Origin of the sequence: Labrenzia sp. R5_0, from assembly GCF_017743835.1 — a bacterium.
Lineage (GTDB): Bacteria > Pseudomonadota > Alphaproteobacteria > Rhizobiales > Stappiaceae > Roseibium > Roseibium algicola.
Map to the genome: position 1 here is coordinate 1,824,539 of NZ_JAGHRK010000001.1, position 57,671 is coordinate 1,882,209.

General features: G+C 56.2%; 45 protein-coding genes and 1 tRNA gene (2 of these 46 running past the window's edge). 27 read left to right on the forward strand and 19 right to left on the reverse strand.

Annotated features, from left to right (window positions below; translation table 11 throughout):
* Positions 1-8,206, reverse strand: the 5' portion of a protein-coding gene (locus J7447_RS31265) for a cadherin domain-containing protein (protein WP_286188992.1). Its footprint begins 1,976 nt before the window's first position; 8,206 of the gene's 10,182 nt are visible here — the first part of the coding sequence; the start codon lies at positions 8,204-8,206; the stop codon falls past the left edge of the window.
* Positions 8,207-8,480: 274 nt separating this feature from the next.
* On the opposite strand from J7447_RS31265, the gene J7447_RS08380 reads away from it, so the two are divergent.
* On the forward strand, positions 8,481-10,127 hold the full coding sequence (locus tag J7447_RS08380; protein ID WP_209169303.1) for an ABC transporter transmembrane domain-containing protein: 1,647 nt from the start codon (positions 8,481-8,483) through the stop codon (positions 10,125-10,127).
* A complete protein-coding gene (locus J7447_RS08385) occupies positions 10,124-12,340 on the forward strand; it encodes an ABC transporter transmembrane domain-containing protein (protein WP_055654199.1) in 2,217 nt (738 codons plus the stop codon). Before J7447_RS08380 ends, J7447_RS08385 begins: the two co-directional genes overlap by 4 nt.
* Positions 12,341-12,416: 76 nt before the next feature.
* On the opposite strand, the gene J7447_RS08390 is transcribed toward J7447_RS08385, so the two are convergent.
* From J7447_RS08390 to eutB, 5 genes are all read right to left on the reverse strand, one after another.
* Positions 12,417-13,784, reverse strand: a complete 1,368-nt coding sequence (locus J7447_RS08390) for an aspartate aminotransferase family protein (protein WP_209169304.1) — start codon at positions 13,782-13,784, stop codon at positions 12,417-12,419.
* 32 nt (positions 13,785-13,816) lie between these two features.
* On the reverse strand, positions 13,817-15,313 hold the full coding sequence (locus tag J7447_RS08395; RefSeq protein ID WP_209169305.1) for an NAD-dependent succinate-semialdehyde dehydrogenase: 1,497 nt from the start codon (positions 15,311-15,313) through the stop codon (positions 13,817-13,819).
* A 90-nt stretch (positions 15,314-15,403) separates the two neighbouring features.
* The gene (locus tag J7447_RS08400) at positions 15,404-15,919 is read right to left on the reverse strand and encodes an Lrp/AsnC family transcriptional regulator (protein WP_209169306.1); all 516 of its coding nucleotides are present in this window, start codon (positions 15,917-15,919) and stop codon (positions 15,404-15,406) included.
* Positions 15,920-15,936: 17 nt separating this feature from the next.
* Entirely contained in the window at positions 15,937-16,932 is a 996-nt protein-coding gene (locus J7447_RS08405; protein ID WP_209169307.1) for a cyclodeaminase, read from the reverse strand.
* On the reverse strand, positions 16,922-17,929 hold the full coding sequence (gene eutB, locus J7447_RS08410) for a hydroxyectoine utilization dehydratase EutB (RefSeq protein WP_209169308.1): 1,008 nt from the start codon (positions 17,927-17,929) through the stop codon (positions 16,922-16,924). Before eutB ends, J7447_RS08405 begins: the two co-directional genes overlap by 11 nt.
* A gap of 175 nt (positions 17,930-18,104) precedes the next feature.
* Here eutB and doeA point away from each other — a divergent pair, with 175 nt between their 5' ends.
* From doeA to J7447_RS08425, 3 genes are read left to right on the forward strand one after another with little or no spacing between them, the layout of a single operon-like run.
* On the forward strand, positions 18,105-19,289 hold the full coding sequence (gene doeA / locus J7447_RS08415; RefSeq protein WP_209169309.1) for an ectoine hydrolase DoeA: 1,185 nt from the start codon (positions 18,105-18,107) through the stop codon (positions 19,287-19,289).
* A 7-nt stretch (positions 19,290-19,296) separates the two neighbouring features.
* Positions 19,297-20,472, forward strand: coding sequence for an acetylornithine deacetylase (gene argE / locus J7447_RS08420; protein ID WP_022998682.1), 1,176 nt, complete (start codon positions 19,297-19,299; stop codon positions 20,470-20,472).
* Positions 20,469-21,197: a GntR family transcriptional regulator gene (locus J7447_RS08425; protein ID WP_022998681.1), complete on the forward strand. Its 729-nt coding sequence runs from the start codon at positions 20,469-20,471 to the stop codon at positions 21,195-21,197. Before argE ends, J7447_RS08425 begins: the two co-directional genes overlap by 4 nt.
* A gap of 216 nt (positions 21,198-21,413) precedes the next feature.
* Here the strand turns inward: J7447_RS08425 and J7447_RS08430 are convergent, their stop codons facing one another.
* A complete protein-coding gene (locus J7447_RS08430) occupies positions 21,414-21,914 on the reverse strand; it encodes a hypothetical protein (protein WP_055654213.1) in 501 nt (166 codons plus the stop codon).
* A gap of 281 nt (positions 21,915-22,195) precedes the next feature.
* On the opposite strand from J7447_RS08430, the gene J7447_RS08435 reads away from it, so the two are divergent.
* Genes J7447_RS08435 through J7447_RS08455 form a run of 5 tightly spaced genes read left to right on the forward strand, consistent with a single transcriptional unit; the run spans position 22,196 to position 27,661 of the window.
* Positions 22,196-24,022 (forward strand): SARP family transcriptional regulator, encoded by a 1,827-nt coding sequence (locus tag J7447_RS08435; RefSeq protein WP_152506566.1) that lies wholly within the window; start codon positions 22,196-22,198, stop codon positions 24,020-24,022.
* Between the two features lie 25 nt (positions 24,023-24,047).
* Complete coding sequence (locus J7447_RS08440; RefSeq protein WP_031268516.1) at positions 24,048-24,470, forward strand: hypothetical protein; 423 nt, start codon at positions 24,048-24,050, stop codon at positions 24,468-24,470.
* Positions 24,471-24,521: 51 nt separating this feature from the next.
* Positions 24,522-25,691 (forward strand): YcaO-like family protein, encoded by a 1,170-nt coding sequence (locus J7447_RS08445; protein WP_209169310.1) that lies wholly within the window; start codon positions 24,522-24,524, stop codon positions 25,689-25,691.
* A 35-nt stretch (positions 25,692-25,726) separates the two neighbouring features.
* The gene (locus J7447_RS08450; RefSeq protein WP_353653751.1) at positions 25,727-26,413 is read left to right on the forward strand and encodes a TfuA-like protein; all 687 of its coding nucleotides are present in this window, start codon (positions 25,727-25,729) and stop codon (positions 26,411-26,413) included.
* Between the two features lie 6 nt (positions 26,414-26,419).
* Positions 26,420-27,661 (forward strand): hypothetical protein, encoded by a 1,242-nt coding sequence (locus J7447_RS08455; RefSeq protein ID WP_209169311.1) that lies wholly within the window; start codon positions 26,420-26,422, stop codon positions 27,659-27,661.
* A gap of 76 nt (positions 27,662-27,737) precedes the next feature.
* On the opposite strand, the gene J7447_RS08460 is transcribed toward J7447_RS08455, so the two are convergent.
* Positions 27,738-27,811: transfer RNA gene (locus J7447_RS08460), tRNA-Gln, on the reverse strand.
* 343 nt (positions 27,812-28,154) lie between these two features.
* On the opposite strand from J7447_RS08460, the gene J7447_RS08465 reads away from it, so the two are divergent.
* From J7447_RS08465 to J7447_RS08480, 4 genes are all read left to right on the forward strand, one after another.
* Positions 28,155-29,813 (forward strand): Ppx/GppA phosphatase family protein, encoded by a 1,659-nt coding sequence (locus J7447_RS08465; RefSeq protein WP_353653760.1) that lies wholly within the window; start codon positions 28,155-28,157, stop codon positions 29,811-29,813.
* Positions 29,810-30,517, forward strand: coding sequence for an RlmE family RNA methyltransferase (locus J7447_RS08470; RefSeq protein ID WP_209169313.1), 708 nt, complete (start codon positions 29,810-29,812; stop codon positions 30,515-30,517). The genes J7447_RS08465 and J7447_RS08470 overlap by 4 nt, the downstream gene beginning before the upstream one ends.
* A 204-nt stretch (positions 30,518-30,721) precedes the next feature.
* Positions 30,722-32,224, forward strand: a complete 1,503-nt coding sequence (guaB, locus tag J7447_RS08475) for an IMP dehydrogenase (RefSeq protein ID WP_022998672.1) — start codon at positions 30,722-30,724, stop codon at positions 32,222-32,224.
* A gap of 50 nt (positions 32,225-32,274) precedes the next feature.
* The gene (locus J7447_RS08480; protein WP_209169314.1) at positions 32,275-33,567 is read left to right on the forward strand and encodes an RsmB/NOP family class I SAM-dependent RNA methyltransferase; all 1,293 of its coding nucleotides are present in this window, start codon (positions 32,275-32,277) and stop codon (positions 33,565-33,567) included.
* Between the two features lie 19 nt (positions 33,568-33,586).
* Here the strand turns inward: J7447_RS08480 and J7447_RS08485 are convergent, their stop codons facing one another.
* Complete coding sequence (locus J7447_RS08485) at positions 33,587-34,786, reverse strand: tetratricopeptide repeat protein (RefSeq protein ID WP_286188995.1); 1,200 nt, start codon at positions 34,784-34,786, stop codon at positions 33,587-33,589.
* Between the two features lie 267 nt (positions 34,787-35,053).
* Between J7447_RS08485 and guaA the strand changes: the two genes are divergently transcribed.
* The 3 genes from guaA to J7447_RS08500 all read left to right on the forward strand — a co-directional run bounded on the left by guaA (position 35,054) and on the right by J7447_RS08500 (position 38,277).
* Positions 35,054-36,625: a glutamine-hydrolyzing GMP synthase gene (guaA, locus tag J7447_RS08490; RefSeq protein ID WP_209169316.1), complete on the forward strand. Its 1,572-nt coding sequence runs from the start codon at positions 35,054-35,056 to the stop codon at positions 36,623-36,625.
* A gap of 293 nt (positions 36,626-36,918) precedes the next feature.
* Positions 36,919-37,641, forward strand: coding sequence for a hypothetical protein (locus J7447_RS08495; RefSeq protein WP_031268507.1), 723 nt, complete (start codon positions 36,919-36,921; stop codon positions 37,639-37,641).
* A gap of 114 nt (positions 37,642-37,755) precedes the next feature.
* Positions 37,756-38,277 carry a hypothetical protein gene (locus tag J7447_RS08500; RefSeq protein ID WP_209169317.1) on the forward strand — a complete coding sequence of 174 codons (522 nt, stop codon included), beginning with the start codon at positions 37,756-37,758 and terminating at the stop codon, positions 38,275-38,277.
* Positions 38,278-38,300: 23 nt separating this feature from the next.
* Here J7447_RS08500 and J7447_RS08505 read toward each other — a convergent pair whose 3' ends face one another.
* The gene (locus J7447_RS08505) at positions 38,301-38,636 is read right to left on the reverse strand and encodes a TraR/DksA C4-type zinc finger protein (RefSeq protein ID WP_152506561.1); all 336 of its coding nucleotides are present in this window, start codon (positions 38,634-38,636) and stop codon (positions 38,301-38,303) included.
* An 87-nt stretch (positions 38,637-38,723) separates the two neighbouring features.
* Complete coding sequence (locus J7447_RS08510; RefSeq protein WP_209169318.1) at positions 38,724-39,737, reverse strand: zinc-binding alcohol dehydrogenase family protein; 1,014 nt, start codon at positions 39,735-39,737, stop codon at positions 38,724-38,726.
* Between the two features lie 106 nt (positions 39,738-39,843).
* On the opposite strand from J7447_RS08510, the gene J7447_RS08515 reads away from it, so the two are divergent.
* Together J7447_RS08515 and J7447_RS08520 are read left to right on the forward strand one after the other, a co-directional pair.
* Complete coding sequence (locus J7447_RS08515) at positions 39,844-40,248, forward strand: helix-turn-helix domain-containing protein (RefSeq protein ID WP_022998664.1); 405 nt, start codon at positions 39,844-39,846, stop codon at positions 40,246-40,248.
* A gap of 128 nt (positions 40,249-40,376) precedes the next feature.
* Positions 40,377-40,754, forward strand: a complete 378-nt coding sequence (locus tag J7447_RS08520) for a hypothetical protein (protein WP_209169319.1) — start codon at positions 40,377-40,379, stop codon at positions 40,752-40,754.
* 12 nt (positions 40,755-40,766) lie between these two features.
* Here the strand turns inward: J7447_RS08520 and J7447_RS08525 are convergent, their stop codons facing one another.
* Positions 40,767-41,402: a MarC family protein gene (locus J7447_RS08525; protein ID WP_022998662.1), complete on the reverse strand. Its 636-nt coding sequence runs from the start codon at positions 41,400-41,402 to the stop codon at positions 40,767-40,769.
* Between the two features lie 226 nt (positions 41,403-41,628).
* On the opposite strand from J7447_RS08525, the gene gyrA reads away from it, so the two are divergent.
* Positions 41,629-44,436 (forward strand): DNA gyrase subunit A, encoded by a 2,808-nt coding sequence (gene gyrA, locus J7447_RS08530; RefSeq protein WP_077292873.1) that lies wholly within the window; start codon positions 41,629-41,631, stop codon positions 44,434-44,436.
* 94 nt (positions 44,437-44,530) lie between these two features.
* Here the strand turns inward: gyrA and J7447_RS08535 are convergent, their stop codons facing one another.
* Complete coding sequence (locus J7447_RS08535) at positions 44,531-44,947, reverse strand: hypothetical protein (protein WP_022998660.1); 417 nt, start codon at positions 44,945-44,947, stop codon at positions 44,531-44,533.
* 165 nt (positions 44,948-45,112) lie between these two features.
* Here J7447_RS08535 and coaD point away from each other — a divergent pair, with 165 nt between their 5' ends.
* The 5 genes from coaD to tgt all read left to right on the forward strand — a co-directional run bounded on the left by coaD (position 45,113) and on the right by tgt (position 49,148).
* Positions 45,113-45,619, forward strand: a complete 507-nt coding sequence (gene coaD / locus J7447_RS08540) for a pantetheine-phosphate adenylyltransferase (RefSeq protein WP_022998659.1) — start codon at positions 45,113-45,115, stop codon at positions 45,617-45,619.
* A gap of 40 nt (positions 45,620-45,659) precedes the next feature.
* Entirely contained in the window at positions 45,660-46,199 is a 540-nt protein-coding gene (locus tag J7447_RS08545; RefSeq protein WP_022998658.1) for a peptidylprolyl isomerase, read from the forward strand.
* 44 nt (positions 46,200-46,243) lie between these two features.
* Positions 46,244-46,717 carry a peptidylprolyl isomerase gene (locus J7447_RS08550; protein WP_022998657.1) on the forward strand — a complete coding sequence of 158 codons (474 nt, stop codon included), beginning with the start codon at positions 46,244-46,246 and terminating at the stop codon, positions 46,715-46,717.
* 193 nt (positions 46,718-46,910) lie between these two features.
* A complete protein-coding gene (queA, locus tag J7447_RS08555) occupies positions 46,911-47,984 on the forward strand; it encodes a tRNA preQ1(34) S-adenosylmethionine ribosyltransferase-isomerase QueA (RefSeq protein ID WP_168686850.1) in 1,074 nt (357 codons plus the stop codon).
* Positions 47,985-47,993: 9 nt separating this feature from the next.
* Positions 47,994-49,148, forward strand: a complete 1,155-nt coding sequence (tgt, locus tag J7447_RS08560; RefSeq protein ID WP_209169320.1) for a tRNA guanosine(34) transglycosylase Tgt — start codon at positions 47,994-47,996, stop codon at positions 49,146-49,148.
* Positions 49,149-49,184: 36 nt separating this feature from the next.
* Here the strand turns inward: tgt and J7447_RS08565 are convergent, their stop codons facing one another.
* From J7447_RS08565 to galU, 3 genes are all read right to left on the reverse strand, one after another.
* Positions 49,185-49,619 carry a DUF4864 domain-containing protein gene (locus J7447_RS08565; RefSeq protein WP_022998654.1) on the reverse strand — a complete coding sequence of 145 codons (435 nt, stop codon included), beginning with the start codon at positions 49,617-49,619 and terminating at the stop codon, positions 49,185-49,187.
* Between the two features lie 185 nt (positions 49,620-49,804).
* Positions 49,805-51,109 (reverse strand): nucleotide sugar dehydrogenase, encoded by a 1,305-nt coding sequence (locus J7447_RS08570; protein ID WP_209169321.1) that lies wholly within the window; start codon positions 51,107-51,109, stop codon positions 49,805-49,807.
* A gap of 112 nt (positions 51,110-51,221) precedes the next feature.
* The gene (gene galU / locus J7447_RS08575) at positions 51,222-52,115 is read right to left on the reverse strand and encodes a UTP--glucose-1-phosphate uridylyltransferase GalU (RefSeq protein WP_022998652.1); all 894 of its coding nucleotides are present in this window, start codon (positions 52,113-52,115) and stop codon (positions 51,222-51,224) included.
* A gap of 393 nt (positions 52,116-52,508) precedes the next feature.
* On the opposite strand from galU, the gene kdsA reads away from it, so the two are divergent.
* Positions 52,509-53,357 (forward strand): 3-deoxy-8-phosphooctulonate synthase, encoded by an 849-nt coding sequence (kdsA, locus tag J7447_RS08580; protein WP_062488766.1) that lies wholly within the window; start codon positions 52,509-52,511, stop codon positions 53,355-53,357.
* Between the two features lie 140 nt (positions 53,358-53,497).
* Positions 53,498-54,772 carry a phosphopyruvate hydratase gene (eno, locus tag J7447_RS08585; protein WP_031268504.1) on the forward strand — a complete coding sequence of 425 codons (1,275 nt, stop codon included), beginning with the start codon at positions 53,498-53,500 and terminating at the stop codon, positions 54,770-54,772.
* Between the two features lie 75 nt (positions 54,773-54,847).
* Here the strand turns inward: eno and J7447_RS08590 are convergent, their stop codons facing one another.
* The 3 genes from J7447_RS08590 to J7447_RS08600 form a co-directional block, all read right to left on the reverse strand.
* Positions 54,848-55,522 carry a DsbA family oxidoreductase gene (locus tag J7447_RS08590; protein ID WP_209169322.1) on the reverse strand — a complete coding sequence of 225 codons (675 nt, stop codon included), beginning with the start codon at positions 55,520-55,522 and terminating at the stop codon, positions 54,848-54,850.
* Positions 55,523-55,642: 120 nt separating this feature from the next.
* A complete protein-coding gene (locus J7447_RS08595; RefSeq protein WP_209169323.1) occupies positions 55,643-56,683 on the reverse strand; it encodes a hypothetical protein in 1,041 nt (346 codons plus the stop codon).
* 154 nt (positions 56,684-56,837) lie between these two features.
* Positions 56,838-57,671, reverse strand: the 3' portion of a protein-coding gene (locus J7447_RS08600; protein WP_077292865.1) for a class I adenylate-forming enzyme family protein. 798 nt of this gene lie beyond the right edge of the window; 834 of the gene's 1,632 nt are visible here — the last part of the coding sequence; the start codon falls outside the window, past its right edge — the gene reads right to left on this strand; the stop codon is at positions 56,838-56,840.

Genomic DNA, 57,671 nt, shown 5'->3' on the forward strand with positions numbered 1-57,671 from the left:
TCTCGGTTTCGTAGTTGAAACTCGCACCGCTCGCGACGGTGACCACACCGTTTTCGTCAACCGTGAAACGGTCGTCATCGACAGTATAGGTCACACTGTCTGAGGTGTTCGCGTCGTCGGCAAAGGCTGTTACGCCAACAGTGCTGCCAGCACCTGCGTTCTCAGCGATGCTGTTGGAAGAACCGTCCGTATCCGAAACCGCAGAAATATCTTTCGCGACAAGATCGCCTGCAAGAATGTCGCCATCCGCGAAGCGGAAGTTCTCAACTCCGACGACAGTGTCGGTTCCGTCCGGCGAGCCGGACCGGTTGTCGACTACCGTGTAGGTGCCGTTCGCGTTTTCGGTAACGGTATAGTCGGAACGGTTACCGGAATAGATTGCGGTGTCTGTACCGCTTCCGCCGTCGATATAGTCGTTGCCGGCCCCACCTTCGAGCGTGTCGTTTCCGGCACCGCCGTACAGCTTGTCGCTGCCTGAGCCGCCCAGAAGGGTGTCGTCGTCATTTTCGCCGGACAGGCTATCGTTGCCTGCGCCGCCGATCAGTGTGTCGTTCCCGCTGCCGCCAAAGATGGTGTCGTTACCTTCGCCGCCATCCAGGTAGTTGTCACCGGTGTTCGGCTGGGTGCCACGCTCATCATCGATGAAATCGTCGCCCGCACCGCCGTAAACGACGTCGTTGCCTTCGCCGAACAAGATGGTGTCATTGCCTGCGCCGCCATAGATCGTGTCGTCGCCCGCACCGCTGTAGATGGTGCTGCCGTCGTCATGAGCGGTAATCGTGTCGGCACTGTCGTTGCCGGTGATGGATGTTTCGGCGACGCCGGTATCGGTGAAGGTCGTTTGACCTTCCGCCATCTGATAGGCTTCAGCGACGTCGGCAACCGAAAGAGCAAAGGTTTCCTGAGACGTGGAGCCGTCAGAAGACGTCGCGGTCACCGTCAGGTTGATGGTCGGTTCGCTCTCGTAGTCAAACGTTGCTCCGGCGGCTACCGTTACCAGGCCATCGTCGCCAACGGTGAACCGGTTATCGGACACCGTATAGGTTACTGTGTCGGTCACATCACTGTCCGTTGCCTGAACAGTAATACCGACTGCGGTGCCTTCTCCGGCATTTTCCGCGAAGCCATTGGCCGTCGCATCGATGTCGGTCACCGCGGATACGGCAACTTCATTGACATCGGAAACGGCGATCGTGAAGGTTTCTTCCGAGGTTGAGCCATCGGTTGAAGTTGCCGTCACGATGATGTCGATTGACCCTTCGGTTTCCGCATCAAAGCTCGCACCTTCCGCTACCCGAACCACGCCGTTTTCGTCCACGGTGAAGCGGCTGTCGTTGACAGCATAGGAAACCGTATCAGAGACATCGGCATCGCTTGCCGACGCCGTGATACCAACCTGTGTGCCTGCGGCCGCATCTTCTGCGATTGTGTTTGCCGAGATGTCTGCGTCAGACACGCTGGAAATGTCGAATTCGTCGACATCAGACACCGCTACGGTAAAGGTTTCCGTTGAAGTCGAGCCGTCAGAAGACGTCGCGGTCACGGTAACGTTGATGGACCCTTCGGTCTCTGCGTCGAAGCTGGCACCATCTGCAACCCGAACCACACCGTTTTCATCGATTGTGAAGCGCGTGTCATCAACGGCGTAAGAAACCGTGTCAGAGGCATCTGCATCTGTTGCCAGGGCCGTGATGCCAACCTGAGTGCCGGCAGTTGCTGCTTCAGAAATCGTGTTATCAGAGGTGTCCGTATCAGTGACGTTTGAAACGGCGCCCTCGTTGACGTCGGAAACGGCAATCGAGAAGGTCTCCTGCGACGTGGAACCGTCAGAGGAGGTGGCAGTCACGACAATGTCGATGGATCCTTCGGTTTCTGCATCGAAGCTGGCGCCATCGGCAACACGGACGACGCCGTTCGCATCGACAGTAAAGCGGCTGTCATCGACGGAATAGCTCACAGACGCGGTGATATCCGCGTCACTCGCGTGTGCTGTAATGCCAACCTGTGTCCCGGCAGATGCGCCTTCGGAAATCGTGTTCGTCGCGGCGTCGGTGTCGGAAACGGCTGAGACGTCGTATTCGTTAACGTCGGACACGGCAATCGTGAATGTCTCTTCGGAAGCCGAGCCATCGGAAGACGTGGCGGTTACAACGATGTCGATGGAACCTTCGGTTTCCGCGTCGAAGCTGGCCCCATCCGCAACCCGGACAACGCCGTTTTCGTCCACGACAAAGCGATCGTCATCTACGGTGTAGGACACAGTATCAGACGTGTTTCCATCTTCAGCGAACGCGGTGACGCCGACAGCCGTTCCTGCAGTAGCGTCTTCCGCAACCGTGTTTGCGCTGCTGTCCTTGTCGGTAACGGCAGAAATATCCTGCGCGATCAAATCGCCCGAAAGAACATCGCCATCGGCAAACCGGAAGTTTTCAACATTCACGACGGTGTCGGTACCATCGGGAGAACCTGGACGATTGTCCGTAACGGTGAAGATGCCTTCGTTCTCGGTAATGGTGTAGTCAGCGAAATTGCCGCTGTAGACCGCTGTGTCAGTACCTAGCCCACCGTCAATCATATCGTCGCCGGCACCGCCCGTCAGCGTGTCGTCCCCCGGGATAACCGCGGCCGCACTGACAAAATCGGAGGTGAACAGGTCTACTGACGTTCCGCCTGGAGGCGTTACAGTTGCATCGAGAACCTCTTGTCCCTGGTTCTCCCAGACCTTGACGACAATGGTGTAGATCTCACCTGGTTCCAGATCAACGTCTGCCCAGCGGGTGGTCGCTGATTGGTGGTAATCGTTGTCGAGATAGTCGGTCTGCGTACCGTTCTGGTTGGTGAACGTCAGTCGGTTGCCATATGCATCGAAGATCTCGATGGTGGATCCATCGTCCGAGCGGGTGGAGAAACGATAGGTGCCGCCATCTGTGGCGGTGAAGTTGGACGTCAGAATGACACCAAAATCTTCAGGATTATCAGTCGACCCGCGCGCACCCTGGACAATTGTGTCCAGGTCGAACGCATCCGTCGTTCCCTCGTCGATCAGAGTACCTGAGGAGATGTCGACAGTCTGGCCGGCATCGCCGCTGAAGTTGTGATCATAAACCTGGTAGTGCCAGGTGCCGGACACAGGTGCATTTTCACCATAGATCGTGTCATTCCCGGCGCCACCTTCAATCGTGTCGTCACCCGCACCACCTGCAAGAGTATCGGCAGCATTGTTTCCGGCAATCGTGTCGTTGCCATCTGCGCCATCGACGTTGCCACCGTCGGCGTGTGCCACAATGGTATCGTCACCGGAGCCGCCAATGATGCTGGTTTCAGCGACAGAAACATCGGTGAAGGTCTGGCCGCCGTCTTCGAGCTGATAGTCTTCAGCAACGTCGGTTACTGAAACCGAGAATGCATCCGAAGACGTGGAGCCGTCTGAAGACGTCGCGGTCACCGTCAGAGTGATGTTGGGTTCGCTTTCAAAGTCGAAAGAAGCACCATCTGCAACGCGGACTACGCCGTTTTCGTCCACCGTGAACCGGTTATCGTCTACCGAGTAGGATACCGTGTCAGTGATGTCGCTGTCGGTCGCAAGAACCGTGATACCAACCTGCGTTCCGGCAGCGGCATCTTCGGTAATCGAATTTGCCGCTGCGTCCGTATCAGTTACGGGAGTAATGGCACTTTCATTGATATCGGAAACAGCGATTGTGAAGGTCTCTTTAGAGCTCGATCCATCGCTTGAGGTCGCCGTCACGATAATGGCGATAGAACCTTCGGTTTCTGCATCGAAGCTCGCCCCCTCAGCCACACGGACGACACCGTTGTCATCAACAGTGAAGCGCGTATCGTTCACCGAGTATGAGACAGTATCTGTGACGTCCTTGTCTTCGGCAAATGCGGTCACACCAACCTGGGTACCTGCCACAGCATCTTCCGCTACGGTGTTCGCAGAAGTGTCGGCATCGGTAACAGCTGAAATGTCAAACTCATCAACATCAGACACCGCGATGGTGAAGGTCTCTTCCGAGGTCGAACCGTCGGAGGAGGTCGCCGTGACAGTGATATCGATGGACCCTTCGGTTTCGGCATCGAAGCTTGCGCCGTCAGCAACCCGAACCACGCCGTTCTCATCGATAGTGAATCGTGCGTCGTCGACGGAGTAGGAGACAGTGTCGGTGGCGTCTGCATCTGTTGCCAGGGCCGTCACGCCGACCTGGGTGCCTGCGCTTGCATCTTCTGCAATTGTGTTGTCGGAAGAATCCGTGTCGGTGACAGCGGAGACTGCGCTTTCGTTGACGTCTGAAACGGAAATCGTGAAGGTCTCTTCCGAAGTCGAACCGTCAGTCGAAGTCGCCGTGACGATGATATCGATGGAGCCCTCGGTTTCGGCGTCGAAACTCGCGCCATCTGCAACGCGGACTACGCCGTTTTCGTCCACCGTGAACCGGTTATCGTCTACCGAGTAGGAGACCGTGTCGGTGATGTCCTTGTCTTCGGCGAATGCGGTGACACCAACCTGTGTGCCAGCGACAGCATCTTCTGCAATGGAATTGGCAGATGCGTCTGTGTCGGTCACGGCGGTGACGTCATACTCATCAACGTCAGAAACGGAGATCGTGAAGGTCTCTTCCGAAGTTGATCCATCGGTGGAGGTCGCCGTCACGATGATGTCGATGGAGCCCTCGGTTTCGGCGTCGAAGCTTGCGCCATCCGCAACTCGAACCACACCGATTTCGTCGATGGTAAAGCGGCTGTCGTTGACAGCATAAGAGACGGTATCGGTGGCGTCTGAATCCGTTGCCAGGGCGGTCACGCCGACCTGAGTGCCCGCGCTTGCATCTTCCGCGATGGTGTTGTCGGAAGAATCGGTATCGGTAATAGCGGACACGGCGCTTTCGTTGACGTCGGAAACCGCAATCGTGAAGGTCTCTTCCGAGGTCGAGCCGTCGGTCGAGGTCGCCGTCACGATGATGTCGATGGACCCTTCAGTTTCGGCATCGAAGCTTGCGCCGTCAGCAACCCGAACCACGCCGTTCTCATCGATAGTGAATCGTGCGTCGTTGACAGCATAAGAGACGGTATCGGTGGCGTCTGAATCCGTTGCCAGGGCCGTCACGCCGACCTGGGTGCCCGCGCTTGCATCTTCCGCGATGGTGTTGTCGGAAGAATCCGTGTCGGTGACAGCGGAGACTGCGCTTTCGTTGACGTCTGAAACGGAAATCGTGAAGGTCTCTTCCGAAGTCGAACCGTCAGTCGAAGTCGCCGTGACGATGATATCGATGGAGCCCTCGGTTTCGGCGTCGAAGCTCGCGCCATCGGCAACCCGAACTACGCCGTTTTCGTCAACGGTGAAACGGGTGTCGTTGACGGTGTAGGAGACCGTGTCGGTAATGTCCTTGTCTTCGGCGAATGCGGTGACGCCAACCTGTGTGCCTGCGACAGCATCTTCTGCAATGGAATTGGCAGATGCGTCTGTGTCGGTGACAGCCGTGACGTCATACTCATCAACGTCAGAAACGGAGATCGTGAAAGTCTCTTCCGAGGTCGAGCCATCGGAGGAGGTCGCCGTCACGATGATATCGATGGAGCCTTCAGTTTCGGCATCGAAGCTCGCACCATCCGCAACCCGAACCACACCATGGTCGTCAACGGTGAAACGGGTGTCGTTGATCGAATAAGAAACCGTGTCGGTGGCGTCTGCATCAGTTGCCAGGGCAGTCACGCCAACCTGCGTACCAGCGCTCGCATCTTCGGCGATGGTGTTGGCCGAGGAATCCGTGTCGGTGACAGCGGAAACGGCGCTTTCGTTGACGTCGGAAACCGCAATCGTGAAGGTTTCTTCCGAGGTCGAACCGTCGGTCGAGGTCGCCGTCACGATGATGTCGATGGACCCTTCAGTTTCCGCGTCGAAGCTCGCGCCGTCTGCAACCCGAACCACGCCGGTTTTGTCAACGGAGAAACGGGCGTCGTTCACGGAATAGGAGACGGTGTCCGTCACATCTTTGTCTTCGGCAAATGCAGTGACGCCCACCTGCGTACCAGCCGCAGCATCTTCCGCGATGGTGTTGGCGGAAGTGTCTGTGTCGGTCACCGCGGTGATGTCATACTCATCAACGTCTGACACCGAGATCGTGAAGGTCTCTTCCGAAGTCGATCCATCGGTAGAGGTAGCGGTCACGGTGATGTCGATGGACCCTTCGGTCTCCGCGTCGAAGCTTGCGCCGGCGGCAACCCGAACGACACCGTTCTCATCAACCGTGAAGCGGGCATCATCAACCGAATAAGAAACCGTGTCGGTGATGTCCTTGTCTTCGGCGAATGCAGTGACGCCCACCTGCGTGCCAGCTGCAGCATCTTCTGCAATTGTATTGGCAGATGTATCTGTGTCGGTTACGGCGGTGACATCATATTCATCGACGTCAGACACCGATATCGTAAAGGTCTCTTCCGAGGTCGAACCGTCGGTAGAGGTCGCCGTGACAGTGATGTCAATGGACCCTTCGGTTTCGGCATCGAAGCTTGCGCCGGCAGCAACCCGAACCACGCCGTTCTCATCGATAGTGAAACGTGCGTCGTTGACGGAGTAGGAGACAGTGTCTGTGGCATCTGCATCAATCGCCAGTGCAGTTACGCCAACCTGGGTGCCCGCGCTCGCATCTTCCGCGATGGTGTTGGCCGAAGAATCCGTATCGGTCACCGCGGTGACGTCATACTCATCGACGTCAGATACCGCGATCGTGAATGTCTCTTCCGAGGTCGAACCGTCGGTAGAGGTTGCTGTCACGATGACATCGATGGAACCTTCGGTTTCGGCATCGAAGCTCGCGCCATCCGCAACTCGAACGACGCCATTCTCATCAACCGTGAAACGGGGATCATCGACGGTGTAGGAGACGGTGTCCGTTACGTCTTTGTCTTCGGCGAATGCGGTGACGCCCACCTGCGTACCAGCTGCAGCATCTTCCGCGATGGTGTTGGCGGAAGTGTCTGTGTCCTGAACTGCGGACGTAGCGTATTCGTTTTCGTCTTCGACCTTCAATGTGAAGCTTTGCGTGGACTGCGAGCCGTCGGTGGAGGTGGCGGTCACAGTGAAGGAGACAGTCGCTTCGGTTTCAGCGTCAAACACGGCGTCTTCGGCAATGCTGACCACACCCTGGTCATCGATGACGAAGCGCGGGTCGTCTATGGAGTAGGAGACACTGTCGCTCACGTCCCGGTCGGTCGCCACAACAGTGATGCCAGCCTGACTGCCGCCGTCTACACCTTCGGAAATTGTGTTCGCAACAGCGCCGACCGTGCTGATCGGGCTGACGTCGTATTCGTTCACGTCACGGATATTGATCTTGAAGGTTTCTGTCTGCGTCGCTCCGTCGGATCCGGTGGCAAGCACGATGATCTGGTGACTTCCAGCCGTTTCGGCATCGAGCGAACCTGCTACCGTAACGATGCCCGTCTCGGGATCAATGGAGAACAGACCACCCGCATCGTCCAGGAGGCTGTAGGTTACGCTGGCCCCTTCTGCGGCGGTTGCGCTTGCCCGAATGCCGGTTGCAGATCCGACTGCTGAATTTTCGTCAACGGCGTTTTCAGTTGCATCGATATCGGTGACCGCAGACAAATCGGAAGCGACGATGCCCGCAGCAAGGTCGTCGTTGCCGTCATCGAAACCTGCGCCTGACTGCACCTGGCCATTCTGGCTACTGAAGGTGCCGTCGCCCGGGGTGGTTGCGGAGCCATTCGAATAGGTCTGGTTCGATCCATCATCCAGAGCAGAAGCTATGCTTGCGGACGTGCCGCCGCCCAACGGCAAATCGTCGCTGTTCGACCCTGAAAAGTCCTGTGTGCCATTTGAATTGTCGGAAGATTGCTCAGCGTATGCATTGACTGCATCGCTGTTTTCAAGCGCAGAAAGCTCCGTGCCATCATCCTCAAACCCGATACCTTGCACGCCGGACGATGGGTCTTCCTGTTCGACGTAGCGTTGTTCTTCCTCGTCGCTTCCAAGGTGCAGGTTGGCGTTGACCTGTTCCATGGATTCGCCCATGTCCTGGTCGAGATGATAGTCGTGCGCCTTGTCGAGATGCTCATCTCGATTATCGAGAAGCCCCGAATGCAGGATGCTATCGGAATTCAGGGTCGTCCTGGTTTCCGTAGTGTTACCTTCTGACGAGGTGTTTTCCTGGGTGTCTCGATTCTGAGTGTCGCTTGCCATTTCGGTCGCACGTCCGCACAATTTCCGATATTGCCAATGAACGTCGGCGTCCTTAACAAAGCGCAAAATTCCTCTTGGAATCTGAAGTTTAGTTCTAATAAAATTCGGGAAACACGGCGTAGGGTAAACGCTTTTTAAACCCGATCAGCACAGTTTGAGCGAGTAGCTACACGACTCTGGCCCACATATGCTGAAATCGGTATTTTCATCTTTCTTTTTGCCTCGTCTGAGGATCCGGCATTCTCCGTCCGGACGCTGGATTTCTTCGCCCGGATTGCCGCGCGACGTTGTAGTTGCTTCCGTTTTCGCAAATGTCATGGGGCTGGCGATGCCGCTGGCCATTCTTCAGGTTTATGACCGCGTTCTGCCAAATGCTTCCACCGACACGCTGCTTGTGCTCATCCTCGGGGTGGCTGTCGTTCTAATTGCCGATGCCGTCATCAAGGTCTCCCGTACCGCGGTTGTCGGCAGGCTCGGGGCAGGGTTCAATCATCAGGCGCACACCGAACTTTTCCGCCGGGTGCTTGATGCCGAGCCTTCCCAGTTTGCCAAAACGCCTGTTTCCGTACAGGTGCACCAGCTTCGGGCGCTGCAATCGGTTGCAGATCACTATGGCGACCAGAACCGCCTTCTCGCCATCGACCTGCCTGCGGGGGGTATCTTCCTGGCAGCGCTCATCTTTATCGCAGGGCCGCTGGCGCTGGTGCCGATCACCTTGCTGGGCATCTTCATGCTGTTTGCCCTCAACAGAAACAAGGTGCTGCAGCAGGTTGTCGCCGACCGGGCGGATCAGGACGATCGCAAATCCGATTTCATCCTGGAGGTACTATCCGGCGCCAAGACCGTGAAGTCCCAGGCGATGGAAGCACTGATCATGCGCCGCTTCGAGCGATTGCAGCGGGCAACGGCAGAGCTCAGCTCCAGATATATGCGCTTGTCCGGCCAGGCGAGGGATGCGTCCGCACTTTTCGGAACCCTCACGACTATCTTTGTGGTCATCTGCGGCGCGTTGATGGCCATCTATGGCAATTTCAGCGTCGGCGGTGTCGCTGCCAGCACACTCCTGTCCGGTCAGTTCGTGCAGCCTTTCCTTCGCGCGATCAACCAGCTGACAGACATGCAACGACTGAAGCACGACTACGCTCAGGTCAATTCGCTCTTCAAGCTGCCGGAGGTTGCGCAGCAGGAGCCTTTGTCGGTCGATACAGACGGTTCCATTCACCTGATCAACGTTTCAGTCGAACTGGGTGAAAGCCAGCGCCGGGTGTTCGAGGACATCAATCTGACAATCGAAGCCGGACAATTTGTCGGTTTCCGCGGTGCGGACGGCAGCGGCAAGTCCACACTCATGAAATTGCTGACCGGTGAAATGACGCCGACGACCGGCAAGGTCATGATCGGCGGGCAGGATTATGATGGCCTCCACCAGCATGCACTGCGCAAGACCGTTGCCTACGTCGACAACCAGTCTGCTATCTTCAACGGCACGATCCTTGAAAACATCACGATGTTCGGTGCCGTATCCGACATCGCTCATGCGCGTATGGCGGCAAAGCTGATCGGGCTTGAAAAGGAAATCCATCTCTTGCCGCGCGGTTATGAAACGCAGCTGGGGTCAGACCTGGGCGGGAAGGTTCCTGCAGCTACCTTGCAGCGGATCTGCATTGCAAGGGCTTTGGCAGGCGAGCCGAAGATCCTGATCCTGGACGAGGCGAATGCGCAACTGGACCAACAGGCAGAAAAGGCGCTTGTCGATGCGCTGATCCGTCTGAAGGGCTATCTGACGGTTATCATCATCAGTCACCGTCCTTCCATGCTGGCAGTCGCGGATCACCAATACGAACTCAGGGACGGCAGCGTGCATGACCTCGGCACGATGAACGTAACCGGTACACCTCAGAAAATGGGGATGCCGGCGTGAGCAGACCGCTATTCAACCTTGAAGACGTCCACGCTGCCGACAACGCCGTACACCGCCAGTGGCGCGATCTGTCGGCCGAACTGGCAGCCGATGGGACCGCCACAAGCCGGCTAGGACTTCCTGATGACGGTGCGGCGCCCGCCGAAAGGTGCCTGATCCCGCTTTTGCGGGAGATGCGCTGGCAGGGCAATGACCGGCTTCTGTTCGAGGCATTGCCGCACTTCGACCGGATTGAAACTTTCCAGGTCTTGCGGACCGTCCTCAGCCGCTTGACAGTCAAGACGACACCTTTTCATGGAAGTGCCGGGGAACTGACCCATGCACAGATGCCGTGTCTGCGCGTGACCAGGGACGACGTTCAGGTTCTCGTTGGAAAAACCGGAACGGGTGAGTTTCGCGCCTATTCCGGCCGTCAGGGAGAGGCAATTTCAGTTCCTGCTGCGGATATTCTGAAAAACGAGATCTATCTCGCCGCCGAAGACACTGAGGAGCAAGGGCAGGTTCAAAATAACCGAAGCTGGTTCTCGACCGTATCCAAGCGGTTCCGGACCAGTATCATCTCCATTCTGGCCCTCGGTTTTGTTCTCAACATTCTCGCTCTTGCACCGCCGTTGTTCATCATGGCGATTTACGACAAGGCAATGGGAGCAAAATCGACCGAGGTGCTTCTGACCATGGCGGTCGGCGTTGGAATCATTCTTCTGTGCGAAGTTGCGCTGCGCAGAATGAAGACATGGCTACAATCCTATCTCGGCGGACGGGTTGATGCGATTGTCGGCAACAAGACCTTTGAGCGCATCCTGCATCTTCCATATGCGATGCTGTCCGAAGCGCCGATCGGCACCCAGGTCATGCGGCTGCGCTATTTCGACAGCGTGCGCGACATATTCCAGAGTTCGCTGTTCAACGCGATCGTCGATATTCCCTTCACGCTGATCTTCATTGTCGCGATCTTCCTGATCGGCGGACCTGTTGCGCTGCCGCCGCTCGCACTGCTGACCATCTACACGCTGCTGGCCGTTTATGTCCTGCCCAAGGTCCAGCGCGAAGTCGCTGCCGTTGGCGAGCAGAAGTCGAAACTCAACAGTTTCATGATCGAGACCTTTCGCAACCAGCGGGCTCTCAGGAACCTTTCTGTAGAAGATACCTGGCTGGAGAGATTTTCGGCGCTTTCCACCAACTTCAACAAACTCAACATCCATGCACGTCATATCACGCATGTGCTGCAGACACTGTCGCAGACGCTGATGACCATTTGCGGTGTCCTGGTTCTGGGGATCGGGGCAATGCGTGTCATGGAAGGAGAAATGAGCCTGGGCGCCCTGATTGCCACAATGGCCCTCAGCTGGCGGGTGCTGAACCCGATGAACCAAGCTTTTCTCAGCATCACGCAGCTCGCGCAAAGCCGGACGGTGATCGAACAGATCAACAACCTCATGAAGGTGCAGCTCGAGCGCGAGCCGGGGCATTTGCCGAAAATCACACGTGACATTCGCGGCGATCTGAAAGTGTCCTCACTCGTCCTCAGGTATCCAGGGGCAACGGAAGCCTCGCTGAAGGGCCTTGAGCTGACGGTGAAGGAAGGCGAAACCGTTGCCATCACGGGCCCGAGCGGCTCGGGCAAGACCGCATTGTTCCAGGCTGTCATCGGCTTGTTTCAGCCCCAGGTGGGGTCCATCCTGTTTGACGGTCTGGATGTGCGCCAGCTGGATACCGCAGAGTGGCGCTCCTCCATTGGCTATGCACCCGACGATCTCGACTTCTTTTACGGCACGGTAAAACAGAATCTGCTGATGTCGGATCCGGGTGCTACCGACGAACGTCTGATCGAGGTTACCGGTAAACTTGGCTTGCTGTCCTACCTGGAGGAGAACTTCAACGGACTTGAAACGCGCCTCAATGGCGAGGTCCTGAAGCAAATCCCGGACAACATGAAGCAGCGAATTGTTTTGGCCCGTGCCTTCGTGAAGGCGGCACCGCTCTACCTGTTCGACAATCCGGGCACGCATCTCGATTTCGAGGGCGACAAGAAATTCATGGCGATGATCGAGGACCTCAAGGGCAAGGCGACCATCCTCATCAATACCCAACGGCCTAGCCACATGAAAATGGCCAACCGGGTGGTTGTGCTCAGAGGTGGCCAGATTGCGATGATGGGGCCACCGGAACAAGTAGTACCGGCACTCATGGGACAGACCGCGAAAGCCGGATAGGCAGCTTTCCTACCGAAGATACCAAAAAGCCCGCCGGGTTGCTCCGACGGGCTTTGTTATTTGGTGGTGCCGCTTTTTAGAAGACGGATTTTACTGCTTTCACGGTTGCATCAACAACCTTGTCGATTTCAGCTTCAGAAATGCACAGGGGAGGGGCGAACCCCAGGATGTCACCCTGCGGCATCGCCCGGCCGATGACGCCTTCCTTCAACAGGGCAGCTGCAACCTGTGGGCCGGTTTTGCTTGCCGGATCGAGATAGGTTCTGCTGGCCTTGTCCGATACAAATTCGATCGCGCAAAGCAGACCGTCGCCGCGGATGTCGCCAACGTTGGCGTGATCTCCGAGCGCATTCGTAAGTGCATTCTTGAAGTAGGCACCTGCGGACCCGGCATTCGCCACCAGGCCGAGACTCTCGATAAGCTTGAGGTTCGCAACACCGGCTGCGGCACCGATCGGGTGTGCGGAATAGGTCCACCCATGGCCGATCGGACCAAATTCGTCGGTACCGTCCTCCAGCACCTTCCAGACCTTGTCGGAAACGATGGAGCCGGACAGGGGAGCATATGCCGATGTCAGGCCTTTTGCGATGGTGATGAAATCCGGCTGAATACCGTAGTGGTCTGACCCGAACATCGTGCCGAGACGTCCAAAGCCTGAAACAACTTCATCTGCGATCAGCAGAATGTCGTGTTTCTTGAGCACGGCCTGAATGGCCTCCCAGTACCCGCTTGGGGGCGGTACGATCCCGCCCGTACCAAGGGCCGGTTCGCCAATGAAGGCTGCAATGGTGTCAGCACCTTCGCGTTCGATCAGGGCTTCCAGGTCAGCAACGCAATAGGCAACAAATTCTGCTTCGGACTGGGAAAGGTCTTCCCTGCGGAAATAGTCGGGCGCGACCGTGTGCAGAACCTGTGAAAGCGGCAGGTCGAACTTCTTGTGAAACAACTCGAGGCCCGTCAGAGAACCGGTCATCAGGCCCGAGCCGTGATAGCCGCGCCAGCGCGAGATGATCTTCTTCTTCTCCGGGCGGCCGAGAATGTTGTTGTAGTACCAAACCAGCTTGATGTTGGTTTCGTTCGCATCCGAGCCGCCCAGTCCGAAATAGACCTTGGACATGTGGTCGGGCGCTCGCTCCATCACCATTTGTGCAAGCGTGATGGAGGCTTCGGTGCCGTGGCCGACGTATGCGTGGTAATAGGCCAGTTCACGAGCCTGCTCTGCAATGGCGTCAGCAATTTCGGAACGGCCATAGCCGACGTTGACGCAATAAAGTCCGGCGAATGCGTCCAATAGTTTGGTGCCGTTACGGTCTTCGATATAGACGCCGCTGCCACCGGTGACGATCCGGTTAGGGCTCTCTCCGCGCGCATGTTGGGCAAGATGGGTCGAGGGATGGAAGAAGTTCTCTCTGTCCCAGGCATCCAGTTGGTCGTTCTTGAGCATATTCAAGTCCTTCTAGTGTTGGTTGGGCCAGGTCAGCTCCAGTCCCGGCAGACGTATTTGATTTCGGTGAAGGCCTCCAGTCCGTAGCGGGCACCTTCGCGGCCAAGGCCGGATTGTTTCACGCCTCCAAAGGGGATCGGATAGCCGGTCACTTTTGTGCGATTGACGGCAACCATGCCGTATTGAAGCGCGCGGCTTGCACGGTAGATGCGGCGCGGGTCCTGCGTGTGGAGATAGGCGATAAGGCCGTATTCGGTGTCGTTTGCCCGTGCGATGGCGTCCTCCTCCTTATCGAAGGCTGCCAGGGCTGCCACCGGACCAAATGTTTCTTCCCGGAAAATCGATGCATCAGCGGGAACATCCCCCAGAACGGTCGGCTGAAAAAACAATGGGCCGGCCGTGTGACGGTGGCCACCGGTGAGGAGGCGCGCACCTCGTGCGAGTGCATCTCGAACGTGGTCCTCCTGCTTGGCAACCGCCCGCTCATGCATCAGCGGTCCGATATCAGGATCTTCAAGCCCAGGTCCGACTGACAAGGCTTCAACACGGTTGGTGAAGGCTTCGCAAAACGCCTGGTAGACCGGTCTTTCAACCAGAATGCGATTTGCCGCGAGGCAATCCTGACCGGATGTTGCGAATTTTGCGGCGATTGCCTGATCGACGGCATGGTCAAGATCAGCATCTGCAAACACGAGGAAGGGGGCGTGACCGCCGAGTTCCAGCACAAGTCGTTTTACAGTCTGAGCACCCTGCGAATAAAGAAGCCGTCCTATACCCGTCGATCCGGTGAAGGAAACCGCCCTGACGCGCGGGTCTGACATCCACGGTTTCACGATGTCTTCCGCGTTCCCGGGAAGCACGTTGAAAACACCTGCCGGAAGCCCTGCCTGGTCAGCAAGTTCAGCTAGGGCGAGTGCGGAATACGGCGTTTCCTGCGAAGGGTGCACGACAACGGTACAGCCGGCAGCGAGTGCGGCAGCTGCTTTTCGCGTGATCATCGCGCATGGAAAGTTCCACGGCGTGATCAATGCGGCAACGCCAACAGGTTCCCGCCAGACTTCCATCTCTGCGTCAGGCAAGTGGGAAGTGATGCTCTCGATATTCGGCCGTTTGGCCTCTTCGGCGTAAAACGATACGAAGGAGGCTGCATAATCGATCTCGCCGCGGGATTCCGAAAGTGGTTTTCCTTGCTCACGCGTCATCAGACGAGCGAGATCTTCCCGGTTTTCCAAGATCAAGTCGTGCCAGGCCGACAGAAAGGATGCTCTTTCCTGAGGCAGCAAGGTGGACCAATTCGAGAAGGCGTCATTGGCGGCATCGATAGCTTTGGCCGATTGTGCGCTGGAAAGAGATGTCACTTCCCCGAGAAGACTTCCATCCGCCGGATCGGTTACCTGAAACACGGCACCATCACGTGCCGCTGCCCAACGTCCACCGACATAGGCGAAGTGCTTTACCAGGTGATGGTTGTCGATCAGGTGAAAAAGCGAGCTTTCAAGGGATGTCTCGGCAAGGATTCGGGACTGCATGGCGTTGCTCTCCAAAGTGGTGAGCAGAGCCTAGAATGGCGCCCGGGAACGAAACGCCTTTTCTTGACAAGCTTGGCAGCTGTTTCGTTCTTATTCGGGGTTGTCAGCAGTTGTATCTGTTCCAAGCCTCCCGGCCAGCAACATATCGAGTGCTGGTGCAGCGCTCTGTTTCACCGGTTTTGTCACCACGTAAGTGAAGTAGCGAACGACGCCAAGGCCGCGGTCCAGCAGGGCATCCATGAACCGCTGATAGCTGTCGATGTCGCGCGTGACGGTCTGCATCAGATAGTCGAGCCCGCCACCGATCGCCCAGCAGGCAACGACTTCATCGCAATTGCGGATTGCCCGCTCAAAGGCCTGAAAATATTCGGCGCGGTGATGTTCCAGTTCGAGCGTCACGAAAACGGTGACATGAGGCGCAATATTCTTGAGCGAGAAACGCGCGCCATATCCCTCGATTATTCCAGCAGCCTCAAGCCTCTCAAGGCGCTTCCAGCACGGGCTCGGGCTAAGATTTATACGCTTTGCGAGATCCGCTTTGGAAATGCGTCCTTCCTCGGCAAGTACCTTCAGGATTTCCAGGTCTCGATTGTCCAGTTTCAGCATCAATGTCTCTTGCCGGTTCAGGAAACGAGCATCGTGCCCGCATTTGCCTTCTTGACCTTGCCAAGAGACAGCGTGGCAATGGCCGTATCCTGAACGCCGGTGCCGGTCAAATCGCAGACGGTGATATCGTCATCACCAGTCCTGCCTTGCGCCATGCCTGAAACAATCTCACCGAGTTCACGTACACGGCTCACATTCGGCAAGGTGCGGTTCTCAAGGGCGGAACGCAGCTCTCCGAGTTTTTCGCATTGGCTTATCCGATCGCAGACCAGGACATCGGCCTTAGCCAGGATCTCCGGAGCAAGTTCATTCTTGTCCTCCTGATCAGATCCCATTGCAGTGATATGCAAGCCGGGATGCAGACAATCCGCACCCAGGATAGCCTCCTTCGCAGGGGTCGTGGTGACGACAAGTTGGCTGTCGGCGACCAGTTGCTGCCGATCCTCGGTTGCGACCACGTCTATCCCGAGCGCTGCAGACATATCCTTGGCTAGGGCTCTGGCCTTGTCACGGTCTCGTCCCCAGACCAGCGCCCTTTCTGCAGGCCGTACCTTTGCCGCCGCAATCAGCTGCAACCTGGCCTGAACGCCGGTTCCCAAAATGCCGATCGTTGAAACGACTGCAGGCGCAAGGTGGCGTGCCGCAACCGCTCCGGCTGCAGCCGTGCGGATGTCGGTCAGATAACCATTGTCCAGATAGACAGCCTGAACCAGACCGGTTTGCGCCGAAAAAAGCACCATCAACCCGTTGAGACTTGAAAGCCCGAGAGCAGGGTTGTTGAAAAAGCCGGGAGATACCTTGATCGCGAAACCGTCGAGACCTGGCACGTAGGCGGTTTTCACATCAACTTCCGCATTCACCTCCGGCAGGGCCATAGACAGCACGGGAGGCATAACGACTGTTCCGGTTGCCAGCTTTGCAAATGCTTTTTCAATGCAGTCGATGACTTCAAGATCAAGATGAACAGCCCGGCGCAGATCGGCCTCGTTCACCAGCCTGATTTCATGCGCCATAGCGTTTTCCCTCCAACAGATAGTCCCCAAGCATAACGTCCTGACCGGTCACGACTTTTGTGAATTGAACCATGTCGACATTTCGACCCGTAATAATCGTTGCGACCGGACCTTTCGGCGCGGTCAGCTTTCCGGCCAGGATTGCTGCAATGCCAACCACGCAAGCGCCTTCCGCGACATGACTATCCTCGTAATAAAGAGCCTGCATGGCCCGGTAGATTTCGTCTTCAGTTACCAGAATGATCTCGTCCAGAAGATCCCGGCACATTGCGAACGAAAGCCGGTTGTCGAGGCCTATGCCACCTCCAAGCGAATCCGCGAGGCTTGCCACCTCTGGCACTTCCACTGGCCGGCCGGCGTCGATCGATGTTTTCATCGCCGCGCCTCTGTCCATGGTCAGTCCGACAACCCGGACCTGTGGATTGATGGATTTAGCCGCAAGCGCGACACCCGCGGCAAGCCCGCCTCCTGACAGGGGGACCAGAAGCGTGTCGAGGTTTGGAACATCTTCCAGAATCTCAAGCCCGATGGTGCCTTGGCCTGCAATCACGTATGGATCGTCGAACGGTGAGATTTCAAAGACGCCTGTTGCCTGACCCAGCTTACGGCACTCGGCAAGGGCATCGTCCTGGCAGTTGCCGACGATCCGAGTTTCAGCCCCAAGGGCTCTGATGCCATCCAGCTTGGTCTGCGGAACCAGGGATGACATGCAGATCACGGCGTTCAATCCAAGTTCCCGTGCCGCATAGGCAACACCGCGACCATGATTTCCGGTCGAACAGCATGTGAGCGTCGTGGTGCCTTCGGGCGCATTGCGGGCCGCATTCGTTGCACCGCGCAACTTGAACGCGCCTGTTGGCTGCATCGTCTCCATCTTCAGGAAAAATGGCTGTCCGGTTTGTTCTGTCAAGAATCGCGAGGGCAGGAGGGGTGTCCTGACCACTCGCCCGGCGATGGCTCTTCGCGCTTCGAAAATATCCGTAAGCGTCAGTTGCATGGACTGTTTCCGGTATCGCTCGTGGTCATCATGAAGATCCTGCAAGGGGGAACATTCTCATTTGTGTACAAATGACCCAAAAAGTGCAAGCGATGATATTCGGATGTGTTTATTTTCTTGATTTCTGAAATGGCTGAGTTCTTATTTGTGTACAAATAAACGACGAGGCCCAATCATGCCAGGTCACGACCTTCCTTTCAGCAGTGCCGAGTATCAACGCCGTCTCGATCTTGTCCGTACCGACATGTCCAAACGGGGAATAGATGTCCTGTTTCTCGAGGACCCTTCCAATATGGCCTGGACCACAGGCTATGACGGTTGGTCTTTCTATGTGCATCAGGGGGTCGTTGTCTTTCTGGACGAAGAACCGATCTGGTGGGGACGCAGGCAGGATGCCAATGGTGCCCGTCGAACCGTCTGGATGGACGACGCACGCGTCGCTTCCTACGCCGATCATTTCATTCAGTCGTCTGAACGCCACCCCATGCAGGACCTTGCCAGGCTGCTGGAATTGAGGGGATACGCAAACAAGAAGATTGGCGTTGAACTTGAGAACTACTACTTCTCGGCCAAGGCGTTCCTGACGTTGCAAAGTGAGTTACCGAACGCTGAATTCATCGACGCCACAAGCATGGTCAACTGGTTGAGGGCGGTCAAATCCGACGAAGAACTCGTGTTCATGCGCAAGGCAGCCAGGATTTCCGAGAAAATCATGGACGGCGTCTTGGAGCGTGTTGTGCCGGGTATGCGCAAGGCCGACCTTGTTGCAGAGATCTACGCCGACGCCATCCGAGGATTGGACGACGCCTGGGGGGACTACCCGGCTATCGTGCCGCTGCTTCCCAGTGGCGCGGATGCGTCCGCTCCTCACCTGACGTGGGACGGACGTTTCATGCAGGTAGGGGAGGCGACATTTTTCGAACTCTCCGGCTGTTTCCGCCGCTATCATGCCCCGTTATGCCGCACCGTTTTTCTTGGCAAGCCGGAACAGTACCTGCTTGATGCCGAGAAGGCGTTGGTCGAGGGCCTCGAAGCCGGCCTGGACACCGCAAGGGCCGGCAATACCGCGGGTGACATCGCACGTGCTTTGGCGAAGCCTCTTGAGGCCGCGGGGATCGAGCGTGGCGCGCGGGCAGGGTACCCGATCGGCATTTCCTATCCACCTGATTGGGGCGAACGCACAATTTCCATTCGCGAAGAAGACAACACCGTTCTGAAGCCCGGCATGACCTTTCACTTCATGCCGGGGCTTTGGATGGATGGGTGGGGACTGGAAATCACCGAGAGCATCCTCATCAAGGAAAACGGACCTGCAGAATGCCTGTGCAACAGGCCGCGCAGATTGTTCGTGAAGTCATGAGGTGCAGATGCGCTCGGACTTGTTGACCCGGACGATTTCCATACTGGATCGCCTGATCGGTTTTCCGACGGTTTCGGCAGACAGCAATCTTGAATTGATCAGCTTTGCCGCGACCCTGCTTCGTGAAGCTGGTGCTCAAGTGACGGTTTCCAAGGATGCGACCGGCAAGAAAGCCAACCTGTTCGCAACAATTGGCCCAAATGTCTCCGGCGGAATTGTCTTGTCAGGGCACACGGACGTCGTCCCGGCAGATCCCGTAGAGTGGGCCTGCAACCCGTATCAGATGCGCGAAGAAGGTGGCTTGTTGTACGGGCGAGGCAGTTGCGACATGAAAGGCTATATCGCTGCGGTCCTCGCGAAATCGCAGGACTATGCGCTACTCGACCTGAAACGGCCGCTGCATGTCGCCTTGACCTATGATGAGGAAGTCGGCTGCTTTGGCGCCAGGCATCTGGTTGAGGAACTGAAGCGCAGTGATATTCGTCCCTCCGTAGCGATTATCGGTGAGCCGACGGAAATGCGGGTCATTGAGGGGCACAAGGGGTGTTACGAATATACGACAGCGTTCCACGGCACCGATGGGCATGCCTCCGAACCGGACAAGGGGGTCAACGCTATCCACGTCGCCGCCGCTTTCATCACCAGGATGATGGAACTGGCAGAAACCATGAAGGACAAGTCAGGTCCGGACAGCGAGCGCTACTCACCGCCGTGGACGACACTTCAGGTTGGCCGGATAGACGGCGGCTCTGCACGCAATGTCATTGCTCGGCATTGCGCGGTGGAGTGGGAAATGCGCCCGGTTCGGATGCAGGACGCACTTCAGATAAAGTCTGCCCTGGAAGCCTATTGCCAAGACGTGCTGTTGCCTCAAATGACGTCCGTTTATCCCGACGCTGAGATTGTCACCGAAATTATTGGAGAAGTCGCCGGACTGGCCGTGATGCCGGAAAACGAAGCAAGGGACATCGTTACATCGCTCACTGGCGCGAACCTGTGTGATGTCGTTTCATTTGGCACCGAGGCCGGGTTGTTTCAGGCCCTGGGGCTTTCTGTTGTGGTTTGTGGCCCGGGCTCCATCGCACAGGCGCACAAGCCTGATGAATATCTGGCCGTTGACCAGCTCGATAAATGTCTCGACATGCTCACGGGACTGGAAAGGACCTTGTTACAGGCCTCATGACCGATCAGGACATAACAGCGACGGCCGACGTTGCAGAACTGTTGAACCAGGCTGCAAGCGCTCAGGAACGGTTTCAGATCATGTATTCCGTTCTGAGAGATCGGATCTGCATGCTTGTCTATCCGCCCGGAACGCAACTGAGTGAAGAGGCGTTGGCATCCGAATTCGGTGTCAGTCGCTCGCCATTGCGCAAGGCGCTGCAGATACTCGAAGCAGACGGGTTGTTGTTGTCGCAGCAAGGCGTAGGCACACTGGTGACTGAAGTGGATCTGGAAGAATTGGCGCAGGTCTATGAACTCAGGCTTGAGCTGAATGAATTGACCGGCAGGTTGGCCACGCGGTCTCTCGATTCTGAACTGGAAGCCACATTCAACAGTCTCAAAATTCGGGCGGAGCGATTGAGCTCAACGCCGGATCGTGCGGTTTTTGCCCGACTCAATATCGATTTCTTTCAGGCCTTTTTGCAGCTCACACTGAACATGCCGCTGCGCGAAGTTTCTGAAAAGCTGTTCTACAAGACCTGTCGCATCTGGCTGACTTTGATAGATGAGAAGGACCTGCCAACAGAGGTTGCCATCTTCTGCGGCGAAATCGCGGAAATTTCGAATGCTGTGCGACTTGGAGACTTCCAGGCCGCGGCCTTGATTAGGCGAGCACATCTCTCCATGGGGTTCAACCGACTGAAAACCGCTACACGACAAAGCACCGATCGGAAGGCTGGTTAGCCAAGGGCATCTTGGAATTTCTGGGGTTGGTTGAACGAACAAGACCGCCCCCGGAAGCGATTGTGGTGGGATACAATCAGTTGCTTCCGGGAGCGGCCCGGGCTTTCAAAGAAGATGAACGAACTTCTTTGAACGGGTAATCCTTTCAATAGCCTCAAACAAAAGTGGCGTTTTCACCTCAAATATGCTCGGTGTACCTAGTTATTCCTAAAAAATTCAGTGTCTCTTTGCCATTTTCGTCAGTTTTCTGACTGTAGAAGTCGTGATCTTGCAATCGGATTCTACGTTTCTCTGAACGTATTTTCCTTTTTCGAGAGAATATTCGAGAAATACACTAAGTTCGTTTGCATGAGCGACAAGCACTCTGTGACCGGAAACCACTGTGTCAGTTACTTCCAGATCCTGACCCCAGGCCCAGCCACCATAAGAAGTGCCACCGTTCGACCTGAGGACGATTTCGAAAAAATTGCCCCCGTCGCTTTCAGGCATTTTGAAAACGAGATCCAGATTGTCTTCGTCGTCTTTCGTCGGCTCTCCCGCACCAAGCCAGACAGAACTGATATTTGCGGAGATCAAATCGCCAAGAGGATAAAATGGGGAACCTTCGTACCAAAGAAATTCCGTAATAACGGACCCTATGTCATTAGCCCTCTCAAATGGTCGTACATTGTCTCCGTACCCTGCATAGGTCCTCCTGAAGGAGATCTTACCAGACATGAATGGTTTCCTTACTATCTGATAATACGTAGTTTTTGCTATTGGCCGCGAAGTGTGATCACTCTTCGTCCCTTCGGCAAAGCTACATTCCCAATAGCGCCGTCACACAGGCGTGACTCCGTCACGGCAGTGGTGTTCTTCTGTGGGGGGAACTGTGTTAGAAAAAATTACCAGGGGGCAGCGTGATGAATAAAAGTAGTTCAGCCACTAATATTCGACTACTTGGCGTTCCGTCAGTGTATTACTCGCGGAATACCCCGTTTCCTGCCAAGGGATACGCGTTGCTTGCAGTATTGTTGCTTGTTCCTGGCAACGAGCTTGCGCGTCAAAAGGCGGCTGCCCTGCTTTGGGAGGATGTCGCCCAAACCAGGGCCATGGCAAACCTCAGGCAATTGCTTGTGAGGGTTCAAAGCAAGCAGCCCGAAGCCGGACCGCTCATTGAAACAACCCAGACCAGAATCAGTCTTGGTCCCGGGGCGCAAAGTTCCGACCTGGCCGCTTTTCTCCAGTCCTGCAAGGCAACCGATCTTGAAGGCATGATGGCCGGGATAGAGCAGTTCACCGGCGAACTGCTCGATGGCATGGAGTTCGAAGGTGAACAGCTGAACCTTTGGCTGCTGACCGAGCGCGCGAGCCTGAGGGAGAAACTGTTTAACAGAGCAGCAGCAGCCCTTGAGGAAACGACACGCTTTGGAGCGGATCGTGGCGGCAACATCGGCAAGATCGCTGATCGGCTTCTGGCTTTCGAACCTGACAGCCCCGAATGCTATCGTATCATTTCAAAAGCTTATGGCAGGTGTGGCGATCAGGATGGTGTCGATCGTATCGACCGGTTGATGAATTCGGTTCTCAATCCTGCCTTGCCTCGTGTGCCTGGTAATACAAGCAGCAAGCCTTCAGGAACAGTCTGGGTCGCACCGACGGGGGTCAAACCGGTTGAGGAGCGTCCGGCACCTCCCAAACCACCGGTTCCGCGCGTTGCCTTTTCGTCGCCCCGCCACATCGATCAACATCCGGATGCGCAGCTTGCCGAGGCATTCGTCGAGGATGTCGCGAACAGTTTCTCCAGGTTCAAGACATTTGTCGTGGTCTCGCCGTTCAGTACGATGCGTGACTTTCGCGGCGGCAATGTAAGCAACTGGGAAAAAATTCGGTCCAACTACTCCGTGCAGAGTTTTCTGCTCCCGGGCAGCCAAAAGATTTCCTTTACCGTTATCGATGACGGCACAGGGGAGATCATCTGGTCTGCGGAGTATTCGATGGAGCCGGAGGACCTTCACTATACCTTCCGGCTTCTTGCAAAAACCGTGGCAGCCAATCTCGCCCAGCAGATCGAGCGACAGATGCTCGACTCCGGCCGATCGATAAATGCCCAGAGCTATCTGCACGTCTTGCGGGGGCAGAACCTCATCAAGACCTGTAATCTGAGCATGATCCGCCGGGCAAGAAAGGAATTCCGGCAAGGCCTCACGTACGACAAGGACCTGTCCATCGCCCGCGCTCGCATAGCGCAGACAATGCAACTGGAATGGTTGCTGCTCGGGGGGACGGATCCGCACCTCCTTCACCGCGCCAAGGCGGAAGCGGACGCAGCCATCGAGATCGATTCGACGGCCGGTATCGGCTACTGGATGGCTGCGGTCATCGCGCTTTATCAACGTGATTACGCGACCTCGGAAGCCAAGTTCCAGGAAGCCGAAACCTTGAGCCCCAACTCTTCGGATCTGCTCATACAGCACGCAGATGCGCTTGCGCATTTCGGCAAGCCCAAGGACGCCTGGAACCGTTTCAAGCACGCGATCGATCTCAATCCACTTGCACCGGACATCTACTGGTGGGCGGGTGCGAGCATCGCCTTCAAGCTGGCCGACTACGCAGAGGCCGTCCGACTGTGCAAGCAGATGGATGACGAGGAACCCGCGTTGCGCATCCTGACGGCAAGCCTCGCTCTAGACGGGCAAATTGAGAGCGCAAGACAATATGCACGGCGTCTCATGGATGTTTATCCGGGGATGACCGCGCAGGAAATCAGTCGCTTCATGCCAGACAAGAACCCAGAGAACAGCAAGATCTTTCTGGAAGGTCTGAAACTCGCCGGCTTCGACTAGGTAAACCCATTTACAGGAGAAAATTATGCCTAATTCGTCATTTTACGTGATCGGAAAACGTGGTCACGGTGTTGTTTTTTTGCGGATGGATCCGCTGCGCGTATCTCGTGTGTCGCACCAGACAATTCTGGCTTACGAAGCGCAAAACGCCGGTGTCGACGGCTATGCACGCATCGCCGCTGCCGCCCGGGTTCTGTTCGCCGAAAGTGACGGCAATCCGGAAACAAGCCTCAGCCAGGTCGAGTCGGAAGGTATCTACCAGGCTATCAAGCAGGGCAGCACGATCTCGGATGTCGATTTTGCATTCCTCACTGATGTCGATGACAGCGATTGGGACCTCAACAGAATGAGCTGGGCACCGATCCAGGATCCGGTTTCCAAGACCGGCTCCGGTTCTGATTCCGGAAATCCCGACACGCTTCAGGATGCCGTGCTTTCGGACGATTGATCCGGAAGGCGCCTGACTGACAAAATCGCACCGCTACAGGAGGTATCCGCTGTGCAATCCGATCCTTTCTCTCCGCAATTCCTGCGCAGCTTCGGCATAACCAGATTGGGTGAGATCACCGGGCTGGACACGATCGGGATACCGGTCTGGTTCGCAACCAGGCCAAATTCCAGGTCTCTTTCCGTTTCCCAGGGAAAGGGTGTGACCAACGATCAGGCGAAGATTTCAGCGATCATGGAAGCCGTGGAATGTGCTGTCGCCGAACAACCGCGACAGCACGTCACGGAGTTCGCGACGATCGAAGACATGGCGCGACAGCAAAGGAGCGTCATTCCGTTCTTTGATCTAGCAAGGGTCAACCCGCATCAGCTCGATCCGACCCGCCAGCGCGCCTGGGTTCCTGGAACGTCCCTGATATCCGGCGAGCAACGCTTCGCGCCCTACGAATTGGTCGGGATGGACATGCGTAGCGACATGCCTTGGGACCGTCATGCCTTCCGTATGACATCCCAGGGGTTGGCGGCGCATTTCTCGATCGACAAGGCCATCGAACACGCCCTGCTCGAACTCGTGGAACATGACGCGTCCAGTGTGGTCGATACTTTCGGTTTGTTCGTCAACAATATCCGGGAGGTCACCGACTACGAGGGCGCGAACGCCGATCTAGACGCCATTCTGGAGAAGGTCTCAAAAGCCGGGCTTGATCTTCACATATACGCCCTTCCAGGACGCGTGAAACTTCCGGTCATTGCCGCTGTCATCTCGCGGCAGGTGAATGGGCCATCCGGAGTCATTTCGCGTGCTCCTGCCGGAATTGCCTGCCGGACGAACGTTGCCGAGGCGATACTCGCAGCCTTGCTTGAAGCGGTGCAGTCGCGTCTGACGGACATCGCCGGTGCGCGCGACGACCTTGCGATGGATCGTTTTCAGCAGTCCAAGGATGGCGTAGCCAGGAACCAGCCACCAATCATTCCTCTTGCCAAACTTGAGGCTGAGTTCCGCCCTGCAAGGCAGTCGTCCATGGGGTGGCAGGATGTCCTGAAGCTGATGCGGGCGGCCGGCATTGAGGATGCCTACATGTTTCCGCTCAAATCGCCGGTCCCGGACGTTCACGTGGTGAGGACGATCGTTACAGGCCTTGACGCGCATTCCGGCAGCTTCTCCGAAATGTCCATAAACTCGATACTGCTGACGACGGAAGTGCTGAGCACTGCATGTTGAAACCCGTCGTTTTTGCAGGACCGAGCGTTCACGGCTTGGCCGGCGATCTTTTTGACGACCTGGACGTTTTCCCACCTGCGGCACGCGGAGACATTCTGCGAGCCGTGGGGCAGGGGCGCCGTGTGATCGGATTGATTGATGGTTTCTTCAATTCCACACCTTCTGTCTGGCACAAGGAAATCCTGTTCGCCCTACAGGAGGGGTGCCGGGTATACGGCGCGGCCAGCATGGGCGCATTACGGGCTGCAGAGTGTTTCCCATTCGGGATGGTTGGTGTCGGGGCAATTTTTGCAGACTATCAAGCGGGAAGGCGTCAATCGGATGCGGATGTTGCTGTTTCGCACGCTCCGGCAGAACTGGGCTATTGCCCGCTGACACTGGCGCTGGTGGATGCGGAGGCGACGCTGTCTGCAGCTTTGAAAGGCGGGTTCATAGCCGAAAGCGCACATGATGCATTACTGAAAGCTGCAACCGGTCTGCATTTTTCCACGCGAACCTGGGTGCGCGTGCTGAGCGAAACAGGACTTTCCGAAGCTGAAAGCGCTCACTTTCTGAAGTGCCTGCCCGAGTTCGAGCAGAGCTTGAAACGGCAAGACGCTCAAAAGCTCCTGACCAATCTGAAAGAGAACATCGAGATTGAGACGCATGATGGTCAGGACAGTTGGAAAATACAGAACACCCTTTTTCTCAAGTCACTTGAAAAAGAAATTCTCGGCAGGTGACAGCTAATGAAAATGGAGATTGTGAAAGCCAGGACCACATGGTCAATCGTGCCGGATTGTGGCGGTCTGATTGAAACGATAGCGATCTCACTACCTCAAAAGGTTTTTGATCCCGGCAATCCTCACGCCGAAAAGATACTTGCCGCGATCGGAAATCTGCTCAAGGCCATGCCTTCGAGTGTTTCAATCCTGGCATTTGCGGATGCTTTTAACGGGGCGGCTGCAAGAAGCTGGATCGAAACACAGACCGAGTGTCGCTATGACATTGTCCTGGCAGGCGCTAGGCCGCTTGAAAGTGCAGATATCTGGGCACAGGATTCCATCCTGGTACAAATGCGAGGCAACGACCTGCGGATTGCCGCTCCAGCATGCGACTGGCCCAGGGGCATCTTGCCGAGGTTACTGGCCGAACACCTCTCTGTCGCCTGCCACGATCTCCCACTCTTTTTGCCGGGTGGAGACCAGATCGTTGGTGAGGGCTTTCGTCTCATCGGTCACACAAGCCGGCTGAGATCAGCCTCAAACAAGTATGGCGGTGACAGCACTTTGCTTGCCGCAGATCGGCGTATCGGTGAACTCGATAACAGACCTGTCTGCTATTGGGGATACCGAAGACAAGACTTGTTCGAAAAGCCCGCCGTCGATGCTCAAGAAAGCAGGGCCGGCAAGAACACTGCAGATTCTAACCGTCAGGGAGACCTGGACTGGCAAACAGCGAATGATCTGCTCGGGGACCTTCCATTTTCTCATTTGCGGCCGGATCTGGTTACGAGCATTGAGCGGTGCGAAAGCCATGTTGACAGATATGTCTCTCCAACAGGTTTGCGCCACAACGGCAAGCACTTGTTATTGCTGGCAGACCCGGTGGCCGTGGCCCCAGAAGCCATCAGCAAGGCAAAGCGGGAAAAGAGACTTCTCGATGCGTCGGAACATTGGTTGAGGGACCAGGGTTTCGAAATCATCCGCAATCCAGTTCCCTGTGGGGTCGACGTAAAGAACGCAGTCAGACCGCGACTCTACAACAACGTTCTTCTGGAAAATGCGGTACGAGAGGGAAATGGCAAACCAATCATGTGGTTGCCATGCTTCGGCGAAGACAGCAGGTTCACGGAATTCGATGCGGAGAACGCCAGGATCTGGAAGGATCTCGGCTTCGATCCCAAGCTGGTCTTCGGCTGGGAAAGCCTTGCCCATGCAAATGGCGCACTGCGCTGTGCCAGCAAGGTAATCAGACGGCAAGCAACTTGATCGAACGGAACTATATGTAAACCGACACGGACAGGTGCGTCTTCAGCATCAGGCTAGTTTTTTCAGAAGAAGAGGTTGGCTGGGGAACCTGGATTCGAACCAGGACTAACGGAGTCAGAGTCCGTGGGTCTACCGTTAACCTATTCCCCAACAATGCTCATAAGGCGAGCTGCCAATCGTCGGTACAGGGCGAAATGATTGGTCGCTCTCGATTGGTGTGCCGCATATACATCCATCACATTCACGATTGCAAGACCCGTCGACGACTTTTTTGTGAAATTGCATGCCTGTGGAAAGTCTCGCGAAAGACTGTATGCATTCGTTTCAAGGAAAGCTTTTCCGACGAGGGGCAACCTGTTACAGTTTTGTCAACGAAAGACGCAGTCCCCAGCAGCGCCCCTTGAAAAACGGCGGCAGCACTGGAGATCTGAAAGGCAAAAACGTGACTCAGTCAGGTCAGGAACCGCCCGAGAAAGGGCGTCGTACCCCTGATGTGTCCGGAACCAGCGGGGCTCCCAGGGAGCCCGGGGGAACATCCAGACGACGCCGAAAGCGCAAGTCTGGCAAGCGCCCCAAAGGCAACTCTGCGACACAGGCAAACGGTGTCGTCAACGGAGTGCCTGATACGGACGGGCGAATTCCGTCCAGTGCTGTGACCGGACCCGTCGATCAAGCACTCGCCGCGCAGGAACAGCCTGCGCGAAAGGGTGAGGGTGCGTCCGCTTCCCAGAAACGTCGCAAAAAACGGAAGCGCGGGCGGGCAGCCGGTGGTGAGGGCGTGCAAAACGTCCAGGCAGGCGGACTGAACCAGGATGGTGCGGAACGACAACCTGACACCACGACGAGCCTGAAGGGAAAGAAGGCGGCCCGTAGACGCGGCCGACGGCGCAAACAGTCCGCCAACGGAGCGGAATCAGTCCCTGTTGCGCGGACAAACGATGGCGACATCGTTGTCAGCTCAAAGACACTCGAAAAGAGTACCGGTACACCCTCCCACCGTAATCATGAATTGCGCGTGCGTCGGGATGGTGAAAATCGCCCGTCAGCAAGCCGGAAGGAACAGGTCGACGGTTCTCGTATTCCTGCACCATATGATCGATCTACGGGCAGGAACAACTCACCGCTTTATGCGGCGCTTGATCTTGGGACCAACAATTGCCGTCTTTTGATCGCCAGACCTGAAGATCGCGGATTTCGTGTGGTCGACGCCTATTCCCGAATAGTGCGCCTCGGAGAAGGTGTCGGCTCAAACAGAATGTTGAGCGATGCGGCCATGGAGCGGGCAATCGATGCTCTTGCCCAATGCCACCGGAAACTTGCCGACAGAGGGGTTGCTCGCTCAAGGCTTATCGCGACAGAGGCCTGTCGGGCAGCCGAAAATGGTGCTGACTTCATCGAAAGGGTGAAGGCGGAGACAGGTTTGGCGCTCGAGGTCGTGAACCGCGAGACAGAGGCCCGCCTGGCAGTCGCCGGATGCGCTTCGCTTGTGGATCACGACGCCGATGGCGTGATTCTGTTCGATATCGGCGGAGGGTCCTCGGAGATCGTCTGGCTGGACCTGCGCAACCGTTGTGGCGCACGGGGCTATGCATTGACCCGCTTCATCCGGTCTTGGATCTCGTTGCCGGTCGGCGTCGTCAACCTTGCAGAGCGGCACGGCGGTGTTCACGTGACACCGGATATCTTCGAAGCCATGATTGAAGATGCCGCCGAACATCTGGCAGCGTTCAATCTTGCTAATAACCTGACCGAAGCTATCGCGTCGGGCAGGGTCCATATGCTCGGAACATCTGGTACGGTTACCACACTGGCCGGTGTCCATCTGGGCCTGAAACGTTATGACAGGCGCAGGGTCGACGGTACCTGGCTGGAAGATGGGGACGTCTCCAGAATGATTGATCAGCTGCGCGACATGCCTTATGAGGCACGCGTGGATAATCCATGCATTGGTGCGGATAGGGCTGATCTTGTTCTGGCAGGTTGTGCCATCCTGGAAGCTATCCGCCGCCGCTGGAGTTGCTCACGTCTGCGCGTCGCGGACAGAGGACTTCGCGAAGGTATTCTTACAGAATTGATGGCGGCCGATGGTGTCTGGTCGCACCGCAAAAACGGCTCTCGGCATAATCGCGGGCGCCAAGGGAACAGAACATGAGTCAGGGCAAAAAGGGAACAGGCGACCGAGGTCTCCACGTCAAGGTGAAGACGTCCGCTGGTCGGCGCGAATCCTCCACGCGTTGGCTGCAGAGGCAATTGAACGATCCATACGTGCGCCGCGCGAAGATGGACGGTTACAGGTCGCGAGCTGCCTACAAGCTGATAGAGATCGACGACAAGCACAAATTGCTGAAACCCGGTTACCGGGTGGTCGACCTTGGTTGCGCACCGGGTGGCTGGTGTCAGGTTGCAGTGGAAAGGGTGCAGTCCTCCGTGGAAGCGCCCAAGGTGGTCGGGATCGACTATCTGGAAATGGACCACGTGCGAGGAACGACATTCCTGCAAAAAGACTTCCTGGACGACGATGCTCCAGCCGCCTTGCTGGAAGCGCTCGGTGGCCACAAGCCCGATGTCGTTCTGTCCGACATGGCGGCGCCGACCACCGGCCACAAGCAGACCGACCATCTGCGCACGACGCATCTATTCGAGATCGCAATCGATTTCGCGAGACGCAACCTCGTTCCCGGTGGCTCGTTCCTGGCGAAGGTTTTTCGGGGCGGGACGGAAAATGCACTGCTTAACGACCTGAAACGCGAATTCAAATCGGTCGCCCATCTGAAACCGCCGGCAAGTCGCAAGGAAAGCCCGGAACTTTATGTGATCGCGAAGGGCTTTCGCGGAAGTGATCTTGATCAGGACTGAACCGTTTTCTACTCGACCGGGAAGCCGGTTTGCCAAGAGATACAGGGGGAACGCCCCATAGCGGGCGTCACCCCCTTTTCTTTCTGTCACCTGCGTGTTATTGACCCGCGCCAACTTCTCCGGCACAGCCGAAGCGACTCGAAAGATGCAGGCTTTTGATCAAAGCGTGCGTCTCAGCTATTTTTTTACAAAGGGGAATTGGCAATGGCATCCTTCTATGTCCCTACCACTGGACAGCAAGCCCTGACGTTTGACGATGTCTTGCTGATCCCTGGCCACTCGGAAGTCATGCCGGGTGAAGTTGACCTGCGCACCCGGGTCACACGGGAACTTGAACTCAATATTCCGATCATCTCGTCGGCGATGGACACAGTTACCGAAGGCCGTCTGGCAATCGCCATGGCTCAGGCTGGTGGCATTGGCGTCATTCACCGCAACCTTTCTCTCGACCAGCAGGCCGAAGAGGTCCGGATGGTCAAGAAGTTCGAATCCGGGATGGTGGTCAATCCGCTGGTCATCGGGCCGGACGCGACCCTGCAGGACGCTCTTGACCTGATGAAACGGTATGGCATTTCCGGCGTTCCGGTCGTTCAAAACGGCGGAGCAGGCGGTCAGACTACTGGCAAGCTGGTTGGCATCCTGACAAACAGGGACGTGCGGTTCGCGTCCAATCCCGACCAGAAAATCCATGAACTGATGACGAAGGACGATCTCGTCACTGTCAACGAGAACGTCAGCCAGGATGACGCCAAGCGGCTCCTTCATCAGAACCGCATCGAAAAGCTTCTGGTCGTGGATGACAACCGGAACTGCATCGGTCTCATCACCGTCAAGGACATGGAAAAGGCGCAGCTCAATCCGAATGCGTCCAAGGACGATCAGGGCCGGTTACGCGTTGCAGCGGCAACCAGCGTCGGGGAGGAAGGGTTTGCCCGTGCAGAACGTCTGATCGACGCAGGTGTGGACCTTCTTGTGGTCGACACGGCCCATGGCCATTCCCAGAAGGTTCTCGACATGGTCGGCCGGGTAAAAAGCCTTTCCAATTCCGTGCAGGTACTTGCAGGCAACGTGGCAACCAGTGACGCAACCAAGGCTTTGATTGACGCCGGTGCAGATGCGGTAAAAGTTGGCATTGGCCCAGGTTCCATTTGCACCACCCGAATTGTCGCTGGCGTTGGCGTTCCGCAGCTAACGGCCATCATGGATTCAGTGAACGAAGCGGACAAGCAGGGCGTACCTGTGGTCGCTGATGGCGGCATCAAATTTTCCGGAGACCTGGCCAAGGCGATTGCCGCCGGCGCGGCGTCCGTCATGGTCGGCTCTCTTCTGGCAGGCACCGAAGAAAGCCCGGGCGAGGTCTATTTGCACCAGGGACGATCCTACAAGTCCTATCGGGGCATGGGGTCCGTCGGCGCCATGGCACGTGGCTCGGCCGATCGCTATTTCCAGGCGGAAGTACGCGACAGTCTCAAGCTTGTACCGGAAGGTATCGAAGGTCAGGTGCCATACAAAGGTGCGCTTGGCAGCGTTCTGCATCAGCTGGCAGGTGGCTTGAGGGCTGCCATGGGCTATGTTGGCGGCCGCAACATTCCTGATTTTCAGGAAAAGGCGCGTTTTGTGCGGATCTCTGGTGCAGGCTTGCGGGAAAGCCATGCCCATGATGTGACGATTACACGGGAAAGCCCAAATTACCCGTCCAACGTTTAAACCACACGGTATCGGGGCGCTTTGGAACAGGCGCCCCGCAAAGGAACAGCATGAAAGATGGCGGACGCCTGGCGGCGGCAATTGAAGTCCTGACTGAAGTGGAAACGCGGCACAGGCCTGTGCAGCTTGCCCTGAAAGACTGGGGTTCCGCACACCGGTTTGCAGGTTCCGGTGACCGGACGGTCATCGGCAATCTTGTGTTTGACGCACTTCGGAACAAGGCTTCGCTTGGTGCAAGAATGAAAGACGGTTCGGCAAGAGCCGTTGTTCTTGCGACCTATTGCCTGAGTTGGGGCAAAGGCCTGCAGGCGTTAAGTGGCGTTCTTGAGCAGGATCATCATGCTCCGGCTGCATTGTCAGTTGATGAAATCGCTTGCCTCTCGCAGGAGCCTGACAGCACGCCATCGCCTTTTGAACAGGCAGATATTCCAGAATGGCTTTGGCCGCATTTTGAGACCGTCTTCGGCGAAAACACCATTGAAGAAGGCCAGGCGCTGGCAACACGCGCCCCGGTCGACATGAGAACCAATACGCTCAAATCTGACCGGGACAAGGTTCTCAAGCGGCTGGCTCATACCGGGGCAAAGGCAACACCGCTGTCACCAGTTGGTGCGCGCATCGAGGCCAAGCCTGATCTTGGCCGCATGCCACATGTTCAGGCTGAGGAAGGCTATCGAAAGGGTTGGTTTGAATTGCAGGACGAGGCCAGCCAACTGGCGGCTCATCTTGCGCAAGCCAAACCTGGTGATCAGGTTTTGGACTTTTGCGCTGGCGGTGGTGGCAAGACACTGGCTCTGGCTGCCTCCATGCAGAACAAGGGGCAGCTATACGCCTATGACGCCGACCGTCTCAGGCTTGCTCCGATCCACGAAAGACTGCAGCGGGCCGGTGTTCGAAACATTCAGGTGAGGGATCCGGCAACTTCAAGTCTCGAAGATCTCGTCGATCAGATGGACCTGGTTTTTATCGACGCCCCTTGCACGGGGACCGGCGTATGGCGTCGCCGGCCGGATTCCAAGTGGAAGCTGGCGGAAAAGGCCTTGCAGGATCGTATCGAAGACCAGCGCCGTGTACTGGAAAGCGCGAGCAGATACGTCAAGCCGGGGGGGCGTCTTGCCTACGCGACCTGTTCCGTCCTGCGTGAGGAAAACCAGGCCCAGGCGGACTGGTTCCTGGAGCAAAATCCGTCGTTCCAGTCTGATTCCGCGCTGGATATCTGGAAAACAACTCTGCCGGATGCACGGCTCCCGAAATACGTTTCTGACCGTGGCGACATTCTGCTGACGCCCGGGTCTACCCAAACGGACGGTTTCTTCATTGCCCTGTTCCGGCGCGTGCAGTGAGATCAGACAGTTTTTGCCGTCAGGATCTGTCCTGACGGCGCAGCCCAAGAACGTTCGGCAATTGATCGCCGTCTGTTGCGAGTAACTTCTTTGAAGTCACGGGCTCCAGGCTTTCCTGGTGTTGAATTTCCTGTTTGGTTTCTTTTTCTTGAGCGATTTTTGCAGCATCGTCGGGATTATCTGACGAGGGTGCTTCCGTTGCTGAAGTCGCAGGGGAGTTCACTGGGCCTGCTTCCGGTGATTTCCTTTCGGCGACAACCAGGCCTTCTACCAGTTCTCGAATAGCCGGCTCCAGACCGTCGCCTCGAGACATGGCCGTCAGGACGGATCTGGCCTGGTTGGAATATTTGAGTGCGGCGAGGGCGGCTCCAAGTGCATTCAGAGGTTCTTTTGCTGATTTGTCGAGATCGTGCGCGGCCAGAGCGTGTTTCAGAGCTGCACCATGATCTCCAAACTTACGCGCAATACTGCTGAGCCGAACGTGGGTCTGTATTGATCTCGGAGATAGCTTCAACGCGGCAAGCGCGGCTTCACGAGCATCTTCCAGGGCGCCTTTCCCGGCGAGTGCATCGGACAACAGGTCCAGGGGAAGCGGGTCTGCCGGCGCTCGCTCACTTGCCCGGATCGTCAGCTCGATCACTTCGTCAAAGCGCTTACGCAGCAGCAATGTCTGCGAAAGACCAATTAGTGCAGGACCGTAATCCGGATCGGCCTTCAGCGCTTTCCGATAAGCAGCGATCGCTGCTGCCTTTTGATCAACACGCGCCTGTGTGTCTGCGAAAAGAGACAAGACAGCTGGCGTATCCGGCAATAGCTCGACCAGGCGTCGGGCCGGAACGGAAGCTTCTTCGGGTTTGTCTTCTTTCAGCAAAACACTGGCAAGACCATAGAGCGCGTTTCGATTTTCCGGTGCTTGGGCGAGCACATCAGCAAAATTTTGCCGAGCGTTTGCCATGTCACCGAGCAGCAACTGACAGTTCCCGAGGCTCGCGCGAGCATTCAGGTGGTCTGGTTCGGCAAACACGATGCGGCGCAACTGCGATTGCGCCTCGTCCAGATACCCGGTCTGGAGCAACGCGGATGCCGTTCTGTAGGCAATTTCCGTGTCATCCGGCGACAGTTCCTGGGCTTTCAGATAAGACACCAGCGCCCTGTCAAGATTGCCCGCATTTTCAAGGGCTACGGCTTCTTCAAACGCTTTACGGGCAGCTGCGGTCATCTGGGTCGGTTTTCCTAAAAGCACCTGCCAGCAGCTTGTCTCACCGGAGACGAAGCGCGGGGGCTTATGGTTAACCTAAGGAGCAGGCGCGCGCCGGTCAAAAGCGAATTTCAGCCGTACACAGCTTGTCCGCCGGAAACATTTGCCCGCCAAAGTTACGACACAAGAAAGCCGCGGAACAGGCGTTGGCGGCAAAATCTTGTGCGGGACAGCATCGGCTGTGAAATTCGGGTTCATTTTACTCAAAAGACCGGTTAGAAGCTGGCCATGACCCAGCATCAGCGCCTTCTTATCATCGACTTCGGCTCCCAGGTCACGCAGCTCATCGCGCGGCGCCTGCGCGAGTTAAATGTCTACTGCGAAATCCACCCATATCAGAATGTTACCGACGCCTTTTTGAGCGAGTTTTCGCCCAAGGCGGTAATTTTCTCAGGCGGCCCGGATTCGGTTACACGAGCCGGTTCACCGCGTCCGCCGGAAAGCGTCTACACAATGGGCGTTCCGATCCTGGGGATCTGTTACGGCCAACAGGTGATGATGCAACAGCTGGGCGGACAGGTTGACGGTGGCAAGATTTCCGGCGGTGGCGGCACGGCCGAGTTTGGCAGAGCATTCGTGACACCAGTCGAGAACAAACTGTCGATCCTGGATGGATGGTTTGCCGACGGGAAAGAACAGGTCTGGATGAGCCATGGCGACCATGTCAGCCGGATCGCACCAGGCTTTGAGGTCTTCGGCACATCGCCAAACGCTCCCTACGCGATTACCGCGGACAAGGAGAGAAACTTCTACGCCGTACAGTTTCACCCGGAAGTGCACCACACGCCGAACGGCAAGAAGCTTTATGAGAATTTCGTCCGACTTGCCGGCTTCACCGGTGACTGGACCATGGGAGCCTACAAGGACGACGCCATTGCGCGCATCCGCGAGCAGGTCGGTGACAAGAGGGTCATTTGTGGTCTGTCCGGTGGTGTCGACAGCTCCGTTGCTGCTGTATTGATCCATGAGGCGATCGGGGATCAGCTCACATGTGTCTTCGTGGACCACGGCTTGTTGCGCCTGAACGAGGCGGAAGAAGTGGTGTCCATGTTCAGGGATAACTACAACATTCCCTTGATCCATGCGGATGAGTGCGAACTGTTCCTGGGAGAGCTGGACGGTGTTTCCGACCCGGAAACCAAACGCAAGATCATCGGAAAACTGTTCATCGACGTTTTCCAGAAACATGCGAATGAGATTGAGGGCGCTGAGTTTCTCGCTCAAGGTACGCTCTATCCGGACGTGATTGAGAGCGTCAGCTTCTCCGGAGGTCCGTCGGTCACCATCAAGTCGCATCATAATGTCGGCGGGTTGCCGGAAAAGATGGGACTGAAGCTGGTCGAGCCGCTGCGTGAGCTCTTCAAGGACGAGGTGAGGGCGCTTGGCCGCGAACTCGGCCTTCCCGAGAAGTTCATCGGCCGCCACCCCTTCCCGGGACCTGGGCTTGCCATTCGTTGTCCGGGTGAAATCACCCGCGAGAAACTTGAAATTCTTCGAAAGGCTGATGCGGTCTATATCGACCAGATCCGTAAGCACGGTCTCTATGACGATATCTGGCAGGCTTTCGTTGCCATCCTTCCAGTGCGAACGGTCGGTGTCATGGGCGATGGCCGCACATATGACTACGCCTGCGCGTTGAGAGCCGTGACGTCAGTCGACGGCATGACTGCCGACTATTTCCCCTTCACGCATGATTTCCTGGGTGAAACGGCAACCCGTATCATTAATGAGGTACAGGGCATCAACCGCGTAACCTATGACATTACGTCAAAACCACCCGGCACTATTGAGTGGGAATAAGCAAGGCTTTGGATCACTTGGACCCGACGTCGCTTGGCGGGTCTTGACGTGGGCGGACCAAAATATCGCAGGTGACTCTGCGAACGCAGGAATGTGATTGCACGAACGATTGTCGAGCCTGCATGCATTGGCGAAAGGTCAATGTTTGTGCTCGTGCATTTGCTTTTGTTTATAGCGCCTCGATGCTGTGAGCGAACTGCAATTTGCTTCGATTAACTGAATATTTGCAGGCGCTCATATAAACAGTCCACAAACTGTTGCTCTGTCAGTTGCTTCGCCGAATAAAGATGGGAATGATTGAAGTGAGTAAATTAACTAAAATTATTTCTGGATATGAAAATGACGGCTTCAGTCTCGGCAAAGCAGCTAGAAAAAAGAGAATTAAGTATTTTTGTGAATTGATAGAAAGTAAGTTTTCTGAGAAGGGCCGTGTAAAAATACTAGATATTGGCGGGACTGTTCAATATTGGAACATCATCGACAAAGATTTTCTGGATCGCAACAACGTACAGATTACCCTTTTAAATCTACCGGGATCTCAAGCCTTTGAGGCAGACGGGAGATTTGATTTTTTGACAGGTAATGCCACAGAAGACATCTGGAGTTACCTGGACCCTCAGGACTATGACCTGATCCATTCAAACTCCGTAATCGAGCATGTTGGTGACTGGGCGCAAATGAAGCGGTTTGCGTCAAATATCCGGGATTTCCACGGCGGTTATTTTGTCCAGACACCAAATTTCTGGTTCCCCATTGAGCCGCATTGCATGACGCTCTTTTTCCATTGGCTACCGAAGCCTTTAAGGGTCTGGCTTGTTGCTCACTTTTCCTTGGGGCATTGGGCAAAGGGGGCCAATACCGATGAGGCCGTCGAAATCGTCGAAAGTGCGCGCCTGCTGAGCAAGTCCATGTTCAAGGCGCTTTTCGATGATGCGCTCGTCAAGCAGGAAAAATTCCTGTTTTTGACCAAGTCCTTCATGGCTGTCAGAGTTGACGGGGAAGAAGTCTCTTCTTGAAAAGAGACTGGATTGCTCAACTTAATAGATTTGAATACACGACAGACTTTCGAAAGATCACAAAACGAGCTCTCGAAATTGGTGGCTCAGCGCCTTGTTGAGATTTGAGCGTGAATGAATACACCACGGCATCCGGACCTGACACCAGACTGTGCTTCTTGTGCAGCCCTTTGCTGTGTTGTCTTTGCATTTGACCAATCCGAGTCCTTTGGTATCGACAAGGCAGCAGGCGAGGTTTGCCCGAACCTGGATAGCTGCGGACGTTGTTCAATCTTCGATGACAGGTCGCGTCTCGGTTTCAGTGGATGCATTAGCTACGATTGTCACGGTGCGGGACAACGTGTGACGCAGGAAGTGTTTCACGGGCACACGTGGCGGGATGATCCTGGACTTACGGAACGGATGGGAGAGGCGCTTTCCGTCCTGCGGCAAATTCATGAGAAACTGCTGCTCCTGGCAGCGGCTGAAAAACTTCCGCTTGGTATCGGGGAACGACAAGCACTAGTCGAACTGCAGATGCAACTTGCTCCGCAGTCAGACTGGACGGAATCTCGGTTGAAGGCGTTCCCTCTGGTTGAGATTTCACGAAAAGTGTCGGATTTCCTGACAGGCTTGCGTCGACATTTCGAGCGATAGGCCTGAGAGCGAAATGTGTGCCCTTATCTTGCGCATTTGATACAGAATGCTGCGGCCGGGTCCACCTGTAACCGCTTCACGGAAATCTCTTCACCGCACTCCACGCAGTCACCGTATTCGCCAGCTTCCAACCTTGATAAGGCCGCGTCGATTTTCTGGATTGTCGCCCGGCGCTGCCGTTCGGATGCCTGTGCCATCGCTTGTCCTTGAAGCGCGTCCATACGCGACAATCGACCGACTGATTGCTGATCTAGCTCCACCGTGGCACGGGCTTCCCCGGACAATTCGCTCAATGTTTCAAGTTCGGACTTGAGCGACAAGAGCTTGATCCGAATGTCTTCAACGTTGTGTTCCGCCATCTCCAAGCCTCCAGCGAAAGCATGAAGATAGCGGCCTGAATGTGCAAGAGGAGGCAAGTGTCACCTGTTAAACGGCATCACTTGATCCTAAAACCCGGCAAGAACGATTTTCCCAATGGTTTTATTGCTTTCAATCTTCTGATGCGCGACGCGCAGATTATCTGCATTGATGGGTTCAATCACTTCCGTCAATGTGGTCTTGAGCTTGCCTGCATCAACAAGGTCAGCGACGTTGTTCAACAGCTTGCGTTGCTCATCCATATCGGTTGTCTGGTACATGGAACGGGTAAACATCATCTCCCAGTGGATCGATATCGCCTTCAGTTTGAAGGGCCCAATGCTGACGTTGTCGGGATCGTCGATGAGCAGAAAACGGCCCTGTGGCGCGATCAATTCTGCAATATCGTTCACGTGTTGCTCTGTGTGCGTTGTCGAGAAAACATAGCCGGGGGCGTCCAGTCCCAGGGCTTCGATCTGAGGCGCCATCGGTTTTGAATGATTGAGAACATGATGCGCACCAAGCTCACTCACCCAGGAACGGCTCTCCGGTCTTGAAGCAGTTGCGATAATCGTCATGTTCGTCAATTGGCGGGCAAGTTGAACCGCAATGGAACCGACGCCTCCCGAACCGCCAATGATCAGGAGAGTGTTCGAACCAGCCGGAACCGGGTCATTCACCTTCAGCCGGTCGAACAGGGCTTCCCAGGCGGTGATCGCCGTCAAGGGCATGGCTGCTGCCTCGGCAAAACTCAGGCTCGTGGGTTTGCGGCCCACAATGCGTTCATCAATGAGATGGTACTCCGAGTTGGTTCCGTCTCTGGTGATGTCGCCGGCATAATAGACCTCATCGCCCACCTTGTAGCTGGTAACGTCAGGACCCACTTCGGCGACGATCCCGGCCGCATCGTATCCAAGGACGACGGGCGCGCCGTTTTGCGAAGCTCTGGATTGCCGCACCTTGGTGTCGACTGGGTTGACCGCAACAGCCTTGACCTCAACGAGAAGATCCTGTCCGGAAGGCGCCGGCCTTGGTAGGTCGAGATCAGTCAACGACTTCGGGTCATCAATAGGAAGTGATTCAAAAAATCCGATGGCACGCATGCTGTGTTCTCCTGATTTGCGTACCAATCAAATTGATCATAAAATTGTTTGGCGCAAGAATGCACAATTCTAGCCGTAACTGACAGAAAAGAACCTTAGGCACAAAATGGATACCGTTAGGAAATCAGGACCCAAACTGGTCAAGGACGTTTATGGCTGCCATCCGGGCTGTGCTGTCGAAGCAGCGCTCAGTTTGATCGACGGCAAGTGGAAAGGCGTCATTCTGTTCCTGTTGATGGAAAAAGAAGTGATGCGCTTCAACGAGTTCCAGAAAGCGCTTCCGGACATCACACAACGGATCTTGACCGCTCAACTCCGTAGTATGGAAGCTGACGGGTTGATCGTGAGGACCGTCTATCCTGTTGTTCCGCCGAAGGTTGAATATCAACTGACCGACCTTGGCGTGTCGCTGGAGCCGGTGGTGAAGGCCCTTGCACGCTGGGGGAACGAAAACAAGACGCTCTGGCCAAAAGGGTTTAAACGGGACAGCCACCTTCAGCAGGCAGGCTGACGTTTTTCCAGGCAGATGAGTTTCGTTTGTCGCTCGCAAACCATTGAGCCTCCTGACGCATTCGTGACTTTGTCAATCCGCGGCCCGTTGCGAGGATGCTCCCGCGAAATTCAAGGGAGAAATGCGTCATGAACCTAAGATGTTCCACAGCGCTTGCGGTGTTGCTCCTGTCCTTAGTGTTCGGAGCGTGCTCAGCACGGGCAGGTGAAGTCGAGATTGTCTCGGCAAAAGCAACCGGATCTGCAGGCACGTGGACCTTCGCAGTAACTCTCAGGCATCACGATACGGGTTGGGATCACTACGCCGACCTCTGGCAGATCTTTACGCCAGACGGAGAATTGTTAGGCGAGAGAGTGCTCCTTCACCCCCATGTCGACGAACAACCCTTCACGCGATCCCAATCGGGCATCACGATCCCAGAGGGCGTGTCACAGGTCATCATCCGGGCGCGAGACACGGTGCACGGTGTTTCGCCACAAGAATACAAGTTGAACCTGGACCGTTAAGCGTTGCCTCAGTCAGGTGCGGATAAAGGCCAAAATGCCGTCCGCAACGAATTGTACGGATAGAGCTGCCAACAGCACGCCGAGAAGACGGGTGATAACCAGCTGTGCGGTTTCTCCAAGGAGCCGTTCAATCTTGTCAGCCAAGAGAAAGGCACCCATGCAACTCAGCAGGATGATCGCTATGACGCCGCCGAGGCCTGCATAGGCGAGGGTATCCGGTGCCTGACTGGACAACAGGATGATTGCGGAGATTGCCGCGGGTCCCGAAATAAGCGGTATCGCCAAAGGAAAGATGGCGAGTTCATTGATCGTTCCATGATGTGCTTCCGATTCCATCGCCTTTTCGGCGGTTTCGGTTTTACGCGCCTGGCGCTTGCCAAAAATCATCTCGATCGCGATCAGGAACAACAGGATGCCTCCGGCGACCCTGAAAGCGGAAACGGAGATGCCGAGTACATTCAGCACCGTCTGTCCGGACGCATAAAAAACAAGGAGTATGGCCGCCGCCGTAATGGTTGCCCGAATGGCGACCTTGCGCCTGTCGTGCTTGCTCATTCCAGCCGTGATTGCAAGAAACATCGGGGCCAGGCCGACCGGATCAATGGTGACAAATAGGGTCGCGAAGGCGTTGATGTAGTAGTCGAGCATGGCGATTCCCGGACCGGTTTTTAAGGCGCTTTTGTCGCCTTACTATAGAGCTTTGCGATGTGGTGGCATGTTCTCAAGCCAAATGATTTTTGCCCCCTGTGTATACTCCTCGTAAGGCATTGAAATTAAACCTCTATTACTTAGGTGGAAAAGCGCCGAGAATTTGGAACGGCGTCTTGAATCGGATATAAAAGAGCAAGCAATAACAATGAAATGAGTGTCTTCCTTGGCTGACCAGGACAACAGCACGCCCACTGACGGTCTCCCGTCCGATATCAAACCGGTCTCCATCGTCGATGAAATGAAGCGCAGCTATCTCGATTACGCGATGAGCGTGATCGTGTCGCGTGCGTTGCCTGACGTCCGCGACGGCCTCAAACCGGTTCACCGGCGCATTCTCTACTCGATGCACGAAAACGGCTACGAGTGGAACAAGCCCTATCGCAAGTCGGCCCGCGTGGTCGGTGACGTCATGGGTAAGTATCACCCGCATGGCGACAGCGCGATTTACGATGCGCTGGTGCGCATGGCGCAGAATTTCTCGCTGCGACTGCCGTTGATTGACGGGCAGGGTAACTTCGGCTCCATCGACGGCGATCCAGCCGCGGCCATGCGTTACACCGAGTGCCGTCTCGAAAAGGTCGCCCACAAACTGCTGGACGATATCGACAAGGAGACGGTCGACTTTCAGGAAAACTACGATAACTCCGAGAGCGAGCCCGTCGTCCTTCCTGCCAAGTTCCCGAACCTCCTCGTCAACGGTGCCGGCGGTATCGCAGTCGGCATGGCAACCAACATTCCGCCGCACAACCTGGGCGAAGTGATCGATGCCGCCATTGCCGTGATGGAAAATCCGGCGATGTCACTCGAAGAACTGATGCAGATCGTTCCAGGCCCGGATTTCCCAACGGGTGGCATGATCCTCGGTCGGTCGGGTATCCGTAGTGCCTATGAAACGGCCCGCGGTTCGATCGTCATGCGGGCGAAAGTCGACGTCGAGGAAGTACGCAAGGACCGGACGGCACTGATCGTCACGGAAATTCCGTATCAGGTCAACAAATCGACGATGATTGAGAAGATTGCCGAACTGGTGCGCGACAAGCGTATCGAGGGCATCTCGGACATCCGTGACGAGAGCGACCGCTCGGGCATGCGGGTCGTGATCGAGCTGAAGCGCGATGCGGTTCCGGACGTGATCCTGAACCAGCTCTACCGTTTCAGTCAGTTGCAGACATCGTTCGGTGCCAACATCGTTGCTCTGAACGGCGGCAAGCCGGAGCAGATGAACCTCTCCGACATGCTGCGCGCCTTCGTCTCCTTCCGCGAGGAGGTGATCCAGCGACGCACCCGCTACCTGCTGAAGAAAGCCCGTGACCGTGCCCACATCTTGGTGGGCCTGGGCATCGCTGTTGCCAACATTGATGAAGTCATCAAGCTCATCCGCAGCGCACCGGACCCGGCAACGGCGAGAGCGCAGCTGATGGAGCGCAACTGGCCGGCAAAGGATGTTGAATCGCTCATTCTTCTGATCGACGATCCGCGCCACATGGTGCAGGACGACGGCACCTACAAACTGTCAGAAGAACAGGCACGAGCCATTCTCGATCTGCGTCTGCAGCGCCTGACGGCGATGGGCCGCGATGAAATCGAGGAAGAACTCAACAAGATCGGTGCGGAAATTTCCGACTATCTCGACATCCTGCGCTCCCGGGCCAGGATCCAGGAGATCGTTCGCAACGAAATGCTTGAGATCAAGGAAGAATTTGCAACTCCGCGCCGAACCGAAATCATCGAAGGCGGGGCAGATTTCGACGAAGAAGACCTGATCCAGCGCGAAGACATGGTCGTTACCGTGTCTCACGGTGGCTACATCAAGCGCGTGCCGCTGGCGACCTACCGTGCACAACGACGCGGAGGCAAGGGCCGGTCCGGCATGGCGACCAAGGACGAGGATTTCGTCACCAGGCTGTTCGTCGCCAATACCCACACGCCGGTTCTGTTCTTCTCCTCGCGCGGCATCTGTTACAAGATGAAGGTGTGGCGTCTTCCACTCGGCGGACCGACCTCGCGTGGAAAGGCATTGATCAACCTGCTACCTCTCGAACAGGGCGAACAGATCACCTCGATCCTGCCATTGCCGGAAGACGAGGACAGCTGGGCAAACCTGGATGTTATGTTCGCGACCATTCGTGGCACCATCCGCCGCAACAAACTGTCCGATTTCGTCAACATCAACCGCAACGGCAAGATTGCCATGAAGCTGGAAGACGGTGACGGGATTGTCGGCGTCGACACCTGTTCTGAACATGACGATGTGATGCTGACGACTAACTTCGGTCAGTGTATCCGCTTCCCCGTAACGGATGTTCGTGTCTTCGCTGGTCGTAATTCTGTCGGGGTCCGCGGAATTCGTCTGGCCGATGAGGATCGTGTGATCTCCATGCAGATCCTGCACCACATCGATGTAACAGCAGAAGAGCGGGCCGCTTACCTGAAGCTTTCCCGTGCAATGCGTGGTGAAGCAGATGAGAACGGTAATGGTGCAGATGAAGAGGGCGTAGTTGCCGGCGATCTGCCTCAGGAACGTTACGCTCAGATGAGTGCAGCCGAGCAGATCATCCTGACCATCTCTGAAAACGGCTACGGCAAGCGGACGTCCTCCTTCGAGTACCGGGTCACCGGTCGAGGCGGCAAAGGCATCACGGCCATGGCTGTCAACAGCCGGAATGGCGGCCTGATCTCGTCTTTCCCTGTCGAGGACAGTCACCAGATCATGCTGGTAACGGATGGCGGCCAGTTGATCCGTTGTCCGGTGGACGGTATCCGCATCGCCGGGCGTGCGACCCAGGGCGTGATCGTCTTCAAGACGGCAGCCGATGAAAAAGTCGTTGCGGTCGAAGGGATCTCCGAAGTCGATGAAGACGACGTCCTCGAAGACGCCCTGGAAGGAGAAGCTGAGGGTTCAGCTGAACCGGGTGAGAATGACGCCGGGAACGATTCCGCCGAAGGAGATGAAACGCCTCCGGAAGCCTGATCTCTGATTGGCTAGACCTGAAAACGACAACAGCGGCCAGGGTGGAACCTGAGCCGCTGTTTGCCGTTACGGGGAGGGAGGTTTGAGACGAAGCTCAGTTGGCCACAGGGTAACGGGCCAGAATTGTTTCATTTACGGTGGGTGCCGTTTTTTCGACGGTGACGAAGGACACGTTGCGTACACGGTTCGCACCGGTCAGTGCCGCTGCACAGTCTTCGCTCCAGGCGCCCCAAGCTTGAGTTTCACATGCTTTTGATGCCGGAATTTGCACAGCGCGGTCGGACTTGGTGGAAGCAAGTCCCTGCGTTGCCAGGCTGGTCAGACCTTCTGCCTGCGACGCTTTGCTCGGGTGCATGCTCATCATGCCTGCGGCAATCATCGTCAACAACGCCAGAACGAAAATAGCGGCCATCTTGAATTGTCCGGCCGGATCGATTGCCTTCGCCTGAAAGGCGAAAGGACGTACCGCGATAGCCGTTGCGGTCCGGTCGATTGTAGTAGTGCTCCTCATGATGCTGGCTCCTGCTCACGCCAATTGATTTCGATGGAGCCACTTTGACCTAGGTTTGCAAAGAGAGTTGTGACGGTCGTCACACAATGTCAGTTACTGGCAAAAGACGCGTTCATGCCTGCGTTCTACTTGTTAGGCAGGTGCAGGCAGAGTAAGGAAGGTGCCATGAATCGTATTGCGCTTTATCCTGGATCCTTCGATCCCGTCACCAATGGCCACATGGATATATTGCGTCAGTCGCTTGCGCTGGCGGACAAGGTGGTGGTTGCCATCGGCATTCACCCCGGCAAGTCTCCCCTGTTTTCTTTCGAGGAACGGGTTGAATTGATCCATGCTTCGGCTCGTTCGGAATTCACTCCGGAGGAAGCTGAACGGATTGATGTCATCGCCTTCGACAATCTGGTCATCGAAACGGCACGCCAGCAAAACGCCGCTTACCTGGTTCGCGGTCTGCGGGACGGGACGGATCTTGACTACGAGATGCAGATGGCGGGCATGAACGGCACGCTGGAACCGGACATTCGCACGGTATTTCTTCCGGCTTCTCCGAACGTGCGCCACATCACGGCCACCTTGGTACGTCAAATCGCGAAGATGGGCGGAGAAATCTCCGCTTTTGTGCCGGAACCGGTTGCCGAACCATTGAGATCGCGCGCGAAACCCGGCGCGTAATTCAAAGCCAAGCTCTAGACCTGAACCTTAGGAGTCTCCAGTGTCGCGCTTTTTTGCAATTTTTGCCGTTCTGGCTTCACTTCTGATCCTGCCTTCGGCCGCCAGTGCCCAAGGCACCGATCCGGAAAACACAATTTATCTCGATTTGAAGGACGGACGCGTCGTCATACAGCTTCGTCCGGACCTTGCTCCGGCTCACGTTGAGCGGATCAAGAAGCTTTCCCGCGAAGGGTTTTACGACGGTATCGTCTTCCATCGCGTCATCGACGGCTTCATGGCCCAGACCGGTGACCCGACGGGCACCGGCACGGGCCGTTCCAGCGAACCTAACCTGAAGGCTGAGTTTTCCAACGCACCGTTCAAGCGTGGCACGCTCGGCATGGCACGATCCGCTAGCCCGGACAGCGCCAATTCCCAGTTTTTCATCATGTTCGGCGATGGCGACTGGCTGAATGGCCAGTACACCGTATTCGGTGAAGTCGTCGACGGTATGGAATTCGTCGACAACATCACCCGCGGCGAACCGCCAGCAAATCCGGACAAGATCATCAAGATGCAGGTCGCCTCGGACGCACAATAACGTTCACGCGACTACAATTTCGAAAATACCCAAGGAGATACTCGATGGCTGAAATCAAAGACGCCGAAAACACCCTTCTCATGGAAACCAGCCAGGGACCGGTTGTTATCGAACTAAAGCCGGACCTCGCGCCGACGCATGTCGCACGCATCAAGGAACTGGTTCGCGAAGGTTTTTACGACGGCATCGTGTTTCACCGCGTAATCGACGGCTTCATGGCACAGACCGGCTGCCCGCAGGGCACTGGCACTGGCGGTTCCGGCAAGAAATTGAAAGCGGAATTCAGCAACGAGAAGCACGTGCGCGGCACCTGCTCCATGGCTCGCGCAATGGACCCGAACTCCGGTGACAGCCAGTTCTTCATCTGCTTTACCGATGCACCCTGGCTCGACGGTCAGTACACCGTCTGGGGTGAAGTGATCGAAGGCATGGACAATGTCGACAAGATCAAGCGTGGCGAACCGGTTTCCAATCCGGACAATATCGTCTCCTTGAAAGTGGCGGCCGACGCGGCCTGAACCACCTGAAAGTGGCTTTAACGATGCAGCGCGGATCAGTCATCCGCGCTGTTTTGTTTTGGATGTACCCTCAGACGGTTGACCTGCTCCGCCGTCGCCAGTAAGAGCCGCTGACTGAAAGTCCGGTTGCCGCTCTGGATGGAATGGCGCCGCACCCCGAAACCTTCCAGAGATCCGTCAGTAGCAAATCACCATGCGCGTCGACCAATTCGACTTTGTTCTTCCCAACGAGCGGATCGCCTTGCGCCCGGCTCGGCCACGTGATTCCGCTCGCATGCTTGTCGTTAAACCAGGTGCTGAACCTGAACTGTCCGACACGGGGGTTCGCGAATTGCCGCTGTTGCTGGAGCCCGGTGATGCGCTGGTCTTCAACGATACCAAGGTGATACCCGCACAGCTTGAAGGAACACGCCTGCGAGGAGACATTACCGCGGGCATCGGGGCGACGCTGCACATGCGCACCGGGCCGGACCGCTGGAAGGCCTTCGTCCGGCCGGCAAAGAAGTTGCAGGTTGGCGATACCGTGCTTTTCGAAGGGTTCGGCACACGGCTAACGGCGGAAGTGACCGAAAAGGGCGACAGCGGTGAAGTATTGCTGACTTTCGACCGGTCCGGACCTGATCTCGACATTGCAATCGCATCCGTTGGACACATACCCTTGCCACCGTATATTGCGCAAAAGCGTGGCGAAGACGACCAGGATCGCAAGGACTATCAGACGATATTTGCCGAAAAGGACGGCGCCGTTGCCGCACCGACAGCGGGTCTTCATTTTACGCCTGAACTGCTCAAGGCATTGAGCGAGCGCGGTATCGAACAGCACCGCGTAACACTGCATGTCGGAGCCGGCACCTTTCTGCCGGTAAAAGCGGAAGACACGGCAGATCACAAGATGCACGCAGAATGGGGCGAAATCTCCGAAGAGACTGCCGCTGCACTTTTAGCCGTCAAGGCAAGGGGTAACAAGGTTGTCAGCGTCGGCACGACATCCCTGCGGATCCTTGAAAGCTCCGCCCAGGCAAGTGGCGCCATTGCCGCCTTTGCGGGTGAAACCTCGATCTTCATCACGCCCGGTTACCGTTTCAAGGCGATCGACGCGTTGATGACCAACTTCCATCTTCCGCGTTCTACGTTGTTCATGCTGGTGTCGGCTCTCTCGGGTCTGGACACGATGCGGCGTGCCTATGCACACGCTATTTCTCAGGAATACCGTTTTTACAGCTATGGCGACGCTTCCCTGCTATTCCCGCAGGAAGGCGCTGTCTGAGGACCAATCATGACCGAACAAACCGGCAAGACCTTCAGCTTCAAGCTGATCACCACGGACGGCGCGGCGCGGCGCGGCGAAATCACGACGCCTCACGGTGTCGTGCGCACACCCGCTTTCATGCCGGTGGGCACTCAGGCAACTGTGAAGGCGATGTACCCGGAGCAGGTGCGTGAAACCGGTGCAGACGTGGTTCTAGGCAATACATATCACCTGATGCTTCGCCCGACTGCCGAACGGGTCGCGAGACTTGGTGGACTGCACACCTTCATGAACTGGCCTCACACGATCCTGACCGACAGCGGCGGGTTCCAGGTGATGTCGCTGGCTCAGCTGCGGAAGCTGGATGAAGATGGTGTGCGTTTCCAAAGCCACATTGACGGTCAGAAGTACCATCTCACACCGGAGCGTTCAGTCGAGATACAGGGTCTCCTCGGGTCAGATATCCAGATGCAGCTGGACGAGTGCATCAAGTTGCCGAGCCCCCGTGAAGAAGTCCAAAGAGCAATGGAGCTGTCTCTCAGATGGGCAGAACGCTCTCGCAACCAGTTCGAAGCCATGGGTGGCCCCGGGAAAGGGCAGGGGCTTTACGGTATCGTTCAGGGTGGTGATCAACCCGACCTTCGTATTCGCTCGGCAGAAGAACTCGGCAAAATGCCGTTTGAAGGCTATTCGGTTGGCGGTCTGGCGGTTGGTGAACCTCAGGACGTCATGCTGAGCATGCTCGACATCACGACGCCAGTTATGCCGGTGGACAAGCCACGTTACCTGATGGGCGTTGGGACACCGGATGATCTTCTGGAAAGCGTGAAGCGCGGCATTGATCAGTTCGATTGTGTGATGCCGACCCGCGCAGGACGTCACGGTCTCGCCTATACGCGCTACGGCAAGGTTAACCTCAAGAATGCCCGTCACCAGGACGACCCACGCCCGCTCGACGAGGCGAGCACCTGTCCCGCGTCTAGCGTCTACAGCAGAGCCTATCTGCACCATCTGGTGCGTTCAGGCGAAGGACTGGCCGGCATGCTGCTCACCTGGAACAACATCGCCTACTATCAGTACCTGATGCAGGGCATGCGCGACGCGATCGAAGCCGGGTCGTTCGAAGACTTCTACTCGAAGACCAAGGAAGATTGGGCGCGCGGCGATATTGCCGCGCTGTAACCCGGCACACTCAATCCAGGTTCAGGCTGAAACTGACTAGGCGGAAAATCCGTCCGCTTTCGTCAGATAGCAGCCGGAAATCTTCCAACTGCCGTCATCCTGTTGCTCGAAACTGTAGAGAGCCAACCAGTTTTGACCATTTGGGCCGGTTACATAGACTTCCTGCGTTGGTCCGAGCTTGGTCATTTTTGACCGGCCGAACGTCACGCTTTGAGGCTTGTAAACTGGCTGGTAGCCTTGCCGCACCATTTCCATGAAGAACTCTGGTGTTTGAAACCGCTGTTGCAAGGAACTGGTTGCGAACGAGAAGGCTGCCTGGGCATTACCCGTCGCAAAGGCACTCATCTGATTTTTGATGATCTTGTGAAAGGCACTGCTGTCGAGCCCTTCTTCGGCGCGGACAGACCCTGTAGCCAGCAACGCGCTGACGCCGGCCACCGCCACCATCTTCCAGAAACGAGCATGAGCCATGTTCGGTGTCTCCTTTCCTGAAACCCGAATAGTATACGGCTCCAAACCCTTTTCAGATTGCTAAAATACGAGCAAACCCTTGCGGCAATTCCCGGCAGTTTGATCCGTTTTTCAGCAGACCTTGAACTGCGAATTTTCGTGTCGCGTATCGCGGCACAACAAAACCGGGAAATAGTCCTTTAGAATCAAAGGCGCCAGAGCTGGATTCCCTCCGGACAAGTGGAGCGATCCAAAAGCGCCGGTATATCAGCGACTAGGCCGCGTTGATCTTTCAGAACGTCTTTCAGGACCTGCCAACCGGTTCCATCCTGGAAAAAATGCCGATGCGGGACCGCAAGCACGGCAACATCCGCAGCATCAAGGTCTTCTTCCCGGGTGAGGGTGATTCCATATTCGGCCGCAACCTCATCGGGATGTGCAAGTGGATCACAGACCTGAACACGTGCCCCAAACTTTTCCAGTTCCCTGATGAGATCAACGACCTTGGAATTACGGGTATCAGGCACATTCGCCTTGTAGGTGATGCCGAGAACGACAACTTTCGGAGGCATGGGCATGCCAAGCTTCACGCTTTCCTGGATGATCTTGCCTGCAATAAATGCCGGCATTGCCTCGTTGGTACCGCGTCCCGCCAGAATAACCTGAGGTGTCATGCCGATCTCGTGTGCCTTGTGGGTCAGGTAATAGGGATCGACACCGATGCAGTGCCCCCCGACCAGTCCCGGCTGGAATGGCAGGAAGTTCCATTTGGTCGAAGACCCCTTCAACACGTCCCGGGTATCGATGCCCATCTGGTGGAATAGCATCGCCAGTTCGTTCATGAGAGCGATATTGAGATCGCGTTGTGTGTTCTCAATCACCTTCGCCGCTTCCGCTACGCGGATCGACGGGGCAAGGTGAATGCCGGCCGTGACAACGGCTCCATAGAGCGTGTTGAGTGTTTCGGCTGTTTCCGGGCTGGAACCCGAAACGATTTTGGTGATGTCCGCAAAGCCTCGCTCGGTATCGCCAGGATTTATGCGCTCCGGGGAATAACCGACGGCAAAATCCCTGTTGAAGAGCAGCCCCGATTCCGTCTCGAGGACGGGAACTGCAATCTCTTCGGTTGCCCCCGGATACACGGTTGATTCAAAGACAACGATGGCCCCTGGTTTCAGATTGCGGCCGACGGTTGCCGCTGCGTTTCTGAAAGGCGAAAGGTCAGGTCGTTTGGCGTGATCGACAGGTGTCGGCACGGCCACGATCAAGACATCCCTATCGCTCAGATCCTTTTCGTTGTTGGAAAATACCAGCGTTTCCTGCTGCAAATCCGCGTCATCGACAGACGACGTGCTGTCCTGACCGCTGCGCAACTCGTTCAAGCGGTTTTCGTTGATATCGAACCCGAGAACGTCAAAACCCTTCGCAGCGAAGGCCACCGCCACGGGCAGACCGACATAACCCAGACCGATAACCGCGATCTTGGTGGAGTGAATGGAATTGTCGTGCATGAGGCATCCGGGATTGGAGCAAACGGAAAGGGCCGGGTCTTGCGCAAGACCCGGCCCACTCCTAAAGGCTTCAGGCGAACCTTTTCAAGTCCGCAGTGAAAACGATCGCAGATTATTCGGCGGCCAAAGGCTTGCGAATGATCTCTTCCATGAACGGAACCAGTTCCCGAGCAAGTTTCGGATCGTCCATGCCGAATGCGATATTGGCGCTCAGGAAGCCGGCCTTGTTACCGCAGTCGTAGCTCCGACCTTCGAACTTGAGTGAAGCGAAGTGCTGTTCCTTCATCAAGGCCAGCATGCTGTCAGTCAACTGGATCTCGCCACCTGCACCTTTGCCCTGGTTGGACAGAAGATCGAAAATTTCCGGCTGAAGAATGTAGCGGCCGGTGATCATCAAATTGGAAGGCGCCGTACCGGGGGCAGGCTTTTCGACCATGTTTGAGATCTTGTGCGCATTTGCACCGAGTTCTCCGTCGAGTTCCACAATGCCGTACTGATCTGTCTGGTCTTCGGGAACTTCTTCCACGGCGATGATGTTGCCACCCGTATTTTGATAGAGGTCTACCATCTGCTTGAGGCAGCTGACCTGAGACTTAATGATGACGTCCGGCAACAGAATGGCAAAGGGCTCGTTGCCGATAATATCGCGTGCGCACCAGATAGCGTGGCCGAGGCCAAGCGGGGCCTGCTGACGGGTGAAGGAAGTGGCACCCGGAACCGGGCGGTGCTTTTCAAGCAGTTCCAGAGCAGCGGTCTTGTTTCTTGCCTTGAGGGTATCTTCCAGCTCATAGGCCATATCGAAATGGTCTTCGATAACCTGTTTGTTTCGCCCGGTGACGAAAACGATATGCTCGATACCTGCGGCCCGTGCTTCATCCACCACATACTGGATGATCGGACGGTCAACGATCGTCAGCATTTCCTTCGGCACTGCCTTGGTCGCGGGCAGAAACCGAGTGCCAAGACCTGCCACGGGCAGGATCGCTTTGCGAATGGGCTTGTTCATGTCAGGCCTTCCGATGGTCTACAAATACGAACTCAATCTTCTTTTACCCACTAATAGTCTCATGAGCCGTCGAATACACGTTCTAAACTCAGATCGTCCGCGGGCGCGACGTTGCAGTTAGCCCAACTGGCAATCAGCCGGACCCTCAGGTCTTTGGCCGGTTGCAAGCTTGTGCACTGCAATACTAACGCAATAACTTCGACAAAGTGATCATTTTATGTCGGGCTGAGACTACACACTTTTAAATCGATTTAAGACCTGTCCGCTTTCCGCCAGAGCGATGTTGCGGGCAGGCGAAAAGAGCGCTATGGAACTCCGCAAGTTCCGAGATCGGACTTGTTTCCTGAACGAGTTGCTGCGCTCAAGCGGCAACCGCATGGCATAAGGTGGAAAATGACCGAGGCAAACCGCGTAGTTTCCGTTGGCAATGTAACCTTCAGCAATGATGCGCCTTTCAGCCTCATTGCCGGCCCGTGCCAGCTTGAAAGCCGCGAACACGCACTGGAATGCGCAGCCGCGATCAAGGAAATTACGGATCGTCTCGGTATCGGCGTCATTTACAAGACTTCATACGACAAGGCCAACCGGACATCTCTCGCAGGAAAACGGGGTGTTGGCATGGAAGAAGCCATGCCGATCTTTGCCGAAGTGAAGGAAAAATTCGGCATGCCGGTCTTGACCGATGTGCATAGCCCCGAGCAATGCGCACCGGTTGCGGAAGTTGTCGATGTCCTGCAGATCCCGGCATTCCTCTGCCGCCAAACGGACTTGCTTGTGGCAGCAGCAAAGACCGGCCGCGTGGTCAACATCAAGAAAGGCCAGTTCCTGGCGCCCTGGGACATGAAAAATGTTCTGGGGAAAGTGACCGGTTCGGGCAATGCCAATGTCATGTTGACCGAACGCGGCGCTAGCTTCGGCTACAACACGCTTGTCACCGATATGCGCTCCCTGCCGATCATGGCACAGACCGGTGCGCCGGTCATTTTTGATGCAACACATTCCGTGCAGCAACCGGGCGGGCAGGGCGCTTCCACCGGCGGCGACCGGACTATGGTACCCGTTCTTGCGCGTGCTGCAGTGGCCGTGGGTGTTGCAGGTCTCTTCATCGAAACGCACCCTGATCCGGACAACGCGCCGTCCGATGGACCGAATATGGTGCCGCTCGACCAACTCGAAGCGTTGCTGGCCCAGTTGAAGGCACTGGACAACGTCGTCAAGGCACCCGCAGCTGCTGCAGAATAGTCAATTTCAGCCGCACCCGTGTGCGGCTTTCCTTTGAGGGGCAAGAGCTCCGGAAAAACGCCGGTACTCCGGCTTCCAAACGGCCGGATTTTCTCCGGCAGACCGTCAATTCAGGTGCATGCGACAAGGGAGTTCTTTCCATGACCGCCATTATCGATGTTATCGGCCGTCAGATCTTTGACAGCCGTGGTAACCCGACCGTTGAAGTCGACGTTTTCCTGGAGGACGGTTCCTTCGGCCGGGCAGCCGTTCCGTCCGGAGCTTCCACCGGTGCACACGAAGCTGTCGAACTGCGCGATGGCGGTGACCGCTTCATGGGCAAGGGTGTCCAGAATGCAGTTGATGCCGTGAACGGAGAAATCTTCGAGACCGTTGGCGGTCTGGACGCTGAAGATCAGCTTCAGATCGACCAGGCCATGATCGATCTCGATGGTACTCACAACAAGTCGCGTCTTGGCGCCAACTCCATACTTGGCGTATCGCTCGCGGTTGCCCGCGCTGCTGCCCAGGCGTCCGGTCTGCCGCTCTACCGCTATGTCGGCGGCACGTCTGCACGCACGCTTCCGGTTCCCATGATGAACATCATCAATGGCGGCGCGCATGCCGACAATCCGATCGATTTCCAGGAATTCATGATCATGCCGGTCGGCGCCGAGTCCCTTGGCGATGCCGTGCGCATGGGTTCTGAAATTTTCCACACCTTGAAAAAGGCACTGAACGCAGCCGGTCACAACACCAATGTTGGCGATGAGGGCGGCTTTGCTCCCAATCTGGAATCAACAGACGCAGCTATCGGCTTCGTCATGAAGGCGATCGAAACCGCCGGCTACAAGCCAGGCGAAGATGTCTTCCTGGCACTGGACGCGGCATCGACGGAGTTCTTCAAGGACGGCAAATATGTGCTGGAAGGTGAAGGCAAGACGCTGGCTCCTGAGGAAATGGCAAAATATCTCGCCGATCTCGTTTCCCGCTACCCGATCATCTCGATCGAAGACGGTCTGGCAGAAGACGACTGGGACGGCTGGAAAGCGACGACCGACCTTATCGGCAACAAGTGCCAGCTGGTCGGCGACGACCTGTTTGTCACCAATTCCGAGCGTCTGCGCAAGGGTATCGACCTCGGCGTTGCCAACTCGATCCTGATCAAGGTCAACCAGATCGGTACGCTGTCCGAAACGCTGGATGCCGTCGAGACCGCACACAAGGCAGCCTACACTGCTGTGATGTCCCACCGCTCGGGCGAGACCGAGGACAGCACCATTGCTGACCTGGCGGTTGCCACCAACTGCGGCCAGATCAAAACCGGTTCACTCGCACGGTCCGACCGGCTCGCAAAGTACAACCAGCTCATCCGTATCGAGGAAGAACTGGGCGCACAGGCGGTTTATGCAGGCCGTTCCATTCTGCGCGGCTGACCTTTTCAGGTCGTCAAAATCAGAAAAGCCCCGCATTCGTGCGGGGCTTTTTTGTTTCGGCAACTCAAGCTGCTTTTAATTGGAAACTGCCGCTTGTGGATCGGTTCGTGTTTCGTCGGCGTGCAGAAGCGCTGCGGCAATTGTTTCCGGTTTTTCGGCACCTGCCAGAACAAACCTGCCATCGATTATGAAACATGGCACACCTGTGATCCCGGACTTTTGAGCATTGGCAATCTGGGCCTCGACCTTGTCGAGATCGGTTTCGGTTCCCAACAGATGCTCCACCAGATCGGACTGCATCCCCGCTTCCTCGGCAATTCGCACAAGAACCTCGGGGCGTGTCAGATCTTCTCCGTTCAGGAAATAGGCCTTGAACAAAAGCTCCACGACTTCGTCCTGAAGATCGTCGTCACGTGACCAAAGGATCAGTCTGTGGCAATCAAGGGTATTCGGCGACAAGGTGATATCATCAAAAGCAAAGTTGATGCCTTCCTCCTGTCCCGCTGCACGGATTTGTTTGTAGAACGTGTCCGCCCGCTCCAGACCACCGAACTTGTCGCTCAGATACTGTTTTCTGTCCTTGCCAGACTTCGGCAAGGTGGCGTCAAGCTGAAAGGGGTGCCAACGAACCAGCACATCGAGCTTCGGAACCGACTTCAACGCCGCTTCAAGGCGTCTTTTTCCAATGAAGCACCAGGGGCACATTACATCGGATACGACATCGACGGTAAGGGCGGATGATAGGGTCATCGGACATCCAAAACGTTGGAGATATTTTTGTCAGGCTAAAGACTCTGACAAATATGCCAACCCCAAATTCGCGGCAGTGTTAAGGCAATAGACAAAAGACGCATACAGACCAGCGTCTGTTCACAGAACAGTGTGTGTGAGGATCGAGCTGATCCGCTTCTGCAGCCTTGTCGTGCCAGCCTCGTTCTTCAAGACGGCAACCGGCCCGAAGTCCTTCACCAGGCAGACAAGATCCTCGTCCCGGCTCGTGGCGTCCGCGATGGATAGCAAGGTCGTGTTGATGTCTTCCAGTTCTTCTGCGGAAGTGACCGCAATGCCGAAGTTTTCAGGCTGAAGCCTCATTTCCCAAAGATCGAGGCCGCGCGCCGCAAGGCCATTGCTGCAGGCTTCGAGATAGTTCGTGTATTCCTCAACGCCAAGCCCGCCCTGATGGATCTGCTGGCGCAACCACATGTGGCTTTCCGCAAGCACCCTGTCTGCAAGACGGCGCCTCTTGCCGAAACGAGTGGCGGAGTTGAGCCGGCGGGCGAGGGTTTCCTTACGGTTTTCTCCAACCAGCACGTCCGAAGCTCCGTTTCGGAACAGTTGAACGAGATCTTCCTCGCGCTCACAGACCGCCAGAACCGGCAACCCTGCGAAACGGGCATCCCTGCGGATCTGCTGCATATAGTCGACGGCATCTTCAAAGGGCGCATCAATGACCACGGCGTCAAATGCACGCTTGGACATGAATTCGACGGCCATGCTGCCGTCGAATGCACCGACAACCTCGACCTTTTCTTCACTGGCGTCCTGCCATTCCAGAAACCGACCGCTCAGGCCAACGACAAGCAGGCTGCTGGTTCCTGAATGATGCGGAGCGCTCCCGAAACCAGGAATTCTGCCAAAAATACGTCTGCGAAGTTGGGCTTCCTCTGACCGAAGCAATGCGCGCTGATGAATGCATATCAACATCAGCAGGACTTCATCGGGAACGACCTTGTCGATGATTGCAGTCGGTTGCAGACCGGGGGGCAGAATATCGTCGCTGCCGGTGAGGATGTAGAAAGGGACTTCACTTGCAAGGAGTCTGATTTGCGGAAGCAGCCAGGAAAAGAATTCGTCTCTGCGGTCGTCTTCCAGGATGCTGATATCAACCACGATCGCTGCGGGCAGCGCCATGGGCAGCTTGCTGCGACGGTCGAACATGCTGATAAGCGAAACGTCTAAATCTTCTGGCGCATCACCATTGCTGCTCCGCCTTGGCCGACGTCCCGCATACCAATACGGGCCGCGCCAGGAAAGCGAGGTTTCAACATCCATTCCTTATCCCCACCTACGCCACGGCAGCAGGCAATCGCTGTGTCCGCATGGTCAGCCTTTCCCGGCTGATGGTTCCATCCTCGTTCCGCGGCAGAGACTGTAAAATCAACACACGATGGGGGATCTTGGCAAGGTCCACGCCTTCGGCATCCAGATACGCGAAAAAGGCACCCGCATCTGGAACGTTTCCGGCCTCGGGTACAAGCGCTGCGTACATCCTGGCTCCGAGGAGAGGATCTTCCACTATGAAGGCAGCAGCTTCCTTGACGCCCGGGTACCCTGCGTAGACAACATCCACCGTTTCAAGGTTGCCGGTGCCAAGGGCATAGTGGCCCGGGATACCGAAACCTGCGATGCCGCCATCCGTCAGTTCAACCTTGATGTTGGTATTCAGAAAACCGGTTCCTTCCCAGCGGACTCGCCGCTGGTCACCATTGATTGTTCGCCATCCGACATCGGGAACCATTGGTCCCTTGACCAGAAGCGTTGGAGCTTGCGTATCCACCTCGTCGGTGACCGCAATCTCAAGAAGGGCTGGCCCGCTTTCACACCCGATCGGCCCGCTATGCTTTCCCAGCGCGGTGGCCTTCATCTTCGCCGAGGGACCTCGCGCCTTGGCAACAAGTGCGAATTCGTCAGCGATGTGAAGATCGATCAGACGGCGCCGCGCAACGAAAGTCGTCGGGTGCGGGGCCGCAATATTCCAGGCTGCAAGTAGCGTCGTCTTGGTGTTTTCAAGTTTACGGTCGAGCGTCTGTGCCAATGGCCCGGGTGTCATGACGATATCCGCCTGAACCTCGTTGGCATGAGCGGCAAGATTGGCAAGTGAAGTCGGGTGGTGCAGATG

What these genes read in the sequence shown, in the direction of transcription:
- J7447_RS08390 (WP_209169304.1), bottom strand. Translation starts at nt 13,784, where the DNA reads ATGCTCAAGAACGACCAACTGGATGCCTGGGACAGAGAGAACTTCTTC.
- J7447_RS08395 (WP_209169305.1), bottom strand. Translation starts at nt 15,313, where the DNA reads ATGCAGTCCCGAATCCTTGCCGAGACATCCCTTGAAAGCTCGCTTTTT.
- J7447_RS08400 (WP_209169306.1), bottom strand. Translation starts at nt 15,919, where the DNA reads ATGCTGAAACTGGACAATCGAGACCTGGAAATCCTGAAGGTACTTGCC.
- J7447_RS08405 (WP_209169307.1), bottom strand. Translation starts at nt 16,932, where the DNA reads ATGGCGCATGAAATCAGGCTGGTGAACGAGGCCGATCTGCGCCGGGCT.
- eutB (WP_209169308.1), bottom strand. Translation starts at nt 17,929, where the DNA reads ATGCAACTGACGCTTACGGATATTTTCGAAGCGCGAAGAGCCATCGCC.
- doeA (WP_209169309.1), top strand. Translation starts at nt 18,105, where the DNA reads ATGCCAGGTCACGACCTTCCTTTCAGCAGTGCCGAGTATCAACGCCGT.
- argE (WP_022998682.1), top strand. Translation starts at nt 19,297, where the DNA reads ATGCGCTCGGACTTGTTGACCCGGACGATTTCCATACTGGATCGCCTG.
- J7447_RS08425 (WP_022998681.1), top strand. Translation starts at nt 20,469, where the DNA reads ATGACCGATCAGGACATAACAGCGACGGCCGACGTTGCAGAACTGTTG.
- J7447_RS08430 (WP_055654213.1), bottom strand. Translation starts at nt 21,914, where the DNA reads ATGTCTGGTAAGATCTCCTTCAGGAGGACCTATGCAGGGTACGGAGAC.
- J7447_RS08440 (WP_031268516.1), top strand. Translation starts at nt 24,048, where the DNA reads ATGCCTAATTCGTCATTTTACGTGATCGGAAAACGTGGTCACGGTGTT.
- J7447_RS08455 (WP_209169311.1), top strand. Translation starts at nt 26,420, where the DNA reads ATGAAAATGGAGATTGTGAAAGCCAGGACCACATGGTCAATCGTGCCG.
- J7447_RS08470 (WP_209169313.1), top strand. Translation starts at nt 29,810, where the DNA reads ATGAGTCAGGGCAAAAAGGGAACAGGCGACCGAGGTCTCCACGTCAAG.
- guaB (WP_022998672.1), top strand. Translation starts at nt 30,722, where the DNA reads ATGGCATCCTTCTATGTCCCTACCACTGGACAGCAAGCCCTGACGTTT.
- J7447_RS08480 (WP_209169314.1), top strand. Translation starts at nt 32,275, where the DNA reads ATGAAAGATGGCGGACGCCTGGCGGCGGCAATTGAAGTCCTGACTGAA.
- J7447_RS08485 (WP_286188995.1), bottom strand. Translation starts at nt 34,786, where the DNA reads ATGACCGCAGCTGCCCGTAAAGCGTTTGAAGAAGCCGTAGCCCTTGAA.
- guaA (WP_209169316.1), top strand. Translation starts at nt 35,054, where the DNA reads ATGACCCAGCATCAGCGCCTTCTTATCATCGACTTCGGCTCCCAGGTC.
- J7447_RS08495 (WP_031268507.1), top strand. Translation starts at nt 36,919, where the DNA reads ATGATTGAAGTGAGTAAATTAACTAAAATTATTTCTGGATATGAAAAT.
- J7447_RS08500 (WP_209169317.1), top strand. Translation starts at nt 37,756, where the DNA reads ATGAATACACCACGGCATCCGGACCTGACACCAGACTGTGCTTCTTGT.
- J7447_RS08505 (WP_152506561.1), bottom strand. Translation starts at nt 38,636, where the DNA reads ATGGCGGAACACAACGTTGAAGACATTCGGATCAAGCTCTTGTCGCTC.
- J7447_RS08510 (WP_209169318.1), bottom strand. Translation starts at nt 39,737, where the DNA reads ATGCGTGCCATCGGATTTTTTGAATCACTTCCTATTGATGACCCGAAG.
- J7447_RS08515 (WP_022998664.1), top strand. Translation starts at nt 39,844, where the DNA reads ATGGATACCGTTAGGAAATCAGGACCCAAACTGGTCAAGGACGTTTAT.
- J7447_RS08520 (WP_209169319.1), top strand. Translation starts at nt 40,377, where the DNA reads ATGAACCTAAGATGTTCCACAGCGCTTGCGGTGTTGCTCCTGTCCTTA.
- J7447_RS08525 (WP_022998662.1), bottom strand. Translation starts at nt 41,402, where the DNA reads ATGCTCGACTACTACATCAACGCCTTCGCGACCCTATTTGTCACCATT.
- J7447_RS08535 (WP_022998660.1), bottom strand. Translation starts at nt 44,947, where the DNA reads ATGAGGAGCACTACTACAATCGACCGGACCGCAACGGCTATCGCGGTA.
- coaD (WP_022998659.1), top strand. Translation starts at nt 45,113, where the DNA reads ATGAATCGTATTGCGCTTTATCCTGGATCCTTCGATCCCGTCACCAAT.
- J7447_RS08550 (WP_022998657.1), top strand. Translation starts at nt 46,244, where the DNA reads ATGGCTGAAATCAAAGACGCCGAAAACACCCTTCTCATGGAAACCAGC.
- queA (WP_168686850.1), top strand. Translation starts at nt 46,911, where the DNA reads ATGCGCGTCGACCAATTCGACTTTGTTCTTCCCAACGAGCGGATCGCC.
- tgt (WP_209169320.1), top strand. Translation starts at nt 47,994, where the DNA reads ATGACCGAACAAACCGGCAAGACCTTCAGCTTCAAGCTGATCACCACG.
- J7447_RS08565 (WP_022998654.1), bottom strand. Translation starts at nt 49,619, where the DNA reads ATGGCTCATGCTCGTTTCTGGAAGATGGTGGCGGTGGCCGGCGTCAGC.
- J7447_RS08570 (WP_209169321.1), bottom strand. Translation starts at nt 51,109, where the DNA reads ATGCACGACAATTCCATTCACTCCACCAAGATCGCGGTTATCGGTCTG.
- galU (WP_022998652.1), bottom strand. Translation starts at nt 52,115, where the DNA reads ATGAACAAGCCCATTCGCAAAGCGATCCTGCCCGTGGCAGGTCTTGGC.
- kdsA (WP_062488766.1), top strand. Translation starts at nt 52,509, where the DNA reads ATGACCGAGGCAAACCGCGTAGTTTCCGTTGGCAATGTAACCTTCAGC.
- eno (WP_031268504.1), top strand. Translation starts at nt 53,498, where the DNA reads ATGACCGCCATTATCGATGTTATCGGCCGTCAGATCTTTGACAGCCGT.
- J7447_RS08590 (WP_209169322.1), bottom strand. Translation starts at nt 55,522, where the DNA reads ATGACCCTATCATCCGCCCTTACCGTCGATGTCGTATCCGATGTAATG.
- J7447_RS08595 (WP_209169323.1), bottom strand. Translation starts at nt 56,683, where the DNA reads ATGGCGCTGCCCGCAGCGATCGTGGTTGATATCAGCATCCTGGAAGAC.